This is a genomic window from Streptomyces sp. NPDC046349 (assembly GCF_055587885.1).
Genome location: NZ_JBVJFK010000013.1, coordinates 171529 through 229199 on the forward strand (window position 1 = coordinate 171529; position 57671 = coordinate 229199).

A 57671-nucleotide genomic window follows, 5' to 3' on the forward strand; every position below is an offset into this window, starting at 1 on the left:
GCGCGCTGGAAGGACCGCTGCACGGCGCGGCCGGCCGGCTCGCGCACCGGATGCTGGTGGAGGTCCTGGAGCAGGGCGGCGCCGCGCCGGTGGTCGCCGAGTACCTGCGCGCGGGACGCCCGGTTCCCGGCCTGGGCCATCGCCTCTACCAGGGCGAGGATCCACGGGCGGGGGCACTGTTCGCGCGGCTGGAAGGGCTGGAGCAAGCCACCCCCGCTCTGGCGGCGGCCCGCGAGGTTGCCGCGGTGACCGCCCGCCAGGGCGGTCTGCATGCCAACGTCGACCTGGCGCTGGCGGTCCTGACGGTCTCCTGCGGCATGGCCGCCGAGGCCGGGGAGACGGTCTTCGCGGTGGCCCGCACGGCCGGCTGGATCGCCCACGCGCTGGAGGAGTACCAGGAGCGACCGCTGCGGATGCGGCCGAGCGGCCAGTACCACGGCCCGCGCCCGCCCCAGCCGATGCCATAGCTCCTGTCCGGGCGGCGCAGCGGGCCGTCCCGCCGCTCCGCGGCGGCCTCGACCGGTGGTGACCGGGCGCCGCGACTCGCCACCGCCCACCGGGTCATCGCCCGGGCCGTGGCGAGAGCTGCGGAAGCCGTCCCATCCGCAGCGGTCCTGAGCGCCGCCCGGCACCGCACGGCCGCGCGGCGAGGCCTTCACCCGCAGTGACGCGTAGAACACGTTCCCGCGACGGCGGAAGTGGGGTACCCGACAAGCGGGGCGCACCTGTTCCGCTTGTGCCGGGGCCGACCTACCGTTGCTGCCCATGCGGTTCCCCCTCACGAGCGCTCGGCGCCTCGGGCTGCCCAGACGGGCGGTCTCGCAGATCCTGTTGACCCAGCTGGCCATCGCGGCCGGGGTCGTCGGGCTGGCCACGGGGCTGTTCCTCGCGCCGCTCAGCGCCCAGCTCGACGACCAGGCCATGCGCCGTGCCCTGGCCATCGCGCAGGCCGCCGCAGCCGATCCCGCGATCGCCGCGGGCCTCCTGGGGTCCGGAGCATCGGCGGACAGCCCGGTGCAGGCCTCGGCCGAGCGGATCCGCCGGGCGACGGGCGCCGAGTACGTCGTCGTCCTCGACCTGAACGGCATCCGCCGCTCGCACCCGAGCCCCGACCGGATCGGACTGCCCGTCTCCACCGACCCGAGCGACGCCCTGGCCGGCCGGGAGGTCATGGAGATCGACGACGGCACCCTGGGGCGCTCCGCACGCGGCAAGGTCCCGCTCGTCGCCGCCGAAGGCGAGATCGTCGGGGCGGTCTCGGTCGGCATCGCCTACGACAGCGTCCGCGCCCGACTGCTCGGAGCCATACCGGGCCTGCTCGCCTACGCCGGCGGCGCCCTGGCCGCGGGCGCCCTGGCCGCCTACCTCCTCTCCCGCAGAATCCAACGTCAGACCCGCGACCTGGCCTTCTCCGACATCGCCGGCCTGCTGGCGGAGCGCGAGGCCATGCTGCACTCCATCCGCGAAGGCGTGATCGCCCTCGCACCGGACGGCCGGGTCCGGCTGGTCAACGACGAGGCCGCCCGCCTACTGGGCCTCACCCCGGACTCCACCGGCACCTGCGCCGGTCGACCGCTGGACGCGATCCTCGGCGCCGGCCGCACCTCCGACGTACTGTCCGGCCGGGTGACGGGCCGGGACCTGCTCACCGTCCAGGGCCCCAGGGTCCTGGTCGCCAACCGCATGCCCACCGCGGACGGAGGCGCCGTCGCCACCCTCCGCGACCGCACCGAACTGGAACACCTGAGCCGCGAGCTCGACTCCACCCGCGGTCTCATCGACGCCCTGCGCGCCCAGGACCACGAACACGCCAACCGCCTCCACACGCTCCTCGGCCTGCTGGAACTGGGCCTGCACGAGGAGGCGGTGGAGTTCGTGACGGAAGTCGTCGGCGTGCACCGCACGACCGCCGAACAGGTCACCGAGAAGGTCCACGACCCGCTGCTGGCCGCCCTCCTCGTGGGCAAGGCCACCGTCGCCGCCGAGCGCGGCATCCCGTTGCGGCTGGCCGCCGCCACCCTCCTTCCCGACCGCCTGGTCGACCCGGGCGGGCTCGTCACGATCGTCGGCAACCTGGTGGACAACGCCCTGGACGCCGCCGCCGGCGGAGCGACACCCCTGGTCGAGGTGGAGCTGCGGGCGGAGGGCCGTACCGCCGTGCTGCGGGTGCGCGACAGCGGCCCCGGGGTGCCCGCCGCGCGACGCGAGGAGATCTTCACGGAGGGCTGGTCGACCAAGCAGCCCCGGGCCCACCGCGAGCGCGGGCTGGGCCTCGCCCTCGTGCGCCGCCTCGCGGAGCGGCAGGGTGGCAGCGCCCGGGCCGGTGAAGCAGCGGACGGAGGGGCGGAATTCTCCGTCGTACTTCCGGAGGCCCTGCGATGAACGAGACCCCGATCCACGTATTGGTCGTCGACGACGACATGCGTGTTGCCCGGATCAACGCGGCGTACGTGGCGAAGGTTCCCGGTTTCCACGTGATCGCGCAGGCCCACTCGGCCGCCGCGGCACTGGACTTCCTCTCCGCCCACCCGGTGGACCTGGTCCTCCTGGACCACTACCTCCCCGACGAGAACGGCCTGGACCTCGTCCGCCGCCTCCGCCAGCGCGGCGACCGAACCGATGTGATCATGGTCACCGCTGCCCGCGATCTCGCCACCGTGCAAGCCGCCATGCGCCTCGGAGCCCTGCAGTACCTGGTCAAACCGTTCACCTTCGCCGGGCTGCGCGCCCGGCTGGAGGCGTACGGTTCGCTGCGCCGCGCCCTGGACACGGGAGGTGAGGCCGAACAGGCCGAAGTGGACAGGATCTTCGGTGCCCTCGCCGGCGCGGCTTCCGTGAACGAGCTCCCGAAGGGCCACTCCCCCACCACGGCGGAGCTGATCCGCCGGGTACTGCGCTCCGCCGAAGGCCCCCTGTCCACCCAGCAGATCGCCGACCGCGCGGGCATCAGCCGCCAGACCGCCCAGCGTTATCTGAAGCTCCTCGAACGCTCCGGCCGCGTCTCCCTGGCCCTGCGCTACGGCGAGACCGGCCGCCCGGAGCACCGCTACGCCTGGCTCCCGCCGGAGGGGCCGCTCTGACGCCCGCGGCCCGCCCCCTCCGGTTCCGTTGCTCCGCTCAGACCGCTCCGGCGCCGGTCAGCGAGCGGACTTCCGTCTCCGCGTGCTTCGCCTCGTCCGGTTCATCGCCCGAGGTGACCGTCCCGAGCCACCCGGCCAGGAACCCCAACGGGATCGAGACGATCCCCGGGTTCTGCAGGGGGAACAACTGGAAGTCCACTCCGGGGAACAGCGACTCCGCGCTGCCCGACACCACGGGTGAGAACAGCACGAGCAGGACCGCCGGGACCAGGCCCCCGTACACCGACCAGACGGCTCCGCGGGTGGTGAAACCGCGCCAGAAGAGCGAATACATCAGCACCGGAAGGTTGGCCGAGGCCGCAACCGCGAAGGCCAGCCCCACCAGGAAGGCCACGTTGAGGTTCTGGGCGAGCAATCCGAGGGCGATGGCCACCGCCCCGATCCCCACGGCGGCGGCCCGGGCAACCGAGACCTCGCTGCGCTGCCTGGCGTGCCTGCGCTTGAGCGAGGCGTACAGGTCGTGGGCGACGGAGGCGGACGAGGCCAGGGTGATGCCGGCCACCACGGCCAGGATGGTGGCGAAGGCGATGGCGGCGACGAAGGCGAACAGCACCGCGCCCCCGGTGGTTTCGGCGCCTCCGCCGAGGAAGGCAGCGAGCAGCGGGACGGCCGTGTTCCCCGAGGCGTTGGAGGCCCTGACCTCGTCCGGTCCGACCAAGGCCGCCGCACCGAAGCCGAGGACGATGGTCATCAGGTAGAAGCTGCCGATCAGACCGATCGCCCACACCACGGAGCGGCGCGCCGCGCGGGCGGTGGGCACGGTGTAGAAGCGCGACAGGATGTGCGGCAGCCCTGCGGTTCCCAGAACCAGCGCGAGGCCGAGGCTGATGAAGTCGAAGCGGGCGGTCCAGTCCCCGCCGTACTTCAGTCCGGGGCTCAGGAACGCGAGTCCGTGCCCGCTGCGTTCGGCGGCGCTGGTGAGCAGCCGGTCGACATCGCCGTGGAAGCGCAGCAGCACGAGCACGGTCAGCGTGACCGCCCCGCCCATGAGCAGCACGGCCTTCACGATCTGGATCCAGGTCGTGGCCCGCATGCCGCCGAAGGAGACGTACACGACCATCAGGGCGCCCACCCCGATCACGGTGAGGGTCCGGGCAGCGGCGCTCGAGTTCCCGAGCAGCAGCCCGACCAGGCTGCCCGCGCCGACCATCTGCGCGACGAGGTAGAGCACGGAGACCACGACCGAGGAGGTACCCGCGGCGATGCGCACCGGGCGCTCGCTCATTCGGGCGGCGACGACGTCGGCGAGGGTGAAGCGCCCGCAGTTTCGGACCAGTTCAGCGACGAGGAACAGCACCACCAGCCAGGCGACGAGGAATCCCACCGAGTAGAGCAGGCCGTCGTAGCCGAAGAGGGCGATCAGACCGGAGATGCCGAGGAAGGAGGCGGCGGACATGTAGTCGCCCGCGATGGCGAAACCGTTCTCCATCGGGGAGAAGAGTCGCCCGCCGGCGTAGAACTCCTCGGCCGAACCGTGCCGGTTGCGGCTGACCCAGGTGGTGATGCCCAGGGTCACCGCGATGAAGAGGCTGAACAGCATCAGCGCCAGGGGCTGGTGCTCGGTGGTCACCGGCCCGCCCTCCTCGCCCGGTTCCGCTCCTGGCCGCGCTCCTGCTCGAAGACGGTCCAGCGCAGGTCGAGTGCGGCCCGGTCCCGGCGCAGCCGCGCATGCCGGGCGTAGGCCCAGGTGAGCAGGAAGGTACTGAGGAACTGGCCGAGGCCCGCGAGCATGGCCACGTTCACCGCACCCAGGACGGGCCGGGCCATCAGACCAGGCGCCGCCGTGGCGGCGACCACGTAGGCGACGTACCAGAGCAAGAACCCGGCGGTCGCGGGGACGACGAACCGGCGATAACGGCTGCGGACCTCCTGGAAGGCCGCGCTGCGCTGCACTTCCAGGTAGATGTCGGATGCGCCGGGCGCCGGGCGGCCGGCGGGGGCCGGCCGCGGCGGGGACGGTTCCGCGCCCTCGCCCCAGCCGACGGCCAGCGCGTCGTACCAGGGGTCGTCCAGCCGGATCGTTCCGGCATCACGACCTTCGTGCTTGTCCACCGAACTCTCCTTGTCCGCTGCCGCATTGGCCGCGTGCCCACAAGGATGTGCGGAATGGACGGTTTCCGGACTGGTGTACCGGTGCTCTTCACTCCAACAGGTGATGGAGTGAAGGGCACCGGTGGCCGGCGGCGCCCGCCCGTGGCAGGCACCGCCGGCCACCGGCGATCATCCGCTCAGGCGTCGATGCGCGAGCGGTCCAGCGTCGCCGCGGAGCTCGTGATGAACTCCTTGCGCGGAGCGACCTCGTTGCCCATGAGCAGGTCGAAGACCTGCTCGGCGGAGTCCAGGTCGCCGATGTTGATCCGCCGCAGGGTACGGAAGCGGGGGTCCATGGTCGTCTCCGCCAGCTGGTCCGCGTCCATCTCGCCCAGGCCCTTGTAGCGCTGGATCGAGTCCTTGTACCGGATGTTCTTGCGCTGGTACTCCAAAAGGGTCTGGCGCAGCTCGTTGTCCGAGTACGTGTAGACGTACTTGTCCTGGCCCTTCTTCGGCTGGACCAGTTCGATCCGGTGCAGCGGCGGGACGGCTGCGAAGACCCGGCCCGCCTCGACCATCGGCCGCATGTACCGCTGGAAGAGCGTGAGCAGCAGGCAGCGGATGTGCGCGCCGTCCACATCGGCGTCGACGAGCAGCACGATCTTGCCGTAGCGTGCCGCGTCGATGTCGAAGGTCCGGCCCGACCCGGCCCCTATGACCTGGATGATCGCCCCGCACTCGGCGTTCTTGAGCATGTCCGAGACCGAGGACTTCTGGACGTTGAGGATCTTGCCGCGGATCGGCAGGAGTGCCTGGAACTCGGAGTTCCGGGCGAGCTTCGCCGTACCGAGGGCGGAGTCCCCCTCGACGATGAAGAGCTCGCTGCGGTCCACGTCGTCGCTGCGGCAGTCGGCCAGCTTGGCAGGCAGGGAGGAGGTCTCCAGCGCGGTCTTGCGACGCTGAGCCTCCTTGTGCTGGCGGGCCGCGATCCGGGTCCGGGCGGCCGCGACGATCTTCTCCATCACGGCACGGGCCTGCTGCTTGTCGTCGCGCTTGGTGGAGGTCAGGAAAGCCTTGAGCTCCTTGGCGACCACGGCGGCGACCACCCGGGTGGCGGCGGAGGTGCCGAGCACCTCCTTGGTCTGCCCCTCGAACTGGGGTTCGGCAAGGCGGACGGTGACGACGGCCGTCATGCCCTCCATCGCGTCGTCCTTGACCACGTCGTCCTCGGCGACGCGCAGCAGCTTGGCCGAGCGCAGCACCTCGTTGACGGTCTTGGTCACGGAGCGTTCGAAGCCGGTGACGTGGGTGCCGCCCTTGGGGGTGGCGATGATGTTGACGAAGGACTTGACGTTGGTCTCGTAGCCCGTCCCCCAGCGCAGGGCGATGTCCACGCCGAGCTCGCGGGTGACCTCGGTGGGGGTCATGTGGCCGCGGTCGTCGAGGACCGGGACGGTCTCCTTGAAGGTCCCCGACCCGGTCAGCCGCAGCACGTCGCAGGCGGCCTTGTCCTGGGCGAGGTACTCGCAGAACTCGCTGATGCCGCCGTCGAAGCGGAAGGTCTCCTCGGTCTTGCCGGCCCCGTCGATGGCCCGCTCGTCGCGGACGACCAGGGTCAGGCCGGGGACCAGGAATGCCGTCTGGCGGGCGCGCTGGTAGAGCGTCTCCAGGTTGAGGCGGGCGTCCTTGAGGAAGATCTGGCGATCGGACCAGTAGCGGATCCGGGTGCCGGTCTTGCCCTTGGCGATGCGCTTGACCTTGCGCAGGCCGTTCGCCGGGTCGAAGGGGCTGTCGGGGCCCTGCTCGGTGAACATGCCGGGGACGCCGCGGCGGAAGCTGATGGCGTGCGTGGAGCTGCCCCGGTCGACCTCGACGTCCAGGCGGGCGGAGAGGGCGTTGACCACCGAGGCGCCGACGCCGTGCAGGCCGCCGGAGGCCGCGTAGGAGCCGCCGCCGAACTTTCCGCCCGCGTGCAGCTTGGTCATGACGACCTCGACGCCGGACAGCCCGGTCTTGGGCTCGACGTCCACGGGGATGCCGCGGCCGTTGTCCCTGACCTCGACGGAGGAGTCCTCGTGGAGGATCACCTCGATGTGGTCGCAGTAGCCGCCCAGGGCCTCGTCGACGGAATTGTCGATGATCTCCCACAGGCAGTGCATGAGGCCCCGGCTGTCGGTCGAGCCGATATACATGCCGGGACGCTTGCGGACGGCCTCCAGCCCTTCGAGGACGAGCAGGTGCCGCGCGGTGTAGTTGGAACCGTCCCGGTCTGCTCCGGACAGCAGCGCGCTGGAAGGCACGGACGTGTCGGCGGTCACGCAGTTCGCTCCTCGCTGAATTTCTTTTCTGGCCCTGTCGGGCGCAGGGGTGGCTCGGGTGCCCGTCGAAGGGTACCGAGGCCAGGTAGAGCCGATGCAACGCCACCCTCGCGCTTTCCTCAGCCTAGTCCAGATCCGCACGGATGTTCGATCCCCCGGGCGGGTGAAGGAAACATCACGTTCCCTTCCGCGCATGAACCATTTAGGGTTCGGGCACGTCCTCATGAACAACCTGGCACTCACGCCGGGGAGGATGGAACTGCAAGAAGCGCACGACTGACAACGCGAAACCGTAAAGCAACGCAATACGGCTCCTTCGCCGCCAACCGGCAACAGCCGGCCAGCTTCGGAAGGAAGTTTCGAGGAAAAGCCGCGAGCGGGAACGTTTTCGGCCTGGTTGGATGTTGACCCTGGTACGACAGCTCGTCGAGCTAGAGAAGAGGCGACGTGACTACTGTTCTGACACCCGCGACCCCGCTGACGGCCGCTGACCGATGCGACCGTTGCGGCGCCCAGGCATATCTGCGCGTCGTCCTGCTGAGCGGCGGTGAACTGCTCTTCTGCGCCCACCACGGTCGCAAGTTCGAGCCGGAACTCAAGAAGATCGCCGCGGAAATACAGGATGAGACCGAGCGGCTCACGTCCGCTCCGGCTGCCCACGCCGAACCCGAGGACCGCTGACACACAGGCCGAACCTCGCATCCGACGAGCCAGGACCGGCAAGGCCGGTCGACGGGCGGTACCCCTGAGACCCAGGGGTACCGCCCGTCCTCACATCCGCGGCCGCCCGCCCGCGCCAGGGACGGCGGTACTGGAGCTCCACGGGCGTGTCGCGCCGGTCGGCCGGTATGCCGCCCGACCGCGCTAGTCCGCCCGATGCCCCTGCACAGCCCCTGCTCGCACCTCGGAGCCCCTCCGGGACCCCGACGCGGCGTCTTGGCCCCCGCCCGGCTGTGCGGCCCTCTCCGGGGCCGTCACGAAGTCGGCCAGTGGGGCGATGCGCGTGTACACGCCGGGGCTGTCGGCGCGCCCGCAGCCGCGGCCCCACGAGACCAGACCGATGAGCCGCCCCTGCGCCACCAGAGGGCCCCCGCTGTCGCCCTGGCAGGCGTCCTTGCCACCCCGGCCGTCCCCTGCGCACACCATGGAGTCGGCCCGGTACTGTCCGTCCGCGTCCCCGGGATAGGCGCGCCCGCACACTTCGTCCGCGAGCACCGTCACGCGCGCGGCCCGCAGCACGTACGCGTAGTCACCGAAGCCGCTCGTGTCCCCCCAGCCGTACACGTCCGCCTCGGTGCCCGCCCCGTACGCGGGGTGGCCCTCCTCGGCCATGGGGAGCACGTGGTGCGCGGGAACGGCCTCCGCCAGCTCCAGCACGGCCAGGTCTCCGGCGTTGCTCTGGGGGTCGTAGTCGGGGTTCACGCGGGCCCCGCGCACCGCGATCTCTCGGCCGTCGGCCGCCCGGAGCTCCGTACGGCCGACGATCACCCTGAGGTCGGACACGGACTCGACGGGTCCGCCGAGTACCTGCCGGCCCAGGCAGTGCGCCGCGGTGACCACCCTGGTCGGCGCGACGACGACACCCCCGCAGAACTGCCCGTCCCGCGTACCTCCGAACCGGTCACGGCTGGCCAGGGCCACGACCCACGGGCTGTCGGCCACCTTCACCGGCTTCCCGCCGATCACCACGCTGTCCGCGGCCGCCTGAGGCATCTGGGCGAGCGGCGCCGCGGCCGCTCCCGCCGCCAGGGTCAGCGCGCCCGCCAGGACACGGGCAAAGGGACGACGCATGAGGCCTCCTGACTCCGAGTGTGCATGACTCCACCCAGAGTGGGATGCCCGGTGGCCGAGCGCACCCGCGCGGCCACCCTCCGCGCCCGCGTCGCCGGGCCTCGCAACCTTGCGCCGCCGAGGCCCGCCCGCCTGCTCAGTCCAGGTAGTCGCGCAGCACCTGGGAGCGGGACGGGTGACGCAGCTTCGACATGGTCTTCGACTCGATCTGGCGGATGCGCTCACGCGTGACCCCGTAGACCTTGCCGATCTCGTCGAGGGTCTTGGGCTGCCCGTCGGTCAGGCCGAAGCGCATGGAGACCACGCCGGCCTCGCGCTCGCTCAGGGTGTCGAGCACCGAGTGCAGCTGCTCCTGCAGGAGCGTGAAGCTCACGGCGTCGGCCGGGACGACGGCCTCGGAGTCCTCGATGAGGTCGCCGAACTCGCTGTCGCCGTCCTCGCCGAGGGGCGTGTGCAGGGAGATCGGCTCGCGCCCGTACTTCTGGACCTCGATGACCTTCTCGGGGGTCATGTCCAGTTCCTTGGCCAGCTCCTCCGGGGTGGGCTCGCGGCCCAGGTCCTGGAGCATCTGGCGCTGTACGCGGGCGAGCTTGTTGATGACCTCGACCATGTGCACGGGGATGCGGATGGTGCGGGCCTGGTCGGCCATGGCGCGCGTGATCGCCTGCCGGATCCACCACGTCGCGTAGGTGGAGAACTTGTAGCCCTTGGTGTAGTCGAACTTCTCGACCGCGCGGATGAGACCCAGGTTGCCCTCCTGGATCAGGTCCAGGAAGAGCATGCCGCGGCCCGTGTAGCGCTTGGCCAGGGAGACCACGAGGCGGAGGTTGGCTTCCAGCAGGTGGTTCTTCGCGCGGCGGCCGTCCTCGGCGATGATCTCCAGCTCGCGCTTGAGCTTGGGCGCCAGCTTGTCGGAGTTCGCCAGCTTGTCCTCGGCGAACAGCCCCGCCTCGATCCGCTTGGCGAGCTCGACCTCCTGCTCGGCGTTGAGGAGGGGGACCTTGCCGATCTGCTTGAGGTAGTCCTTGACCGGGTCGGCGGTGGCGCCCGCGACCACGACCTGCTGGGCCGGTGCGTCGTCCTCGTCGTCCGAGATGACGAAGCCCTTGTTCTCCCCGCCCTCGTCCTCTTCGTCGCCGTCGGCCTTGACCGCGTCGGGCCCCTCGTCCGGGGTCTCGTCCTCGCCGGCCTCGTCCGCGTCCTTCTTGGCCGCGGTCTTCTTGGCCGCGGTCTTCTTCGCGGCCGTCTTCTTGGCCGCGGTCTTCTTGGCTGCCGTCTTCTTCGCCGCCGCCTTCTTGGCGACGGGCTCCGCGGCCGCCTCCTCGGCGATCGCGTCCGGCGCCTGCGGGTCCACCGTCTCGGCCTCCGGAACCGCGGGGGCCGCGGGCTGCGCCGCTGTCGTCCTGGCCGTCGTCTTCCTGACGGGCTCGGTGGCCGTCCGCTTGGCCGGGCTCTTCGCTGCGACGCTCTTGCGGGTGGTGCGCTTGGGCGACTCCGCGGCACTGACCATCAGCGTCACACCCTCTTCCTCGAGGATCTGGTTGAGGCTGCGCAGAACATTCTTCCACTGGGTCGCAGGAATCTGGTCAGCCTCGAAGGCCCGACGCACGTCATCGCCGGCGATCTGCCCCTCGGCCTTGCCCCGCTCGATGAGCGCCATCACAGACTCGGAATCGGCGATCTCCGGCGGGAGCGTACGGGATGTGCTGGCCGACACGAACAACCTCTCGGAACGATGGAAACGGCTTCCGACCCCGGGCCTGGTGGTGCTGGACCGGAGCCGACGACCACCGACCGGGGATGGGCCGGCGGCGCGGGCAGGGGCCGGGGAGCTGCACAGCACCCCCAAGGGCTGCTGTCTTCCCTCCGTCGGCCATCACCTCTTAAGTCATCGCGCGACCTCGCGGAGCGTTACGCCCAATCTTCGTGGCCCGAGTCACACCCCGTATCCCAGGATGCCGGTCATACGGTCACACCCCTCGGTTCCGGGAGGGCCGCGGCGGCTGCGGAGAGCTCCGGAACGGGGACGCGGTCCGCACGCGGGTGTCGCCGGGCCCGGCCGGGCCCGGCGACGTGTCGTACACCCCCGCACGCCGGCCCGTCAGTGCTCGCGCGGGGCGGGAACCACGCGCTCGACCTCCGGATGAACCGTCAGGAGCTGGCGCATCGCGTTCTCGGCGCCCACGGCGTCGCCCGCGGCGAGGGCCTCGACCATCCGTGCGTGGTGCGCGACGCAGGTCTCGCTCGGGCGGTCGCACGAGGTCATCGGGCTGCCGGAGACCTGGAGGGCGGCGGAGACGATGCCGGAGAGGTGCTCCAGCATGCGGTTCCCGGCGACCTGGATGAGGAGTGCGTGGAACTCGTTGTCGGCGCGCGCGAAGGTGATCGAGTCGCCCTGGCCGAGGGCGTGGCCCATGATCTCGACCATGTCGGCCAGGCGCTGCTGGATGTCCGGGCGGCCGTGGCCGGCGGCGAGGCGGGCGGCGAGCGGCTCGATCGTCCAGCGGAGCTCGCCGAGCTCGCGGCGCTGGTCGTCGCGCTGGGGCCCGAAGGCCCGCCACTCGATGATGTCGGGGTCGAGCAGGTTCCAGTCGGCGACGGGCCGGACCCGGGTGCCGACGTTGGGGCGGGCGCTGACGAGGCCCTTGGCCTCGAGGACCCGCAGCGATTCGCGGACCACCGTGCGGGAGACCTCGAAGCGCTGGCCGATCTCCTCGGGGACCAGGGGGCGGTCCGCGCCGAGGTCGCCGGAGACGATCATCTGGCCGAGCTGCTGGACGAGTTGGCCGTGCAGTCCGCGGCCGCGGCTGCCTGCCGCGCGGCGGCCCACGCGGCTCAACTCGACGTCGGCGCCGTCCCAGTGGGGTGCTCCGACGCGGTCGGACCCGGGGGCCTCCGCGTAGGGGTAGCGGTCGAGTTCGCCCGCGCCGGCGAGGCCGGATTCGGCATGGCGGGCGGCGGTCATCATGGTGTGCGCAAGGGTACTCACGAATCCTTTGTCGGTCGTGCCTCCATGACCCTTGAGGTCTTTGGTGAAAAGCACACGAAAGGGTGATCGGTGCCACCTACGCAATTGACGACTTATCGTAAGAAACCGGGCCTATTGCGAGGAGTTGCGGTCTGCTTGACGCGACATGGGCTGCAATGGTCCCGTCCGGGACCGCTCCGGCAACGGAACGGTCACCAACGGACCCTGCTGCGCAGTCCGGTGAACCCATAGGCGCACAACAGGACCATCAGCGACAACACCAGTGCGGTGGCGACGGGTTGGGTCATCACCCGCAGGGCCGCCACCAGCAGCCGGTCCGCCTCGGGCGGCCACTGCACCCAGGACAGGCCGCGCAGCCTGGGCCCCAGTCCGGTCACCGGGTACGCGGACGAGCCTTCCAGCGCCTTGCGCACCAGCGGAACGACGCCCACGGGTACGGCGAGCACCGCCGCCAGTCCCGCGGTCGCGGACCGGAAGACACCGGAGGCCAGGACGCCGGCCCAGGCGCAGCCGACCAGCAGGCCGGCCCAACTCGCCGCCGGGGAAAGCCATTCCGCCGGGACGCGCAAGGGTCCGCTGTCGAAGACGAGCGCCAGGGACGCGGCGTCGGCCGTCACGACCAGGGCACCCAGCAGGAGAGCGAGGGCGGCGCAGACGCCGAGTTTCGCGGTGAGCAGTCCCAGCCGGCGGGGCACGGTGCCCCGGTCGGCGGCGAGGGCGGGGTAGCGGTACTCCTCGCCGAAGGCCAGTGCGCCGAGCAGTCCCGCGCCCAGGGCGGCGGGCGGCAGCGGCAGCAACTCCGGCCAGGCGGCGAGCAGCCGGCTCTGCGGGGTCTGACCGGCCCGGGCGAGCACGAGGGCGGTGAGGACGGAGACCACGACGACGAGGGCGACGGTGAGGACGGGGGTGGCGGTGCCGAAGACGCGGAGCAGCTCGTAGCGCAGTGGCCGCAGGGGCCCGCCCACGCGCCGTACGGCCGAGGCCGGGGGCTGGGAGCGGGCGCGCCGGCCAGTGCCGCCGGAGTCCTCGGCGGGCTCATGTGCGGCGCCGGCGGCGACCGGGGTGGCGGCCGCGGCGCGGGCGTTCGGGACCGGCGCCGTCGCCGCGCCGGCGTCACCGGTCTCGTCGGCGAGCTGGTGGACCAGTACGCCGTGGCGGAACGCCGCCTCGCCGACCTCGGCGCAGTTGCTGCCGTACACCGACAGCCGGCTGCCGCTCTCCTCGACGATCTCCACGGCGCGCTGTGCCGCGCGGGCTTCCCGTCCCAGTACGTCGGCCAGCCGGGCGGCGTGCGGGGTGCGCACGGCGACCCGCGGCCGCAGCCGGGTCCGCGCGAACTCCGCGGCCTCCTGGTCGGCTACGAGGCGGCCCGCCTCGATGCTGACGACCCGGTCGGCGCTCCGGGCCGCCTCCTTGGCGTCGGCCGTGGTGAAGAGCACGGCTCCCCCGAGGGAGGCGTGGCCGCGCAGCAGCCCGTGCAGCCAGCTGCGTTCTCGGGGGGAGAGCCCTGCGGCGGGCTCGTCGAGGAGCAGGGTGCAGGGATCGCCGAGCAGTGCCGAGGCCAGGGCGACCCTGCGCTCCATGCCGAGCGACAGCGAGCCGAGGCGTTGGTCCCGCAGGCCTGCGATTCCGACGACCTCGAGCATGGTGTCGGCCCGGGAGGCCGGCACACCGGCCGCGGCGCAGAGCATCCGCAGCTGGTTGCGGACGGTCCGTGCGGGATTGCCGGGGACGTCTCCGAGCACCACTCCGACCTCACGGCCGGGGTGCGGGATCCGGTGCAGCGGCCGACCGCGGAAGTAGGTGACGCCGCGGCCCGGTTCGAGTTCGAGCATGAGCCGCAGGGCGGTGGTCTTGCCCGAACCCGGCTCGCCGAGCAGGGCGGTCACATGCCCCGGGCGGGCCTCGAAGGTGAGGTCGTCCACAACGGGCGGGGCGTCGGAACGTGGTTTGCTGGTGAGTCCGATGGCCTGGAGCATCGCTTCCCTCGCGGGGTGTGAGACCGCTTTGCGGCAGCGTGGGTACCGCAAGCAAGGTAACGCGATATGTCCGATTTTCGGCGCAACCGGTCCGATGGAATGCCGATCGTTCGGTAGGGCCCCTCCCCATCCGGCAGCCCGGTGCGGTCCTCGGTGGGTGCAGCACCCGCGGCACGTGTGCCGCGGCGTCAGACCTCCGGGCGCAGCATCGGCGGATTGAGCAGCGTCGCCCCACCCGCGCGGAACAGCTGCGCCGGGCGGCCGCCCTGACGGGTCGTGGTTCCGCCGGCCGGGACCAGGAACCCGGGGGTACCGGTGACCTTGCGGTGGAAGTTGCGCGGGTCCAGTGCCACCCCCCACACGGCTTCGTACACCCGGCGCAGCTCCCCGACGGTGAACTCGGGCGGGCAGAAGGCCGTGGCCAGCGAGGAGTACTCGATCTTCGAGCGGGCCCGCTCCACTCCGTCGGCGAGGATCTGCGCGTGGTCGAATGCGAGCCCGGCGGAGCTTTCGCCGCCGACGGCCAGCAGCTCGTCGACGGGGGCCCAGCGCGCACTGTTGGCGTCACCGCCGGCCCGGGGCGCGGGGAGGTCCGGAGCCAGCACCAGATGCGCCACGCTGACGACCCGCATCCGCGGGTCCCGCTTCGGGTCGCCGTAGGTGGCCAGCTGTTCGAGGTGTGCCCCGTTGCCCGCACCCGGCATGGCGGGGTCGTGCGCGCACAGCCCGGTTTCCTCGGAGAGCTCTCTGGCGGCGGCCGCCGCCAGGTCCTCGTCCCCTCGGACGAATCCGCCGGGCAGCGCCCAGCGCCCCTGGAACGGCTGCTCACCCCGCCGGACGACCAGCGCGCAGAGCGCGTGGCGCCGCACGGTGAGCACGACCAGGTCGACGGTGACTGCGAAGGGCGGATAGGCCGACGGGTCGTAGGGCGACATGCCGCGATCATAGTCGTCTGCCTGACGATAAACAGCGCTTTGGTGACCTTGGAGCCGATGGCCCGCCGGCCGGCGCGTACGCCCGGGGGGCGCCGCCCGCGAAGTGCGGCGACCGTGAGCCCGAGTCGCACCGTCACGGCTCGTACAAGTCCGTGGCCGCCGCCCGGCTCAGCCTCGCAGTTGGAGCGCATCCGCGGCCTCCTCCACCATGCCGAGGCCGAGCCGGCTGACGCGAACGGCGAAGGGTTCGCCCGCCACCCGCAGGCCGGCGAGCCGGATGGCACCGAGGGGAGCGCCGGAAAGGGGGACGAGGGTGACGGTGCCCGCGGGGCCGTCGGGGCGGATACCGGCGAGAGCGGTCAGCACGTGGACCCCTGCGGCCGCCGCCACTGCGGCGGGGCGGCAGGCCGCCGGGTGCGGGAGGGGGACGCTGCCCGCGGTCCGCTGCTCGGCGGCGAACATCTCCGGCAGCCGGTACCCGAAGGATTCCGCCGCGTCCAGGAGGCCTCTGAGCAGTCCTGCCGCCTCCTTCTCGAAGCCCGCCGCGGCCAGGCCGGAGACGGCCACGGCGCTCTCGTGCGCCCTTACCGCACCCGACCGGTGGCCGAAGGGGTTGTGTCCCGGTTCTTTGAGGGCCATGCTCCGCAGCCCCCATCCGCAGTCCATGGCGGGGGCTCCGAGCAGCCGGGCCAGCTGCTCGGTGCGGATCCGGTCGAGGAGCCCGGGAGCCAGCCGGCCGCCCCCGAGCAGGCCGGTGTCGAGCAGATGGGCGGTGGCTCCGGTCAGCCGTGGCAGTGGCCGCCCGTCGGGATGCAGGGCCGAAGCCGGACGGCCGCCGTCCGGGCCGTCGATCCAGAACCTCTCCCGGAACCGCTCCCGCAGCGCGGCCGCACGCTCCCTCCACTCCTGCGCTCCGGGTCGTCCGCATCCGGAGAGGAGGTCCGCGCCGAGCACGGCGGCCCGGTGGGCGTGAGCCTGGGTCTCGCAGCGCCGCGGTCCGGGGTCGGGATCGGCCAGGAAACCGTCCTTTCCGAGGGCGCCGCGCAGCCAGTCGAGGCATCGCTCGGCGGCCGGGAGCAGCCGGGCGACCTCCTCCTCCGGCATGCCCCAGAGGCGTGCTTCGGCGAGTACCGCCGGGAAGGCGAGGGTCGCCTCGGTGCCGGTGCACGCGGGCGGCAGCTGTGGGCCGGCTCCGCGCAGTGGCCCCGGGATCTTTCCGCCCCCGCCCCCCTCGGCCTGTGTCCGGGCGAGGATGCGCAGCGTGGCGGCGGCGAGCCCGGTCCCCAGCGGCAGTGCCATACGGGCGGCCCAGAGCGATTCCGCCGGTGCCAGGCCCAGCCGCCAGGGCGCCCCCGCCGCCGCGAAGGCGTCACCCGGCTCCTCGTGGTCTCGCGAGAGCAGCGCGCCCAGATCCTCGACGCTGGTGCGGAACCATGCCTCGGCCCTCGGGTCGTCCCCTTCGGCCCGGGCGTCGGCCAGCGGGTTCGCCACCTGGCCGGCGGGTGCCCGTTCCACCCGGTCGTGGGTGGTCCGCAGCTCGATGGTGCGGGTTTCGCCGGGACCCAGTTCGAACTGCCAGCGCAGGAGCCCGGCCGAGGCCACGGCGTCGTCGGGCGGTGGCTCGGCCGCGGTGACTGCTTGTGCTCCGCCGGTGCTCCAGCGCAGGCCGGCTGCGTGCACGCCGGCCGGCAGCTCCGGGCCGGCCCGGCCGGCGGCCACTGCTGCCAGTTCCGCCAGGTCGGTGCCGAGCAGCACCTCGACGGGGATGCGCAGCGGCCTGCCGCTGAAGCTGCGCAGGGTGATCCGCTCGGTGCCGTCGGCGTTGCGGACGCGTTCCACCCCGATGTCCGGGTCGGGCCCGGGTTCGGCGCCGGTGCGCACGGTCGCGGTGAAGGCCGCCCGGTCGGCGCCCAGCCTGCGTCCCTGGACGGCGACCGGGTCACGGCCGCCGACGCGCAGCACGCACCGGGAGAGCAGCCTGCGTCCCGAGCGGTAGATCCCGTCGATCCCTCGCCCGGTCAGCTGGCCGTGTTCCGGCGAGATGACCAGACAGGGCGCGGCGACGCAGATGACGGCGCCGTGCACGGGCGGCAGCTCCGGCCTGCGGGCGGCGGGCACGCCGGTCGGGCGGGGAGGTGCGGGGTGAGACATGTGTCGCCTTGTCTGCGCTCCGGTGGGTTCAGCTGGGCGGCGGCGCCGCCGGGGCGGCACCTCCCCCCAGCTGAACGCCCCCGCCCCCGCCCGGGTCACGCGCCGTGGCTCCGGCCGGGCGCGGCGGGGAGGGAACCAGCTGCGCAGGCCCGGGGTGGAGGCGCCGCGGAGCAACCGCACGGGGCGGCCGTACGACAGCCGGCGCGCGCTCACTGCCCGCTCCCCGCGGTGCGGCGCGGTCCGCGGCGCGGCGCCGTGCGGCCCCGTCGGCCGGGCGGCCGGGTGGAGGCGGAGGAGGACCGGCTGCGCCTGGGTTCCCTGCGGCGACGCTCCTCCCTGAGGCACTGCCGCAGGCCTTCGGGGTCGATTCCCTCGTTGCAGGCGAGGTGGAGCAGCCGGGCGAAACGGTATTCGGCGTCGGCGCGCAGGGCCAGGCCGAGGGCGATCCGGGCGGTCGGCTCGTCTCCGGTGGACCAGGAGACCCAGCCGGCCAGGGTGAGGGGGGCCGCGGCGTGCTCGCCGTAGGCGCCGACGCAGCGGCGGGCCAGTGCCCGCCACAGGCGTAGGGCGGGCGCCGCCTCCTCGCCCTCCATCCACTCGGCCGCGACGTCCCGTACTTCGCGGTCCTGGAGGCCGAGGATCAGGGAGGCTGCCTCGTCGTGGCCGAGCAGCGCGTCGTCCCAGTCGTCGCCCAGGGCGCCGCTCTCGACGGGCGGTGCGAGGGTCATGCGCCGCATCAGGGCCTGCGCGAGGGTGATGGTCTCGGCGCCCACCTCTTCCCGGGTGGCGCCGTGGAGCATCCTCGGCATCAGGGCGGCGGCCGCCCGGTCCAGGGCCCGCTCGGTCTCCTGCGCCACGGCCCCGCGCAGCGGGGCCAGCCTGCCCTCGATCTCTTCGAGGGAGCCACGGATCTGGAGCCCCGCGAAGGTCGCGGCCGCGGCCATCACCGATGTGCCGACCGGGGTCAGCGGGCTGCCCTCGGCGGGGCAGCACCGCTCGTCGGGGCAGACATAGGACCAGAAGCGGCCCGCCGACAGGCACAGGGCCTCCAGGACCGGCACATCCAATGCGCCGCAGGCCAGCCGGATCCGCTGGGCGAACGGGCGCAGCCGGGTCATCACCCCCTTGGCGCTCTCCTCCCCGCGCGGCTCCTGGCAGAGGTAGACGACGATGCCGTCTGGCTTGACTCCGCGGCGTTCGCTGCCCCGGATGAGGCAGTCCGCGACCTGTCGGGCGGTGTCCTCCCATTCGGCGGGAGCGGTGGGGATGCCAACGCGGAGCCGGCCCCCGAAGCGTCCGCCCTCGCCGTGGACGGCGACCATGACCAGGGAGTCGGACGGATGGAAGCCGAGCATGTAGGGCAGCGCATCGGCCAGTTCTGCCGGGCTGCGCAGGGTGATCTGGGGGTCGTTGGCGGCTCCGGCCGGGCTGATGAAGGACCGGTCGGACGGGCGGCGCGATTCGCTGCTGTTCGTCATGCCACGAAGGTCCCGTGCACGCCCCGATCCCGAAAGCCCTGTGGATAAGTGTTGACGCTTCAACTTCCACATGGATCGGGCAGCATTGGCGCGATGTCGGAGGCATCGGGTTGCATGGGGGCATGAACGCAGACCTGAGGTCCTCGGCCGACTCCGTACTCGCCCGCCTCGTGGGGGACCCCACGGGCACCGCCCGGCTGCGCGAGGACCAGTGGCTCGCGATCGAGGCCCTCGTCGCCCACAAGCGGCGGGCGCTCGTGGTCCAGCGCACGGGCTGGGGCAAGTCCGCCGTGTACTTCGTCGCGACCTCGCTGCTGCGGGCGGCGGGCGCCGGCCCGACCGTGATCGTCTCGCCCCTCCTCGCGCTGATGCGCAATCAGGTCGAGGCCGCGGCCCGGGCGGGGATCCGCGCCCGCACCATCAACTCCGCCAACCCCGAGGAGTGGGAGGGGATCCAGGCCGAGGTCGCGACGGGCGAGGTCGATGTCCTTCTGGTGAGCCCGGAGCGGCTCAACAACCCGGATTTCCGCGACCAGGTGCTGCCCAAGCTGTCGGCTGCCACCGGCCTGCTCGTGGTGGACGAGGCGCACTGCATCTCCGACTGGGGGCACGACTTCCGGCCCGACTACCGCCGGCTGCGCACCATGCTGGCCGACCTCCCGCCGGGCGTTCCGGTCCTCGCCACGACCGCCACGGCCAACGCCCGCGTGACCGCCGACGTCGCCGAGCAGCTGGGCACCGGAGCCGGCACGGACGCGCTGGTACTGCGCGGCCCACTGGACCGCGAGAGCCTCAGCCTGGCGGTCCTGGCCCTGCCCGACGCGGCGCACCGGCTGGCCTGGCTCGCGGACCACCTCGGCGAACTGCCCGGGTCCGGGATCATCTACACGCTGACGGTGGCGGCGGCCGAGGAGGTCACCGCGTACCTGCGCCACCGCGGGCACACCGTGTCCTCGTACACCGGCAAGACGGAGAACGCGGACCGCCAGCAGGCCGAGGACGACCTGCAGGCGAACCGGGTCAAGGCGCTGGTCGCCACCTCCGCCCTCGGGATGGGTTTCGACAAACCCGACCTGGGCTTCGTGGTGCACCTGGGCTCTCCCTCCTCACCGATCGCCTACTACCAGCAGGTCGGCCGCGCGGGCCGTGGCGTGGAGCACGCGGAGGTCCTGTTGCTGCCCGGCCGGGAGGACGAGGCGATCTGGCAGTACTTCGCGTCGGTCGCCTTCCCGCCGGAGGAGCAGGTACGCCGCACCCTCGACGTGTTGGCCCGGGCGGGGCGCCCGATGTCGTTGCCCGCCCTGGAGCCGTTGGTCGACCTGCGCCGCACCCGGCTGGAGACGATGCTCAAGGTCCTCGACGTCGACGGCGCCGTGCACCGTGTCAAGGGCGGCTGGACCTCGACGGGTGAGCCGTGGGCCTACGACGCCGAGCGCTACGCCTGGGTGGCGCGCCAGCGGGCTGCCGAGCAGCAGGCCATGCGCGACTACGCGGCGACTTCGGGATGCCGGATGGAGTTCCTGCGCCGGCAGCTCGACGACGAGGAGGCCGCGCCCTGCGGCCGCTGCGACAACTGCGCCGGGGCCCGGTTTGTTGCCGAGGTCTCCACCACCGCGCTGGACACCGCGCGCGGCGAGTTGGGCCGTCCCGGTGTGGAGTTGGAACCGCGCAAGATGTGGCCGACCGGGCTCGCCGCGGTCGGCGTCGACCTCAAGGGGCGCATCCCCGCCGGGGAGCAGGCCTCGACGGGCCGGGCCCTGGGTCGGCTGTCCGACATCGGCTGGGGCAACCGGCTGCGCCCGATGCTCGCACCGCAGGCTCCCGACCAGCCGGTTCCGGACGACGTCACGCAGGCCGTGGTCGCGGTGCTCGCCGACTGGGCGCGGGGCCCCGGCGGTTGGGCCTCCGGCGCCCCTGACGCACCGGCACGTCCGGTGGGTGTGGTTGCGCTGCCCTCGCGCGGCCGTCCCCAGCTGGTCGGTTCGCTGGCCGCACGGATCGCCGAGGTCGGCCGGATGCCCCTGCTCGGCACGCTCGCCTACACCGATCAAATCCGGGAGTTCGGGCTGGCGTCCTCCAACAGCGCCCAGCGGGTCCGCGGTCTCCACCAAGCCCTGACGGTCCCGCAGGAGCTGGCGGCGGCCCTGGCGGAGAGCCCCGGCCCGGTGCTCCTCGTGGACGACCGCGCGGAGAGCGGATGGACACTCGCGGTGGCCGCCCGACTCCTGCGACGCGCAGGCGCAAAGGAGGTGTTCCCGCTGGTGCTGGCGCTCCAGGGGTGACCCGATGCGTCATTCTCGGCGTGGCGGGGCAAGGATATGAACGGCATACCGGCGAATTCCGGTCGGCGTCGTCAATTGCTCGTTGCCGCATGCTCGGAAGCCACGCGAGAATTGGAGTGCTCCCGCTCGGCTCCTCGGCACCCTCCTGGGCCGCGCTGCGGCGCGCCCTGACTCCAGCCGTGCCCGTCCGCGGGCGTGTACCCGAAGGGAGGAACGTGACCTTCGGATTCACGCCGCCTTCGACCTCGTCTCTGGCAACGGCCACCGGCGGCGCGAGCCGGCACGGCAGGCTGCTGGAACCGTCCGAGTGGATGTCGGCGGGCATTCCCCTGCTGCGCAATCCGCGCGAGGTCGTCAGCGGGCTGCACTCCCGGCACAGTCCGGTGCCCTCGACCGCGGTGATCGCCGTCCTCGGCCCGGAGGAACAGCTCGTGGCGAGCGCTTCCTTCGTGCAGCGCTCGGCGTCGGCCGACGGCTGGGAGTACCGCAACGCCCTGCTGTCCCGGCTGCGCCGTGTCCTCCCGCACGACCTGCGGCGACGGACCCCGGTACGGACGGCGGTCCTGCTCTACTGCCGCGAGGGCGACGAGCGGTGGACCCCGGAGGACGGGGCGTGGATGTGGGGGCTGCGGGACGCCTGCACCCTGCACGGACTGCGCTGCGGCGCGTACATCACGCTGACCCGCGACGGCTGGCAGGTGCTGGGCGAAGGCCGTGGTGGCCGACGGCCCAGCTCGGACTCGCGGCCGCAGCGGCTCGGCGACGCCGTGGCCGAGTTCGCTCCGCTCGCCCTGCACACCGGCGGCGGCGCGGTCGAGGCCCTGCGCCGGACCGCCGCACGCTGAGGCCGCAACGGCGCCCGGCCCCGGTCGTCACCTCGTACACGACGCGGAGCCTGTTCGCGGTCAGGCCTCACGGCCGTACACCCGGGACCGGGCGTACGGCGGATCAGGCCTCGGCCACCCGCGCGGTCGTCGGCTCGGGCCGCGGCCCGCACCTGCGACCGGGTCCGGTCCGGGTCTCGGCCCGGGCTTCAGCGGGGCCGGCTCAGCGCCCGCCCCGCCCCTCGCCCGTGCCGGGATAAAGGGCGTCAGACGCCCGCACCCAGAACGGAGTTGATCTGCTGCGGGTCACCGCACACGATCAGCAGCGCACCCGCCCGGGTGGCCGCGACCGGCAGGGATCCCGCGACGGTGTCGACCGGACCGCCATTGACCGCGAAGACCACGACGGGACGGCCGGCGGCGCGCCCGACCTGCGACGCGTCCGCGTAGAAGACGTCGTCCCCGGCGTCGTGCAGGGCCCAGTACGCGGCCTCGCCGAAGGACAGCTCGTGAGCGGCCCACGGGTGCGGGTCGCCGGTGGTGAGCACCAGGATGTCGCCGGGCGCGCGCCCGGTGTCGAGCAGCAGGTCCACGGCCTCTTCGGCCGCGTCCAGCGCGCCCTCGGCGGACGCCGGGATCAGCTGGATCTGCGGCACCGCCGCGGAGACGGACGGTGCGGTGGGGGCAGGGGCTGCGGGAACGGGTCCGGGAGCGGCCTGCGCCGCGCGCTGCGCGGGGGGTGCGGGCCGGGCGGGACCGGGGCGACCGGGCCGCGGGACTGCGGCGGGACGCGGACCAGGTACGGGGCGGGGGGTCTGCGCGGTGCGGCTCGCGGCCGGCGTGACGCGGGGACCCTGGGCACTCTCGTGAATCTGAGGCTCCTCGATGGCGGGGGTGAGAGGCATGCGTTGATATCTATCAAACACCGGTACGAAACGTACCGGTCGGTGGCACATGGGTGCGATCAGAAATCGAAGCCGAGTTGGCCTCCGTTTTCCAGCTCCATCGACTCCTCGCTGCGGCGCACCTTCTTCATGTGGCGCCATCGGGGCAGCGCGTCGAGGTACGACCACGAGAGCCGGTGGTAGGGGGTGGGTCCCCGCTCCTCCAGGGCTGCCCGGTGCACGGGCGAGGGGTATCCGGCGTTGGCGGCGAAGGCGAAGTCCTCGATGCCAGCACCCGGTTCGCCCAGTTCGGCCATCATGCGGTCGCGTCGGACCTTGGCGATGACCGAAGCTGCGGCGACGGCGATGCAGGACTGGTCGCCCTTGATCACCGTACGAACCCGCCAGGGCGGGCCGAGATAGTCGTGCTTGCCGTCGAGTATCACCGCGTCCGGCCGCACCGGCAGGGCGTCCAGCGCACGCTCCGCCGCGAGCCGCAGGGCGGCCGTCATGCCCAGTTCGTCGATCTCCTCGGGGGTGGAGTGCCCGAGCGCGTACGCGGTGACCCAGTCCTCCAGGATGTCGAGCAGGGCGTCGCGCCGCTTGGGGGTGAGCAGTTTGGAGTCGGTGAGCCCGGCGGGCGGCCGGCGCAGGCCCGTGATCGCCGCGCACACGGTGACGGGACCGGCCCAGGCCCCTCGTCCGACTTCGTCGACCCCGGCGATGACCTTGGCGCCGGTGGTTGCACGGAGGGAGCGCTCGACGGTGTGGGTGGGTGCTTCGTACGGCATGGCGCCAGCAAGGTTACGCCGCCCCGAGCCCACTGCACACCCCCGCCCGGCTCCGACCGGCATGCGATCGGCCACGAGCCCCGCCCCGCCCCGTCCGCGGCCACCCCTCCCCGTCTCACACCCTGAGCAGCGGCACCATCACCTCGTCGATCAACTCGGCGATGTCGGCATCCCCCCATTCACTTCCGCACACCTTGGCGCGGTACATCAGCATCGCCGGAATGACATCGACGACAAACGGACCAGTGGCGTCCGCTCTCACGTCCCCCCGCTCGATTCCACGCAGGACAAGCTCCCTGATCAGACGCTGGGCAGGCTCTTGAAGCCCGGACCAGATGACTCCATGGAATCGCTCCCCGGTCATGTGATCGCATTCGTGAAGCACCGACCAGAGGGCCTGCCCGGCACGGGAGTACATGACGCCCCTCGTGCGCGCGCACAGCAGGAGGAGGTCCTCGCGGATCGAGCCGGAGTCGGGAATCTCACCGATCTCCGGCAGGCCCGTGCGCAGCGCGTCGGCCACGAGGTCCACCTTCGAGGGCCAGCGCCGGTAGAGCGCGGCCTTCCCGGTCTGCGCGCCGGCCGCCACCCCCTCCATGGTCAGCGCGTTCCAGCCGACCGTACTCAGCTGCTCCAACGTCGCGTCGAGAATCGCCCGTTCGAGTTCGGGACCCCGCCTGCGCCCCGGCGACGCCGATGACCAGCGCGAAACCATCATCTCCCCACCTCCGACCGGCCCGAGACGCCGATGCCGCATACATTTTCAGCCTTAGTGAACGCTTGCGTTCACTAAGGTCGGCTCCTACCGTGGACCCCATAGTGAACGACGACGTTCACTATTTCACTTTGGGGGGGATCCTCAGTGACAAGCTCTCAACTCGCCGCGCCCCGGATACCGGGGGCGGCGCGCCGGGAGGGACGCCCCGGCGTGGCGCTCGCCGTCATCGCCGCCTGCCAGCTCATGGTCGTGCTCGACGCGACCATCGTGAACATCGCACTCCCTCACATCCAGACTGCGCTCGACTTCAGCACCACCGACCTCTCCTGGGTGCTCAGCGCCTACACCCTCACCTTCGGCGGACTGCTGCTGCTCGGCGGCCGGGCCGGCGACATCCTCGGCCGGCGGCGGGTGTTCCTGGCCGGAATCCTGCTCTTCACGCTGGCCTCGCTCCTCGGCGGTTTCGCCCAGGAACCGTGGCAGCTGCTCGCCGCCCGAGCCCTCCAGGGGGTCGGCGGCGCGATCGCCTCCCCGACCTCCCTCGCCCTGATCACGACGACGTTCGCCGAAGGCCCCGAGCGCAACCGGGCGTTCGGAGTGTTCGCCGCCGTCTCCGCGGGCGGCGGCGCGATCGGCCTGCTGGCGGGCGGCATGCTGACCGAGTGGCTCGACTGGCGCTGGGTGCTCTTCGTCAACGTGCCGATCGGCATTCTGATCGCGGTACTCACCCCGCTCTACATCAGCGAGTCCGAGCGCCACCCGGGCCGGTTCGACATCGCCGGGGCCCTCACGTCAACCGTCGGCATGGCTTCGCTCGTCTACGGTTTCATCCGCGCCTCGGAGGAGGGCTGGCGCGACCCCCTCACCCTCGGGTCGTTCGCCGCCGCACTGGTCCTGCTGGCGCTCTTCGTCGTCATCGAGTCGCGGGCCCGAGAGCCGATCATCCCGCTGCGCATGTTCGCCGACCGCAACCGCACCGGCACCTACGTGATCATGCTCGGCCTCGCCGCGGCCATGTTCGGCATGTTCTTCTTCATCGTCCAGTTCGTGCAGAACGTGCTGGGCTTCTCGCCTATCCAGTCGGGGCTGGGCTTCCTGCCCGTCACGGTCGCCATCGTCACGGCAGCCGGCCTCTCGCAGCGCTTCCTGCCGCGCTTCGGCCCCAAGCCCTTCATGGTCATCGGGTCTGCGCTCACCGGCACCGGGCTGGCGTGGCTGACCCTCCTGCGGACCGACAGCTCGTACGTCTCCGGCGTGCTCGGCCCGATGCTCCTGTTCGGCTTCGGCATGGGTCTGAACTTCGTGACACTGACCCTGACAGCCGTCTCGGGGGTGGACCCGAAGGAGGCCGGGGCCGCCTCCGGACTGCTGAACGCCAGCCAGCAGGTCGGCGGCTCGCTCGGCCTGTCCATCCTCGTCACCGTCTTCGGCACGGCCAGCCGCGAGGAGGCCACGGAGCAGGTCCCGGCCTTCCTGGCCGAGGCGGATCCCCAGGCCGCGGCCGCCTTCCGGGAGACCGGACGGCTGCCCGACCCATGGGGGGACCTGGTCCTCGCCCAGGGGATCTCCGCCTCGTTCATGGCGGCCGTGGCGATGGCCGGCCTGGCCCTGGCCACCGCCGTGATGGTGATACGAGTGCGCACGAGCGACCTGGAGGCCTTGGCCGGCGCCGCCGCGAAGCACGGTCCGGCCGCCTGACCTGTTCTCGTAACGGGGGCCGGGGCGGGGGGTGTCCCGCGCCCGGCCCGACCGGCCGATACCCCAGAACCGGCCCCGGACAGGCCACGTGGGGAACCGTGCAGGCTCCCTGCCGGCAAGGCATGCAGCAACGGCGCCGTCCATGCGTACCTGCGGCAGCGGGGGATGCGGCACGCCATTTCGGAGAAGGCCGGCACTCAGGCTGCCCGGCTGCGCGGGCCTAGTACTCGACGCGGCTGCCGAAAGTGCCGAGGCGGGAGCAGACCTCGTACGACGCCGTCACCGGGCGCTCGCGCAGGATCTGCCTGGCCCGGTACTCGCCCATGCTCGTCGCGTACCAGGGGACATCGCCGGCCCCGGACATGTCGTCGTTGATCCCGCGCAGGGCGCAGGACCGCTGGGGCTCGGGCAACCGGTCCAGGGCGGGGACGGCGTCCGCCGACAGGGACTGGAAGTAGGCCAGGTCGATCTTCTGATCCTTCTCGAAGCGGGCGACGTTCCGCTCGGCGATCATCCCGTCCGGCGACAGAAGGCCGAAAGCCAGTACCGCCGCGGCGGCGCTGCCCGCGACCGCCCGCGGCAGCCAGCGGGCGCCGAACACCCCGGCCGCCATGATCAGTACGATGACCAGCCCGAGCCACAGCTCCATCGCGGCCACCGAGACCCGCAGCCTGGTCAGCCCGTACGCGTCCACGTAGAGATCCATGCGGCGCAGCGCTGCCGCGACCACGACGAGCGTCAGCGCGCACAGGGCTCCGAGGACGATCCGGACGAAGCGTCGGTCGCCCGCCCCGGAGCGCGGGGCCCAGCGCAGGGCGAGTGCGATCACAGCGAGGGTGAGCAGGGTGGCCCAGAGCAGTTGCCAGAAGCCCTGGCGTGCGTATTCGGCGTAGGTGAGGCCGGTGCTCTCCAGGACCTTGTCGTAGCCGCCGAACAGGACGGCCAGCTGGACGGCGTTGAAACCGGCGAAGAGCAGGTTGAGCACGATGAGCGGAAGCGCCCATTCGACCCGGGAGCGCGGCGTGCCGGGGGTCGTCCGGATCCGGTCCCAGCGCAGCGGGGCGGCTGCGGTGCGTGCCGCCGCGATCGCGATCACCGCGCCGAGGACGAAGAGCATGAACCGGATCGGCCCGTCCTCCACCGACACGTCGGGTATCAAGCCGCCGAGGAGATCGGCGAAGGCCGCGTCCGCGGAGGCGAACAGCGCACCGAAGAGCACGAGCAGGGCCAGCGCCACGGCGGCCGCCTTGGCGACGGGCAGCCAGCGGTCCTTGCCGACCCCTCCTCGGGAGCGCAGCCCCTTGAGGACCCAGGCGGTGCCGGACACGGTGGAGTCGACGAAGCCGAGCGGGCTGAGGAAGACCCCGGGCCAGGTACGGCCCCCGTGGAGGGCGAGCGCACCCAGCAGCAGGGCGGACAGGATGGCGAGCGTGGACGGCCAGGCGGAGTCGCGCAGGGCGGGTATCCCCAGGAGTGCGAGACAGCCGATCACCCAGGCCAGCGTCCAGGGCCGGGCCGTACGGCCGGCCGCGCGGGCGGCGACGTACGCGGCGACGACCGCCGGCAGCACCGCGAGGAGCAGGCCGGGGCCCATGCCGTCGGCCAGGAGGAGCGCGGCGGCGAGAGCGGAGGCGAGGACGGCGACCAGGGTCGCGGTCCGGACGGGAGCGGCCTCGGCGGGGCGTACCACCGTCGCCCAGGAGGGTTTGGCGGGCGTCTTAGCCGGCGGTGGTCCCCACGGGCGCGGTTGCTGGTACTGGGGCTGCTGCCCGGCCGACCGGCCGGTGTGTGCGCCCGGCCGGGGCCCGGCCGCGTCGGCGGACGGGCTCCCGGCCGCAACCGCACTCGCGGGCGAATCCCCTGTGGTGGGTTCCGCGTTGGCCGCCGCCTCGGGCCGGGCCTCGTGCGCCCCGCCGGTGTTCTCTGACATCGGGTCCTCTCCCCTGTCGGCCGCCCCGGCGTACAGGTTGGGGCGGCGATGCGGACAGAGTAGGCCGACCACAGGCGGTTTTGAACAGGATCAAAAGCGCGCTGTGGCAGGACCGTGACAATCGGACGCGGGCCCTCACCGGTGCAGATGGGGCCCGACGCGCACAGGTCCGCCGTGGAGGGCTACGCCGCCGTCTCCGGCAGCCACGCCGGCAGCGCTTCGGTGCGCGCCAGCCACTCGGCCGGCAGCACTGCGTCACCGCGCGCGCCCAGGACTCCGCCGACGATCGCGCAGGTCGTGTCGACGTCGCCGCCGACCTGCGCCGTGGTCCAGAACGCCCGCTCGTAGTCGTCCAGTGCCCGCGCCGCCGACCACAGGGCGAACGGCACTGTGTCGTGGGCGCTCGTGCGCCGTCCGCAGCCCAGCACCGCGGCGACGGTGGTCGCGTCGCCGTAGTCCAGCATGTCGCGGGCGCGCCGCAGCCCGGCGCCGACCGCACTGCGCGGCACGAGGGCGATCACCCCGTCCAGCAGATCGGCCGCCTTCGGCGGGGCGTCCGCACCGGCGGCCAGCGCGGCCGCCGCGGCGACCGCCATCGCCCCGCACACTGCTTCGCGGTGCTGATGGGTCGTGTAGGCGGAGATCTCCGCCTGGTGGATGGCCTGCTCCGGGTCGTCGGCGTACCAGGCGCCCAGAGGCGCGATGCGCATGGCGGCGCCGTTGCCCCACGAGCCCTGCCCGTTGAACAGTTCGGCAGCCAGCGTGCGCCAGTCCTGGCCCTCCCGCACCAGGCGCAGCATCCGGTTCACCGCGGGCCCGTAACCCCGGTCGAAGTCGTGGTGGTGGGCGAAGGAGCTCGCGAGCGCGTCCTGGTCGATCCGCCCGTGCCCGGCCAGCACGGCCACCACAGAGCAGGCCATCTCGGTGTCGTCGGTCCACTGCCACGTCTCGGTGCCGGACGGCAGCTCGCGCCGCTTGAGCAGCGGGTAGTTCACGGGGACGAAGTACTGGGAGCCGAGGGCGTCGCCCAGCGCCAGCCCGCGGAGGCTGGCCATGGCGCGTGCGTAGCGCCGTTCGGGAGTGGAGTCAGGCGTCATCGCGGGTCACTCTAGCCGTCCAGGTCATAAGGCTCCGGTGTGGTCCACCGCTCAAACGGGCGGTCCATCCGGTACCGGCCGTCGGGGCCCAACAAGAGCATCCGGAAATCGCCGTTCCCCGGATTGGACAGGGACTCGAATTCGGCCACCGACCAGTGGAACCAGCGCATGCAGAACAGCCGCATCGTCAGCCCGTGCGTCACCAGCAGCACGTTCTGGGGATGGTCCGGGGCCTCGAAGCTGCGGTAGAGGCTTTCCAGGAAGGATCCGACCCGGTCGTACACGTCGGCCCCCGATTCGCCCTGCGCGAAGCGGTAGAAGAAGTGCCCGTACGCGTCCCGGTAGGCCTTCTGGAGCCGTACGTCCTCCCGGTCCTGCCAATTGCCCCAGTCCTGCTCGCGCAGCCGCGGCTCCTCGCGCATCCGGACCCGCGTGGGGTCGAGCCTGAGCTCCCGGAAGGTCTGGAGGGTCCGCCGGTAGGGGGAGACATACGCGCTGATGGTCTCGTTGCCGAAGATCTCGCGGAGCCGGACGCCCGACGCCGCGGCCTGCTGTCGGCCGTACGGGGTGAGCCGCAGGGCGTGGTCGGGTTCCCTCTCGTACACCGTGTCGTCGGCGTTCCCCTCCGATTCCCCGTGTCGGACAAGGACGATGCGCCGTGGTCGAACCATCCCATGAGCCTATTCGGCCACGGCCGGGCCGGCCGGCCGGGCACGCCGGTCGGCCTGGCGCCTGTCGTACGGTCACACCGTCCAGGAGGGTTCGAGGTCTACGACGTCGCCGGCGAGGGCTTCGACGTCCGCCTGGATCTGGGCGCGCAGGGAAAGCCGCTCGACCCGCTCCTGCCGGTACTTTCCGTGCTCGGCGGCGGCGTGCCACATGGAGAGCACCAGGAACTCCCGGCCCGGGGCCTCGCCGAAGAGCCCCCGGATCATCCCGGGCGAGCCCGCCATGGCCGGATTCCACACCTTCTCCTGCATGAGGGCGAAGTGGTCGACCCTGCCCTCCCGGACGCGGGTGTGCGCCACCCGGACGACGTCGGCATCGGTGAAGCGCGGCTCGAAGCCGGTCTTCACGTCGAAGCGGTGGTCGAAGAGTGTGACCCGCAGATCGGTGTAGGTACCGTGCTGCGCGGCGGCCAGCCTGTCGTGCGAACGCGCCATGAAGGAGTCGTAGAAGGACCGGCTCTCCCAGAACGCGAAGACATGCGCCACCCCCTGCCGGCCTCTGCTCCAGCCGCCGCCCTGCCCCCGGAATCCCGGCTCGCCCGGCAGCCCCGCCCATTTTCGCTGCCCCCGCTCGAACCCGCGTCGGTCCGTCACCGTGCAGCGAATCCACTTGACCAGCACTGCGCCATCGTACGGGCCAGGCACGGCCCCGGTCAGTCCTCGGCGAGGTACATCCCCACCAGTTCCTCCGCATCCCGATCAGGCAGCCGAAGACCGAACTCCCGGTCGAGCACGGTGAGGAGCTCCTGCGGGCTCACGAGCCGCTGCTCTGCCGTCCCGTCGGGGTGCAGCGTGGTGAGCTCCCGGCCGACGAGCGCCCGGCGGACGTCGTCGGCCGGACGGCGGACGTCGCCGCCCGGACGCTGGACGATGACCCGCTCGACGAAGGAGGAGCGGGGGTGACCGGAGCTGTAGTGGTTGAGCACGACGTAGTCGACCGGGTGGTAGCGCTGCGGGGAGAACGCGTACAGGTCCCTCCAGTTCTCCCCGCGCAGCAGGCACAGTACGAGGACCCCGTCCGCCTCCTCGCGGATGCGGTACGTCCACTTCCCCTGCTCCACCTCGGCGCCGGGGCGCGCCAGCGGAACCGGCTCGCGGGGGCCCTGGTACCCGAACCCGGCGTCGCACAGCCACTCCTCACCGTCGACCGTGACGACGAGGAGGGCATGGGTCACGGCCAGGAGGGAGTCACCGCGGGTGCGGTTGCGGGCACCGCGCCCGGTGACCTCGAAGCCGATCCGCTCCAGGGCGGCGGCCAGCAGCGAGTTCTGCTCGTAGCAGTAGCCGCCCCGGCGGTCGTGCACGAGCTTGTCCTCGATCGACTTGACGTCCAGCGCGACGGGGCGGCCGAGCAGGACGTCCAGGCTCTCGAAGGTAATGGCGGCGGTATGGGCCCGGTGCACTGCGTACAACGTGCGGAGGTCCGGCCGGAGTTCCCCCACCTCTCCGTAACCTTCCCGTAGACCGATCCGCTCCAGATAGGCGTCCAGATCCAGCTGGTCACCGCTCCACATGAGCCCCATCTCCTCTGTCCCCCGCTGCCCACCGGCATGGCACGGCCCGGAAACCCCGGGCAGGGGCACGCCCGCGCCCCGCACAATGATCGCCATGACCGCCTTGCACACCAACCCGCTCTTCGCCCGCCTCGCCGATGCCGAGCGCATCCTCGTGGCAGGCGCGGGCGGCGGTTTCGACATCTACGCCGGACTGCCCGTCGCCCTCTCCCTCATGCACCAGGGCAAGGAGGTCCATTTGGCGAACCTCTCCTTCAGCCATCTCGCGGGACTGCCCCCGGAGGACTGGGCGGCCCCCGACGCCGCCGCCGTCACCCCGCGGAGCGCACCCCACCAGGCCTACTTTCCCGAGCGGACACTGGCCCAGTGGCTGGAGACGCACGGCTACCCCTCCACCGTGTACGCCTTCCCGCAGACCGGGGTGCAACCGCTGCGCGCCGCCTACCGCGCCCTGATCGACCTCCACCGCATCGACGCTGTCGTCCTGGTCGACGGCGGCACCGACATCCTGATGCGGGGTGACGAAGCGGGCCTCGGCACCCCCGAGGAGGACATGGCCAGCCTCGCCGCGCTGGCCGCGCTGGAGGACGTACCGGAGCGCCTGGTGGCGTCGGTCGGCTTCGGCGTGGACGCCTACCACGGGGTCAGCCACGGGCTGGTGCTGGAGAACATCGCCGCGCTGGAGCGCGAGGGCGCCTACCTCGGCGCGTTCTCCATACCGCGCGCCACCCGCGAGGGCGCGCTCTTCCTCGACGCGGTGGCCCACGCCCAGGAGCGCACGCCGGAGCGGCCCAGCATCGTCAACGGCTCGATCGCCGCGGCGGTCCGGGGGTCCTTCGGTGACGTCCGGTTCACCACCCGCACGCAGGGCAGCGAACTGTTCGTGAACCCGCTGATGTCCCTGTGCTTCGCCTTCGACCTACCGGGGCTGGCCGCGCGCTGCCTCTACCTGGACCGCATCGAGGACACCCACCTGATGCGCCAGATCCACTCCCGGATCGCGGAGTTCCGCGAGGACCTCGTCACCCGCCCCGCCCGCCGCATCCCCCACTGACGCCCGGGCTCGACGTCGGCGGGACGAAACCGGGTCCTTCCGACAACGCACGATGGGGTGTCGGCGTAACCGCCGACACCCCATCCGAACAGCTGATTCACGCCCGCTGCGGGCTTACGGTCAGCTGCAGCCGCTGGTGGAGCCGCAGCCCTCGCAGATGTAGCAGGAGCCGGCGCGCTGCATCTTCGTACCGCAGGAGAAGCAGAGCGGGGCGTCCGCGGAGACACCGAGCTGCATCTCAACCAGTTCGGCGCTGCTGTGGGCGGCCTTCCGCTCCGGGGCCGGGACGGCGACCGGGGCCAGCTTCGGGGCCGACGGCACCGCGGCGAGCGGGGCCGACTGGGCCAGGGACTCGGTGTCCAGCTCTTCCTCGAGCGGCTCGTAGGAGCCGGTCTCCAGGTGGCGCTGACGCTCGTCGGCGGTGTGGATGCCGAGGGCCGAGCGGGTCTCGAAGGGCAGGAAGTCCAGCGCCAGGCGGCGGAAGATGTAGTCGACGATCGACTGCGCCATCCGCACGTCCGGGTCGTCCGTCATGCCGGCCGGCTCGAAGCGCATGTTCGTGAACTTCGAGACGTAGGTCTCCAGCGGCACGCCGTACTGCAGGCCGACCGAGACGGCGATCGAGAAGGCGTCCATCATGCCCGCGAGGGTCGAGCCCTGCTTGGACATCTTCAGGAAGACCTCGCCCAGGCCGTCGTCCGGGTAGGAGTTCGCGGTCATGTAGCCCTCGGCGCCGCCCACCGTGAAGGAGGTGGTGATGCCCGGGCGGCCCTTCGGGAGGCGCTTGCGGACGGGGCGGTACTCGATGACCTTCTCGACGGCGGCGCGGATGGTCTCCTCCGTCTTGGCGGTGACCTCCTCCTTCTCCTCTTCCTTCTTCTTCGCGGAGAGGGGCTGGCCGACCTTGCAGTTGTCGCGGTAGATCGCGAGCGCCTTGACGCCGAGCTTCCACGCCTCGAAGTAGATCTCCTCGATCTCCTCCACGGTCGCCGACTCCGGCATGTTCACCGTCTTCGAGATCGCGCCGGAGATCCAGGGCTGGATCGCGGCCATCATGCGGACGTGGCCCATCGGAGAGATGGAGCGCTCGCCCATCGCGCAGTCGAAGACCTCGTAGTGCTCGGTCTTCAGGCCGGGGGCGTCGACGACATTGCCGTGCTCGGCGATGTGGGCGACGATCGCCTCGATCTGCTCCTCCTGGTAGCCCAGGCGGCGCAGGGCCTGCGGGACGGTGCCGTTGACGATCTGCATCGAGCCGCCGCCGACGAGCTTCTTGAACTTGACCAGGGCCAGGTCCGGCTCGACACCGGTGGTGTCGCAGGACATCGCGAGACCGATGGTGCCGGTCGGCGCGAGGACGGAGGCCTGGGAGTTGCGGAAGCCGTTCTTCTCGCCGAGGCGCAGGACGTCCTGCCAGGCCTCGGTGGCCGCGGCCCAGATCGAGTTGTCCAGGTCCTCGGTGCGCGGCGCGACGGCGTTGGCGTCGGCGTGCTGCTTCATGACGCGCTTGTGCGCCTCGGCGTTGCGGGCGTAGCCGTCGTACGGGCCGACGATCGCGGCCAGCTCGGCGGAGCGCTTGTATGCGGTACCGGTCATCAGCGAGGTGATCGAGGCGGCGAGGGTGCGGCCGCCGTCCGAGTCGTACGCGTGGCCGGTGGCCATCAGCAGGGCGCCGAGGTTGGCGTAGCCGATGCCCAGCTGGCGGAAGGCGCGGGTGTTCTCGCCGATCTTCTGCGTCGGGAAGTCCGCGAAGCAGATGGAGATGTCCATCGCGGTGATGACGAGTTCGACGACCTTGGCGAAGCGGACGGCGTCGAAGGACTGGTTGCCCTTGCCGTCGTCGTTCAGGAACTTCATCAGGTTGAGCGAGGCGAGGTTGCAGGACGTGTTGTCCAGGTGCATGTACTCGCTGCAGGGGTTGGAGGCGGTGATGCGGCCGGACTCCGGGCAGGTGTGCCAGTTGTTGATCACACCGTCGTACTGGATGCCGGGGTCGGCGCAGGCCCACGCGGCCTCGGCGAGCTTGCGGAAGAGCGCCTTGGCGTCGACCTTCTCGATGACCTCGCCGGTCATGCGGGCCCGCAGGCCGAACTCGGTGCCGTTCTCGACGGCCGTCATGAACTCGTCGTTCACGCGGACGGAGTTGTTGGCGTTCTGGTACTGGACGGACGTGATGTCGTCGCCGCCCAGGTCCATGTCGAAGCCCGCGTCCCGCAGGGCGCGGATCTTCTCCTCCTCCTTCACCTTGGTCTCGATGAAGGCTTCGACGTCCGGGTGGTCCACGTCCAGGACGACCATCTTGGCCGCGCGGCGGGTGGCGCCGCCCGACTTGATCGTTCCGGCGGACGCGTCGGCGCCGCGCATGAAGGAGACCGGGCCGGAGGCGTTGCCGCCGGAGGAGAGGAGTTCCTTGGAGGAGCGGATGCGGGAGAGGTTCAGGCCGGCGCCGGAGCCGCCCTTGAAGATCATGCCCTCTTCCTTGTACCAGTCGAGGATCGACTCCATGGAGTCGTCGACGGCCAGGATGAAGCAGGCGGAGACCTGCTGCGGCTGGGGCGTTCCGACGTTGAACCACACCGGGGAGTTGAAGCTGAAGATCTGGTGCAGGAGGGCGTAGGTCAGCTCGTGCTCGAAGATCTCCACGTCGGCGGGCGACGAGAAGTAGTCGTGGTCCTCGCCGGCCTTCGTGTACGTCTTCACGATCCGGTCGATCAGCTGCTTCAGACCGGTCTCGCGCTGCGGGGTGCCGACCGCGCCGCGGAAGTACTTGCTGGTGACGATGTTGACCGCGTTCACCGACCAGAAGTCGGGGAACTCGACGCCGCGCTGCTCGAAATTGACCGAGCCGTCGCGCCAGTTGGTCATGACGACGTCACGGCGCTCCCAGTTCACCTCGTCGTAAGGGTGTACGCCGGGGGTGGTGTGGATGCGCTCGATACGCAGGCCGCCCTTGGCAGCCTTGGTCCCCTTGGCGCGGGAACCACGTGCCGAGCTGCTCGCCGTCTCTGTCATGCCGCTGCCTCCCATATGCGGGCAAAAACGCCCTAAAGTGCCAGCGATATTCCGCGGCACAGTGCTGTGTCTCTGTATCTACGTCTCTTCGCACGGCCGACCGGCCGCGCCCCGGTGTGCGACCACCGGGACCCGGGCAGCCCGGTCAGTCGGCGGCGGAGGCGGGCACGGGGACCGGAGCGGTCCCGCCGTGCTCGCACTCTTCGGGGTGAGGCCGCGGCTCGCGCAGTTCCGCGATGGCGGTCTCGAAGTCTTCGAGGGTGTCGAACGCTTTGTAGACGGACGCGAACCGCAGGTACGCGACCAGGTCGAGCTCCTGCAGAGGGCCGAGTATGGCCAGACCCACGTCGTGGGTGGTCAGCTCGGCGCTTCCGGTGGCGCGCACCGCCTCCTCGACCCGCTGGCCGAGCTTGGCGAGGGCGTCCTCGGTGACCGGCCGCCCCTGGCACGCCTTGCGCACGCCCGAGATGACCTTGGTGCGGCTGAAGGGTTCGGTCACCCCGCTGCGCTTGATCACCATCAGCGAGGCCGTCTCCACCGTCGTGAAACGACGGGAGCAGTCGGGGCACTGACGGCGCCGGCGGATCGACGTGCCGTCGTCCGTGGTGCGACTGTCGACGACGCGGCTGTCGGGGTGCCTGCAGAAGGGGCAGTGCATGGTTCCCTCACCCTCCTTCTCGGCACGACTGAATCACCCCACAGGGCCCCTCAACGACGGAAACGGGCTCTGTCGGGGGCTCGCGGAGCAGCCACCAGCATATGCGATCCCAGGAGCCTCAGAGGACCCAGGGACCACAACTTCTGGGAGGCCGCGCTCATCCAACCACTAGATCTTGGGTTGCGGTGGATTTGAATACCTCTGCGTGTCGCAGCGTCCGATAGCCGGATACGAGGGCCGGCGGTGCCAGACTGGACGCAGGGCCGAACGGCGGCTACCCGACCGGGAAGGGTACCGTAAGCAGCGGAGGCCGAGCCGAACCCGCGTTCGCTGATCCGATCGCCTATACACCCCGCGTTTTACCCACGCAGGGCGATCTGCGATTTTTCACTCGAACGTGTGTTTGGCGCAACCTTTCGAAAGCAACTACCGTTGTCCAGCTAGGGAGAACATTTCGAGAGGGGCCGACGTGACCACCACCGCAGACAGTGCCGCCATCACTGCCCAGAACCGCTCCCAGAACCGACTCGAGCCGGTGCATGCCATGAACGACGCAAACCTGAACCCGGACGCGGACGCCGCAGTGCGCCCCGCACGCTCGCTGCCAGGTCGACCTCCAGGCATCCGCGCGGACAGCTCCGGGCTCACGGACCGGCAGCGCAGGGTCATCGAGGTCATTCGCGACTCCGTGCAGCGCCGGGGCTACCCTCCGTCGATGCGGGAGATCGGCCAGGCGGTCGGCCTGTCCAGCACGTCGTCGGTGGCACACCAGCTGATGGCCCTGGAGCGCAAGGGCTTCCTGCGTCGTGATCCGCACCGCCCCCGGGCCTACGAGGTGCGCGGCTCGGACCAGCCCAGCTCGCAGCCCACGGACACCACCGGCAAGCCCGCCGCCTCCTACGTTCCCCTTGTCGGCCGGATTGCGGCCGGTGGCCCGATCCTCGCCGAGGAGTCGGTCGAGGACGTGTTCCCGCTCCCCCGCCAGCTCGTCGGCGACGGTGAGCTCTTCGTCCTCAAGGTCGTCGGTGACTCGATGATCGAGGCCGCCATCTGCGACGGCGACTGGGTCACGGTCCGCCGCCAGCCCGTCGCGGAGAACGGCGACATCGTCGCCGCGATGCTGGACGGCGAGGCCACCGTCAAGCGCTTCAAGCGCGAGGACGGTCATGTCTGGCTCCTCCCGCACAACGCCGCCTACCAGCCGATCCCCGGCGATGAGGCGACCATTCTCGGCAAGGTCGTCGCGGTCCTGCGCCGGGTCTGACCCCCGCCGCTCCCTAGCCAGCCCCCGGGACCCACTGCGCCGGTCCCGGGGGTTGTTTTGTCTTGTCTCTCTGTCCCTACCGGCCGTCGGCCCGGGCCGTCGCGTCGATCGCGGCGAGCGAGCGGCGGACCTGGTTGCGGTCGGTCGTGTACCAGAAGTCCGGCAGTGTGGCCCGCAGGAAGCTCCCGTACCGGGCCGTGGCCAGACGGGGGTCCAGGACGGCGACGACACCCCGGTCGCCCGAGGCCCGGACGAGCCGGCCCGCGCCCTGGGCCATCAGCAGGGCGGCGTGCGTGGCGGCGACGGCCATGAAGCCGTTCCCGCCGTGTTCCTCCACCGACTTCTGGCGGGCGCTCATCAGCGGGTCGTCGGGACGCGGGAAGGGGATCCGGTCCATGACCACGAGTTGGCAGCTGGGGCCGGGTACGTCCACGCCCTGCCACAGCGACAGCGTCCCGAACAGGCAGGTCTTCGGGTCGGCCGCAAAGTTCTTGATGAGCTCGCCGAGCGTCTCCTCGCCCTGGAGCAGGATCGGGTTGTCGAGCCGGCCGCGCAGCTCCTCGGCGGCCGCCTTGGCGCCGCGCATGGAGGAGAACAGCCCGAGGGTGCGACCGCCCGCCGCCTCGATCAGCTCGGCGAGCTCGTCCATCATGTCGCCGCGGGTGCCTTCACGGCCGGGTGTGGCCAGGTGCTTGGCCACGTAGAGGATGCCCTGCTTCGGGTAGTCGAAGGGGGAGCCGACATCCAGGCCCTTCCACAGCGGCGCGTCGTCGCCCTCGACGCCCTCCGGGGACAGTCCCAGGGACGCGGCGACGCCGTTGAAGTCGCCGCCGATCTTCAGGGTGGCCGAGGTCAGGACCACCGAACGGTCCTCGAAGAGCTTCTCGCGCAGCAGGCCGGACACCGACAGCGGGGCGACCCGGAGGGTCGCGCCGAAACGGTCGTGGCGCTCGTACCAGACGACGTCGTACTCGGAGCCGTTCGTGATCCGCTCCGCCACCGCATGGATGCTCTCCACCGCCGCCAGGGCCTGCTTTCGGACCGCGTCCTCGTCGTGGACGGACTTGTCGCGTGTGGCTCCGATCGCCGAGATCACATTGCGCGCGGCGTCCCGCAGGGACATCAGGGCGTAGCCGAGGTCCTCGGGAATCTGCTCCAGGCGGCCCGGCAGGGCCAGCTCCATGACGCGCTCGAAGGACTCGGATGCGGTCTGCAGAGCGTCCGCGATCTTCTCGTCGACGAGCTTGGCGGAGCGCTTCACAGCCCGGTTGACCTGGCCGGGCGTGAGTTCGCCGGTGGCGACCCCGGTCACTCGGGAGACCAGTTCGTGGGCCTCGTCCACGATCAGCACCTCGTGCTGCGGCAGCACCGGCGCCCCCTCGATGGCGTCGATGGCGAGCAGCGCGTGGTTGGTGACGACCACGTCCGCGAGCTTGGCGCGCTCGCGTGCGGCCTCGGCGAAGCACTCGGCTCCGTAAGCGCATTTCGTCGCGCCCAGGCACTCGCGGGAGGAGACCGAGATCTGCGACCAGGCCTTGTCCGACACGCCCGGTGTCAGGTCGTCGCGGTCGCCGGTCTCCGTCTCGTCGGCCCAGTCGCGCAGACGCAGCAGGTCCTGGCCGAGCTTGCTGGTGGGCGCGGCCGCCTCGAACTGGTCGAAGAGGCCGTCCTCCTCGTCCTGCGGAGCACCTTCGTGCAGGCGGTGCAGGCACAGGTAGTTCGACCGGCCCTTGAGCATGGCGAACTGCGGGCGGCGGCGTAGCTGCGGATGCAGTGCGTCCACCGTCCGCGGCAGGTCACGCTCGACGAGCTGCCGCTGGAGTGCGAGGGTCGCGGTGGCCACGACCACGCGCTCGCCGTGGGCGAGGGCGGGCACCAGGTAGCCGAGGGACTTTCCGGTGCCGGTACCCGCCTGGATGAGCCGGTGGGAGTTGTCGTCGATCGCTTCGGCGACGGCTTCGGCCATGGCCACCTGGCCGGGGCGCTCCGTGCCGCCGACGGCGGAGACGGCGGCGTGCAGCAGGTCGGGGAGGGAGGGCTTCGTCATAGCACTGCCAACCCTACGGTGCCCCGCTGACAGAGGGCGCACACCGACGGGGATTCATGGCCGGTGGAGGGGATTGGGCACGGTTCCGTGCTGAACGGCGTGCGGGCGGTCGGGGCGATCGCGGTAGCCGTCCTCGTACAGCCGGTTCCTGTTCAGACACAGCCTCGCCGAGCAGGTCGAAGAGCTCATAGCGGTCCTTCAGTTCGGGAAAGCGAGCCTGGTGACGCAAAATCTCGGCCCTTGCGAGCGACCAGAAGTCACCCTCGGGGACGCCGAGGCGGTCATCGCACAGGGCCGACAGATAGCGGAAGACTCCGATGAACAGTCCGGAATGGATGAACTGCGGCAGGTAGTCGGCGGGCTCGGTGAGCAGGACGGCCCGTACCTCGTCGGGCACGGAGGCCAGCTCGGGCAGCGGCTCGTCGCTGATATTGACGTCGTCCACGAAGTCCTTGATCGCGAGCCGTACCGGGACGTCCCGTTCGTCGAAGATCACGACGGCGTTCTCGCCGTGCGGGGAGAAGACGGTGCCGTAGCGGTAGAGGAAGTGGAGCAGCGGGGGCAGCACGGCGGCGAAGAGCCGCTGCAGCCAGGCGGCCGGGGGCAGGCCGGAGCGGGCGACGAGCTCGGCGGTGAAGGGCCGGCCGCGGGGGTCGGTGTGGAGCAGTGAGGCGAGCGTACGGGCCCGCTCCCCCGCCGCGAGCAGGCCGGTGAGGGGCTCGCGCCAGATCGCGCCGAGGAGCTCCTTGTACTGGTACGGGACCTCGGGGAGGCGGTCGTACACAGGGTGGCGGACGGTGACGGAGGCGACCTCGCCGAGCAGGATCACCCGGCACTCGTCCCGCAGGAAGGGGTCCGCGTCGCGGAGGGAGTGGATCCAGGCGGTGACGGTGGGGGCCGCGAGGGCCAGGTCGGAGGGCAGGCCGCGCCAGACCATGGTGTTGAAGACGGAGAGCGGGAGCTTGACGCTGTGCCGGTCGGGACGGCTGAGGTTGAGGAACGTGCGGATCGACTGCTGGGGCAGACGGACGTCCGGGTCGGCGGGGAGGGGGACGAGGGCGCCGGAGGCGAGTGCCGGGGCGAAGAGCGGGAGGACGACCTCGTCCCACTGCCAGGGGTGCACGGGGAAGAAGAGGTAGCGGAGCGGGTCGAGGCCGCGGTCGCGGAGGGTCTGGTCGAAGGCCTCGCGGGTGACCGGGTCGAGCTCGTCGGAGTAGAGCCTGGCGGGGTCCTCCAGGCCGGCGGTGCCGCGGTAGGTGGCGAGCGAGGTGTGGGCGGCGAGCCAGGGCAGGCGCTGGCGGTTGCGGGCCTCGGGGGCCCATGCCGCGGTGTCGGAGGAGGAGAGTCCGATGCGGCCCTTGTTGAGGACGAGCCAGGGGTGGCCGGTCTGGTGGCCTTCGAGAGCCGCGTAGTCGAGGTCGGCGAGGACGTCCGCGGTGAGGGAGGTGTGGTCGATCCGTGCATCCGCGGCGAGGGTCGCACTGAGCTCGCGGACGAGGTGGCCGAGGGTGGCTCCGTCAAGCCCGAGGAGAGTACGGGCGCGGACGAGGAAGGCGTACGGGTCGCCGAAGGAGACCGGGCCCGCCGGTCCGGGCGGCAGCGGTGTGAGGGTGATGGTGTCCGGTGCGACGTGCCAGCTGCCGTACGAACGACGACGGGCCCGGAAGCCGAGGCTGCTGCCGTCGTCGAGGGTCAGGGTCCAGGCGTCGCCGGCGGCGGCCGGGGCGGGAACGGGGCGGATGATCTCCTCGTAGGCGAATTCGGCGAGCATCTTGGCGAGGAGCCGGCGCGCGGCGGTCTCCCACGTCGGGAGCGTGAGCTCGGGTGGTGTGCAGGGGTGCTGGGGCGACGGCGGCAGGCCCGGCTCCGCCGGGTCGGGGGCGGCTGGGGAGTTCGGCACGGTACTCCTCGAAGATCGGGAACTTTGCTGCGCGACGCAGAGTTTTCGAAGGGAGAGGTGCGAAGCGACCGCGACGGTCGGGACGTGCGGGACGGCGATCAGAGGAGATTGCGCAGCGCCCGCTCCCGGACCATCAGGGCGGCGCGCTTCTCGGGGAGGTCGATTTCCGCATGGCAGCGGAAGCCTGAGCTGAGGAAGGCCGATACGGAGGGGGTGTTGCGGATGTCCGGTTCCGCGATCACGCGTGTGCAGCGGGGGCGGTTGCCGAGGACCAGGTCGGCGACGGCGCGGAGCAGGGCCGTGCCCAGCCCGCGGCCGCGGTTCGTTCCGTCTCCGATGAGCAGGTGGATACCCGTGTCGTGGGGGCGAGCCGGGTAATGGCGGGAGAGCGGGTCGAGGTCGGCCCGGTAGATCTCCCAGTAGCTCATCGCTGCGCCGTCGAGGAGGCCGAGGCAGGGGATGCTCCGGCCGTCGCCGTCGAGTTGGGACCGCAGGTGCGCCGCGGTGACGGCGGCGGGGCCGGCGAGCTCCCAGTAGGCGGCCACCTCGGGGTCGTTCATCCAGCCGGTGAGGAGTTCCAGGTCTCGGCCCGGCCGGACGGGTTCCAGTCGGAAGGCTCCGGCCCGGGTGGTGACGGTGCCCCAGGTGGCTGGTGAATCGAGCAGGTCGGCCTCGGCGAGCAGGGGCAGCAGGTCGGCGTTGAGGCGCCGTGTGGCGGTGTGCCGGACGGCGCCGAGGGCGTAGACGGCGTCAGGGGCGTACAGACCGGGTCCGGCGGAATCGGCGGCGGTGTCCGTGAGGCGCATCGGGGCTCTCCTCCGCGTCGGGCGGCGACGCGTCAATCGTGAAGGGGGTTGGTGATGGTGACGTAGACGGACTGGGTGTCGACAGGGCCGACGAGTTCGTCGAGGCCGCCCAGCCGGGTGAGCAGGTTCGCCTTGCAGCGCAGGGTGGGCGAGTCGAGCAGCCGGGTGGGGAGCGGGCCGAGGCTCGCGGCCTTGGCGAGGAAGCGGCGGAAGGCGGCGAGCAGGACGCGTTCGTCGGCGAGGCGCTGGGACCCGAAGGCACCGATCAGGCCGAGCACGTTGTTGATGCCGAGGTAGTAGGCGAAGCGTTCGTCGGTGACGGAGTCGGAGACGAAGGTGTCGCTTCGGCCGCCGATTCCCGGGAGCCGTTGCTCCAGTTCGGCACGGCGGGATTCGCGGAAGTAGTAGCCCTGGTTGTCGCGGTATCGGCCGCCGGTCGGCCAGCCGACCGGGTCGAGGAGGACCAGGGTGTTCTGCTGGTGCGCTTCGAGGGCGATGCCGGCGAGGGCGTCGAAGGCGAGGACCGGCAGGACCACGTGGTCGAGGTAGCGCAGGAACCACTCGGCGGCGACGGCCGAGGTGCTGTGTCCGGTGGCAGAGGCGAGCCCGGCGACGATTTCGGCGAGGCGGGAGCTCATGGTGGTCCGACCGGGCCAGGGACGGAGAGAGGTGAGCGCGGCGATGCACACGGCGTCGTCGCCCGAGCGGAAGGGGTTGTGACGGAGCAGGGCGTCGAGGCCGGGGACGGGGGTGCCGTCTAGGGCGTCCACGGCTACCCATGCAGGGTCGCGGACGATGTCGAAGCCGGGGTGGGCTGCCTGCCACTGCTCGGTGAGGCCGGTGCGGAGCAGTCGGTGGACCTCGACGCCTCGGTGGAGTTCCTTGCGGAGGTTCTCGCGGCGGGAGTTGGTGATGCGCAGGCCCAGGGAGAGCTTCAGCATCGCGGGGGCGCCCGGGCGGTGGACGGTGCGGACGGAGGAGGTCGGGTACCAGTCCTCTCCGTGCGGGCCCAGGTCGTGCAGGAGTCCGGCGTCGCGCAGGGCCGTGACGGAGGGGCGTTGGAGGAGGTCGCGGGCCTGCCAGGGGTGCAGGGGGAGGGGGGTGGTGCCGTCGGGCAGTGGAAGTCCGGGGGCGAGCCGGCCGAGGAGTTGTGGTGCGGAGACGGGGCGGCCGCGTTCGGTCCAGGCGGATTCGGTGGCGAGCGCGGAGGGGGCGACCGCGAACCAGTGCAGGGGGAAGGAGCCGTGGAGTTCGGGTGAGTAGCGGCGGGCCTCGGTCTCGGAGAGTCCTTCGCGGCTCTTCGGGTCGGGCTGGAGGGGGTGGCCGAGGAGGAGTGACTGTTCGGCGGTGAGGAAGCGGTCCGCGCAGGCGGGGGCCGGGGCGGTGGGGCGCTCGCGCCGGTCGGCGATGAACTCGGTGGTGCGGCGAACCGAGTCGGCGACCCGGCCGACCAGGTCGGCGCTGCCGCGGCCGTCGCTCGGGCCCTCGCGGGCGATGAGCGCGGCGAGGGTGACGGCGTCCAGGCACGGCGCGGTGGCAGGGGTGCCTTCGAGGCGGGCCGGGCCGAAGCGGTGCCAGCCGGCGTGGGACCAGTGGCGGACAGCGACGAGCACGGCGGTGCCGGATGCGGGAAGGGGGATGCGCAGGGGGCTCCCGGCGGGGCCGTCGGGGCGGTGGAGTCCGGATTCGCGGACCCAGCACCGGAGCAGGTTCTCGACCGCCGCGGCCTCGGCGGCGACGGCCGGGTCGGGGTGGTCCAGGGGGTCGGGTCCGGCGGTCGGCCGAGGTCGGATGAAGCCCGGCAGGCCGGTGCGGGCTCTGGGCGTGCCGTCTTTCTGACGGGGCACCGTGGCGCCCGCCCCGGCGGCGGCTGCGGTCGGCTGCGGGGACGGCCCGCCGGGGGTGGCCTGCGGGGGCAGCGGGTGCTCGGCGGTGCTCCCTTCGGTGGGGGCGCTGGCGGTGGAGGAGGCCTGCGCCTCGGCCGAGGAGACCAGCGGTCCAGCGGAGGAGGCCTGCGCCTCGACCGGGGAGGCCTGCGCCTCGACCGGGGAGGCCTGCGCCTCGGCCGAGGAGACCAGCGGTTCGACCGGGGAGGCCTGCGGTTCGGCCTCCCCCGGCGCCGGATCGGTGGCCTGGGGCTGCTCCGCGCGCCAGGGCGTGGTGCCGGCGGGCGATGCCGACGCGCCGGTGGGCGGTGCGGGCGTGGGGGGCCGCTGCGGCGGAGCAGGGTCCGGGGCGGGTTCGGCGGCCGCCAGGGGTGCGGGCTCGGGCACCGGTGACGGCCGTACCGGGCTGGCCGCTTCGGGCTCGGGGCGCGGCGGCGCCGTGCAGGCCGGGTCGGGCACTGGCTGCGGGCGCGCCGGCCCGTCCTCGGCGGTTGTGGGCAGGAAGGCGGCGGAAGTCGGCGTGTCGGGGGTGGAGCGCAGCGGTGCGGTCGGGGTGACAGGGGTGGTCGGGGTGGACTGGTGCGGGTCTGGCATCGCGTGTCCTCGGGGTGCGGGTCAGCGGATCCGGCGGGCGGCGGCCGGGATGGCGTCGGCCAGGCGGTCGAGGACCGCCGAGGCCTGCTCGTCGGTCAGGGTCAGCGGTGGGAGCAGACGGACCACGGCGCCGTGGCGGCCGCCGAGTTCGACGATCAGACCGCGTTCGAGGCACTCCTGGCGGACGGCCGCGGCGAGGGCCGGCGCGGCGGCCCCGGTGTCGGGGTCGACGAGTTCGAGGCCGATCATGAGGCCGCGGCCCCGGACGTCCCCGATGCAGGGGTGGCCGGAGGCCAGGCCGCGCAGGGCGGCCAGCATCCGATCGCCGAGCACGGCGGCGCGTTCCGCGAGCCGGTTCTCGCGGACGAAGGCGAGCGTGGCGGTACCGGCGGCCATGGCGAGCTGGTTGCCTCGGAAAGTGCCGGCGTGGGCGCCGGGAGTCCATACGTCCAGGCCCGACCGGTACACGATCACCGCGAGGGGCAGGCTGCCGCCGATTGCCTTGGAGAGGACCATCACGTCGGGCACCACTCCGGCATGGTCGACGCCCCAGAAGGCTCCGGTCCTGCCGACTCCCGTCTGGACCTCGTCGGCGATGAGGGGGATCCCCCGGGACGCGGTGATCTCGCGCATGCGGCGCAGCCAGCCGTCCGGGGCGGGGTTGACCCCGCCCTCGCCCTGGACCGGTTCGACGATCAGGCCTGCGGGCTGGGGGACCCCGCCCTTGGGGTCGTCGAGGAGGTTCTCCGTCCAGCGGGCGGCGAGTTCGGCGCCCTCGGTGCCCCCGACGCCGAAGGGGCAGCGAAAGTCCTGGGGGTACGGAAGCCTGGTCACCCGAACTCCGGGAGCACCCCCCGAGGCGTCCAGGGCGCCGGCGGTCATACCGTGGTAGGCCCCGGTGAAGGCGAGCAGTCCGCAGCGCCCGGTCGCGGTGCGGACCAGTTTGAGTGCGGCTTCCACCGCGTCCGTGCCGGCGGGCCCGCAGAACTGGATCCGCGCGTCGGCGGCCAGCGTCGGCGGCAGGTTGGCGAACAGCTCAGTGGTGAAGGCGTCCTTGACGGGTGTCGCGAGGTCCAGCACGTGAAGGGGCGCACCCGAATCCAGGACGCCGCGGACGGCTTCCAGCACCACCGGGTGGTTGTGTCCGAGCGCGAGGGTGCCGGCTCCGGAGAGGCAGTCGAGGTAACGGCGGCCGTCGGCGCCTTCGATGGTCAGCCCGCGGGCCCGCACCGGGACGATGGGCAGGGAGCGGGCGTAGGTCCGGGCGGCGGACTCCCGCTGCGCCTGCCTGCGCAGGATGCCGTCATGGCCTGCTGCTCGGCCGCCCTGCGGCGGGACTTGGGGGTTCGCCTGCGACGGGGTCTGCGTCGCGGCCGCCGCCCCGGCCGGCTCCGTGAAAGCCACGAACGTCGCTCCTCCCGCACTGACTGCACCGACGGATTGCCCTTCGAACACCGACGCTCCCCCCATCCCCCGTACGTACCAACGACGGTGACGGCGGCGGATCACGGGTGGGCCCAAGATCCTTGTCAAGAAGTGAGCAAAAGGAACCGCCGACCCGGGCTGCGTCGTCCAAGGCGGCAGCGGCATAGTGGGGTGCTCCACTCCACGCCTCGATCCTCCAGGGGGACGAACGACATGCGACCGAACCGACCGGTCACCGCGACGCTGTGCGCGGCCGCCCTCGTGCTGACCGCCGCCGCCTGCGGCCCCGGCGACGGGGAGGCCGGCGGCGACGCCAAGCCGACCGTGGCGGCGAGCCTGCCGAACACGGACGGGATCAAGATCCCGGACCAGCTCAAGGAGAAGCTCAGGGAACGCGGCATCGACGTGGAGAAGTGGAAAGGGGGTGAGTGGAAGAACTGGAAGCAGGAGGACTGGCTCCGCGAGGCGGGCGACTACATCAACCCGATCATCGAGGACCTCTGGGACCCGGACCGCATGCGCGACGCCGAGCAGCCTCAGCGCCCGGCGGTCGACCCGGATGCGGGCAAGGACCAGGGCGTCACCGACCCGACCCCGGCGCCGGTGGCGGCGAAGCCGGCCAACGCGCCTTATCACGGGAGCATTCCGGAGTCCGGCAAGGTCTTCTTCGACGGTCCCGAGGGCTCGATGGTCTGCTCGGCGACCGTGGTGAAGGACCCCGCGCACCCCGGCAAGTCGAACCTGGTCTGGACCGCGGGTCACTGCGTTCACGCGGGCAAGGCGGGCGGCTGGTACCGCAACATAGCCTTCGTCCCCTCCTACAACAACGCGGGCAAGCCCTCAGCGCAGCTCAAGGGCGCGCCGCGCCAGCAGGTGGCCCCGTACGGCGTGTGGTGGAGCGACTGGGCCCAGACCTCCGACCAGTGGATCGCGACCGGCGGTCCGACCGGCGGCGCCGGTGCTCCCTACGACTTCGCCGTGCTGCACGTGACGCCGGAGAAGGGCAGCGGCAAGTCTCTCGAGGAGACGGTCGGTTCGGCGCTTCCGGTGGAGTTCGCCGCGCCCGCCGTGCCGAAGGTCGCGAGCATCACGGCAACGGGCTACCCCGCGGCGGCTCCGTTCGACGGTCAGAAGGCCTTCCAGTGCACGGACAGGCCGGGACGGCTGACTCTGAAGGCGAACGAGCCGGTGATGTACCGCATCGGCTGCACCATGACGGGCGGCGCCTCCGGCGGTGGCTGGGTCGCGCTGGGCGCCAACGGCAAGCCCGCGCTGGTGTCGAACACCTCGATCGGCCCGGCCAAGGCCGGCTGGCTGGCCGGACCGCGGCTGGGCCCGGAGGCGAAGGGCATCTTCGACGCCGTCAGCGCCAAGTTCAAGTAGCCCGCGCCCCGAAACCCCGGCCAAGGCCCAGGCCCCGGCCCGGGAGCGGGAGCGGGAGCGAACGACCGAGGGCCCCCTGCACCGCAGGGGGCCCTCGGTCGTCAGACCCTCAAGGCTGCCGTGCCGTCACCGGCGGGCGGCCGACCGGTGTCGGCGCGGCTACTGCTTCGCCAGCGCGTACGGCGCGAGGTCCGCGGCCAGTTCCTGGTGGACGCGCGCCTTGAGGAGGGTGCCCTCCGGGGTGTGCTCCTCGGAGATCACCTCGCCCTCGGCGTGCGCCTTCGCGACCAGCGAGCCGCGGGTGTACGGCACCATGGCCTCCACCTCCACCTCGGGCCGCGGCAGCTCGGAGTCGATGAGCGCGAGGAGTTCCTCGATGCCCATGCCCGTCCGCGCCGAGACGGCGATGGAGTGCCGTTCGATCCGCAGCAGCCGCTGCAGGACGAGGGGGTCCGCGGCGTCGGCCTTGTTGATCACCACGACCTCGGGCACGTTCACCGCGCCGACCTCGCGGATCACCTCGCGCACCGCCGCCAGCTGCTCCTCCGGTGCCGGGTGCGAGCCGTCGACGATGTGCAGGATCAGGTCGGAGTCGCCGACCTCCTCCATCGTGGAGCGGAAGGCCTCGACGAGGTGGTGGGGCAGGTGCCGGACAAAGCCGACCGTGTCGGCCAGGGTGTAGACCCGGCCGCTCGGCGTCTCGGCCCGGCGCACGGTTGGGTCGAGGGTGGCGAACAGGGCGTTCTCCACCAGCACACCAGCGCCCGTGAGGCGGTTGAGCAGCGAGGACTTGCCGGCGTTGGTGTAGCCGGCAATGGCTACGGAAGGCACCTTGTTGCGGCGCCGTTCCTGCCGCTTGATGTCGCGGCCGGTCTTCATCTCCGCGATCTCCCGGCGCATCTTGGCCATCTTCTCGCGGATCCGTCGCCGGTCGGTCTCGATCTTGGTCTCACCGGGGCCTCGGGTGGCCATGCCGCCACCGCCGCCGCCACCCATCTGCCGGGACAGCGACTGACCCCAGCCGCGCAGTCGCGGCAGCATGTACTGCATCTGCGCGAGCGCGACCTGCGCCTTGCCCTCTCGGGACTTGGCGTGCTGGGCGAAGATGTCGAGGATCAGGGCCGTCCGGTCGACCACCTTGACCTTGACGACGTCTTCGAGGGCGATGAGCTGGCCGGGGCTGAGCTCACCGTCGCAGACGACGGTGTCGGCGCCGCTCTCCATGACGATGTCACGCAGCTCGCGGGCCTTGCCGGAACCGATGAAGGTGGCGGGGTCCGGCTTGTCGCGGCGCTGGATCACGCCGTCGAGTACGAGAGCACCCGCCGTCTCGGCCAGGGCGGCGAGCTCCGCGAGGGAGTTCTCCGCGTCCTGCACCGTGCCGGAGGTCCAGACACCGACGAGCACGACGCGCTCGAGGCGGAGCTGTCGGTACTCGACCTCGGTGACGTCTTCGAGCTCGGTGGAGAGGCCGGCCACGCGGCGCAGGGCCGCGCGCTCGGAGCGGTCGAACTGGTCGCCGTCCCGGTCTCCGTCGATCTCGTGGCTCCAGGCGACGTCCTCTTCCATCAGGGCATCGGCCCGAAGGCTCTCGGTGAAGCTCTGCGAGTCCCGCACGTCATTTGCGTCCCGCGCGTCCTGGGAAGGGGAAGAGGAGGAGGTCATTGGATCCTTACGTCGATTCGAATAGCAGTGTCACGCCTGGCGGGGACACGGTAGCTGTCACGTCCAACGTGTCACACCGCCCGGGGATTCCCCGAACGGCCCCGTCGATGGTGACATGCCCGTTCCTCGGCGGTCACACGCTTTTCCCGCCGGGCCCGGCCTTGTCCGGGGCCGACGCCTCGCCCGCCGCCGGCTTGCCGGGCGCGGCCTTGTCCGGCGCACCCTTGCTTGGCGCACCCTTGCTCGGCGCGGCCTTGCCCGGCGTGGACCGGTCGGCCGCCGGGGCGCTCCACTCCGGGTGCCCCGGCATCGGCGGGGTCTTCGCCCCGTACAGCCACGGCTCCAGGAAGGGTCCGAGGTCGCGGCCCGCTTCCTGCGAGGCCAGGCGGACGAAGTCGGCTGTGCCCGCGATCCCGTCCCGGTACTGCGTCACCCAGCGCCGTTCGATCCGCTCGAAGGCCGGGGCACCGATCTCCTGCCGCAGCGCGTAAAGGATCAGCGCCGCGCCGTCGTAGACCACCGGCCGGAACAGCCCGATCTTCTCGCCGGGCGCGGCCGCCTTCGGGGCGGCCGGAGGGCCTCCCGCCGCCCGCCACTGGTCGGAGCGCTGGTACGCCTCGCGCATGCGCCGCTCCAGGGAGTACTTGCCGAGGTCGTCGGCGTACAGGGCCTCGTACCAGGTGGCGTGTCCTTCGTTGAGCCACAGGTCGGACCAGGTGCGCGGGCTGACGCTGTCGCCGAACCACTGGTGGGCGAGCTCGTGGACCATCACCGCCTCGACGTACCACTCGGGGTAGCCATCGCCGGAGAACAGGCTGCTCTCGAAGAGCGAGAGGGTCTGCGTCTCCAGCTCGAAGCCGGTCGTCGCCCGCGCGATCAGCACGCCGTAGTTCTCGAAGGGGTAGCGGCCGACGCGCTCCTCCATCCACGCGATGTGGCCGGCGGTCTTCTTCAGCCAGGGGTCGAGCCGCTGCCGGTCGGCGGCGGGCACCACGTCGCGCAGGGGCAGCCCGTGCGGTCCGGTCCCGTGCACGACGGCGGAGCGGCCCACCGAGACCTGGGCCAGCTCGGTGGCCATCGGGTGCCGGGTCCGGTAGGTCCATGTCGTGGAGGGGCCGGTGCGGCGGGCAGGTGCCGCCTGGAGCCCGTTGGCGACGGCCGTGAGCGCGGCGGGGGCGGTGATCCGGAAGGTGAAGAGGGCCTTGTCGGCGGGGTGGTCGTTGCAGGGGAACACGCGGTGGGCGGCGTCCGCCTGGTTGGCCATGGCCAGACCGTCCTCGGTGGGTACCCAGCCGCCGTCCCCACGGCCGCGGGGGTCGCTGGTGTGCCGGACCGTGATGCGCAGCGCGCCACCTTCCGCCACGGCGCGCGGCGGGGTCAGCACGAGGTCCTCCCCGACGCTCTCGAACCGCACGGGCTCCCCGTTGACCTCGGCGGACGCCACCTTGCCGTGGGTGAAGTCCAGGTTGATGCGCTCAAGCGGCTCCAGTGCCCGGGCGTCGATGACGGTGACCGCGTCGAGCGGGGTCAGGTTGTCCTTGTACGTGAAGGACAGGTCGTACGCGAGCACGTCGTAGCCGGGGTTGCCGAGTTCGGGGAAGAGCCTGTCGCCGATGCCCAGGGGCTTCGGCGGGGGCAGTACGGCGGCGACGAGGGTGAGGGAGGCCGCGGCGAGCAGGGCGGCGCGCAGGCGGGGGGAGGAGAGCTGCATCCACCACCGCTTACCAGCGCCGGCCGCGGAGCCGCGCACGGCGCGCGACGGATCCACCCGAACGGGACCTTCCGGCGCCGCACCGGCCTAGGGTCCTTCTTTCGGATCAGGCCGGATCAGGGAGCGGCGCCTGGTGCCGTGGATCGCAAGGCGGAGGAGGAGGTCCCTGCGGAGCATCGGCGACCGACGACAACGGGGCGAGGCGCGGTGCGGTGCCGGGCGTCGCGAGCCCGGCGGGATCCGGAAGAAAGGCCCTTGGGAGGCGTCCGGCTGATCAGCGGCCGGCCCCCGGGAGCCCGGCGTGACCGGCGTGACGCCCCTACGCCCGGCTGACGTCGTAGACGCCCGGCACGTCCCGCATGGCGCGCATCAGCGCGGGGAGCCCGGCTGCTTCGGGCAGCTGGAGGGTGTAGGTGTGCCGGACCCGTCCCTCGACCGGGGGTTCGACGGTTGCGGAGACCACCTCGACGCCCTCGCGGGCGATGGCCTCGGTCAGGTCGGCCAGCAGATGCGGGCGGCCGAACGATTCAGCGAGCAGGGTGACCCGGCAGTCCGCCGTGGCCCGCCAGTGCACTGCCACGGAGGTGCGGCCCACGGCGCGCATCTGCGCGACGGCCGCGCACTGGACGCGGTGCACCGTGACGGCACCACCGCGGACCAGGAAGCCGGCGACGGCGTCGGGTGGGACCGGGGTGCAGCAGCCGGCCAGCCGGACGGGGGCGTCCGGCAGGTCGGCCACGGCGTTGGCCCCGCCGCCCCGGGCCCCGACGACCGACAGCGGTGCCCGCGCGGCCGTCGTCGTGGCCATGGCGCGGTCGGGATGGGACTCGAGCCAGCTGCTGATGGCGATGCGGGCGGCGGGTGTCCGGGCGTGGTCCAGCCATTCGGCGGAGGGTCCGGAGGAGGCGTCCTGCGCGAGGAGGAGCTGGACGGTGTCCCCGTCGGACAGCGGCGAGGACAGGGAGGTGAGGCGCCCGTTCACGCGGGCGCCGATACAGCCGTGGGCCGCATCGCCGTGCTGGGCGTAGGCGGCGTCGATACAGCTGGCCCCGGCCGGGAGGCCCAGCGTGCCGCCGTCGGCCCGGAACACGGTGATCTCCCGGTCCTGCGCCAGCTCGGCGCGGAGCACGGTCCAGAAGGTGTCGGGGTCGGGGGCCGACTGCTGCCAGTCGAGCAGCCTGGACAGCCAGCCCGGGCGTGTGGGGTCCACCCGCTCCTCGTCCGGGTCGGTGGCGGCGTCGGGTGTCGCGGTGGCGTACGGGTTGCCGAGCGCGACCACGCCGGCCTCGGCGACGCGGTGCATCTGCCGGGTGCGCACGATGACCTCGGCCACGTACCCCTCGGGCGTGGCCACGGCGGTGTGGAGGGACTGGTAGAGGTTGAACTTCGGGGTGGCGATGAAGTCCTTGAACTCCGAGACGACCGGGGTGAAGCAGGTGTGCAGCTCTCCGAGGGCGGCGTAGCAGTCGGCGTTCTCGCCGACGAGGATGAGGATGCGGCCGAAGTCGGAGCCGCGCAGCTCTCCACGTGTGCGGGTGATCCGGTGGACGGAGACGAAGTGCCGCGGCCGGACCTGCACTTCGGCGCCGATGCCCGCTTCTCGCAGGACGGTCCGTACGGAGTCGGCGATGCCGGGCAGCGGGTCGCGTTCGCCTGCGTGGGCCGCGATGAGGGCGCGGGTGCTCTCGTACTCCTCGGGGTGCAGGATCGCGAAGACGAGGTCTTCCAGTTCGGTCTTGAGGGCCTGTACGCCGAGCCGCTCGGCCAGCGGGATCAGGACGTCGCGCGTGACCTTGGCGATGCGGGCCTGTTTCTCGGGGCGCATCACGCCCAGGGTGCGCATGTTGTGCAGCCGGTCGGCGAGTTTGATCGACATGACGCGGACGTCGTTGCCGGTGGCGACGAGCATCTTGCGGAAGGTCTCCGGTTCGGCGGCGGCACCGTAGTCGATCTTCTCTACCTTGGTGACGCCGTCGACGATGAAGCAGACCTCGTCGCCGAACTCGGCGCGGACCTGATCGAGGGTCACGTCGGTGTCCTCGACGGTGTCGTGGAGCAGAGAGGCCGTCAAGGTGGTTGTCTCGGCGCCGAGTTCGGCGAGGATCAGGGTAACGGCGAGCGGATGTGTGATGTACGGCTCACCACTTTTTCGCATCTGGCCGCGGTGGGAGCTCTCCGCGAGGAGATAGGCGCGGCGCAGAATGGACATATCGGCGTCCGGATGGTGGGCGCGGTGGGCCTCTGCGACGTGGCCGATCGCGTCCGGGAGCCGGTCCCGGGAGGTCGGCCCGAGGAGCGCAGCGCGCCCGAGCCGGCGCAGATCTAGCCTGCTCCGGCCCCGTCTGCGGAGCTCAGGGCGCGCTTCGGGGTGTGCTTCGGGGTTCGTGGCCTCTGCACTCATGGGCACCTCCGGCGGCTTCGACCGGCGGTGGCGGGCATGGGGTGAGCCCTCAGGGCCGGTGCCTGATGTTACCGACCCCACCACGTGGCGCAGTCCACCTCTGGCACAGCGTGAAACGGATCACCCATTAGAGGGAAGCTTCAGGAGAAAGCCGTTTCGGTGAGCCAGGCCGCGTCGAACTCACCGGCGGCCACGATGACGGCCGGTCCGGTCATGTCGATCCGGCCGTCGGGGTGTTCGGTGATGACGAGCGTTCCGCCGGGGAGGTCCACGGTGTACGTGGCCGGTTCGCCGGTGGCGGCGGGGTCCGCGCCGTCGCGCCGGATGGCGGCCACGGCGACGGCGCAGGCGCCGGTGCCGCAGGAGCGGGTCTCGCCGGAGCCGCGCTCGTGGACGCGCATGGCGACGTGCCGGGGGCCGCGGTCGACGACGAACTCGACATTGACACCCGTCGGGTAGGCGGACGCCGGGCTGAACGGCGGGGCGGTGAACAGGTTCCCTGCGTCGTCCAGGCTTTCGACGAACGCGACCGCGTGCGGGTTCCCCATGTTCACGTTGCGCGCCGGCCAGCTGCGCGATCCGACGCTGACGGTGACCTCGCCCTCGGGAAACGCGGCACGGCCCATGGAGACGGTGACGTCGCCGCCCTTGTCGAGGTGCACGCGCTTGACGCCGCCGCGCGTGGCGACGGCCAGGTCCCCCGGCTCGACGTGGCCGGCGTACTGCAGGTAGCGGGCGAAGACGCGCACGCCGTTGCCGCACATCTCGGCGACGGAGCCGTCGCTGTTGCGGTAGTCCATGAACCACTCCGCCTCGTCGGCTAGGTGCGCCGCCTCGGGGTGCGCGGCGGACCGGACGACGTGGAGAACCCCGTCGCCGCCGATGCCGGCGCGCCGGTCGCAGAGCTTCGCGACGGCGGACGCGGGCAGCTCGATGGAGTTGTCCGGGTCCGGGACGATCACGAAGTCGTTCTCGGTGCCGTGGCCCTTGAGGAAGGAGAGGGTGGTCTGCGTCACCCGCCCATCGTACCGAGGCCCTGCTCAGAGGCGCCGGGCGGCCCGGCGGCGATCACCCGGCGACAGAGTCGAGCGTCCGGGGCCGTCACGGGCGCCGGGGCGGTCAGCGGAGCCGGGCGACCCGGTACACGGCGAGGCCTACGACGACCAGTGCGACGACGGCGTACAGCGCGACCATGCGCCAGTCCGGGCGGCGGCCGCTCCCCCTGGCCGGAAGGCCGGGCCAGGTGTAGCCGACCCGCCGGGCGGCCATCATCCCCCACCCTCCGGCGCAGCAGCTGATGAGGAAGCCGAGCATGGCGACCACGGCTCCGCCGTCGCCGAACTCGAAGGCGAGGGGGAAGGCGAACATCAGCGAGCCGGCCGCGGCGAGCATCACGATGGGGGCGATCTGCCAGACGCGCAGGCGTCGCTGCGGTCGCAGTTCGACCTCGAACGCGGGCCCGCCGGCAGCCTCGGCCTCGGCGGTGTCCGGGGCGTCCGGGCCGTCGGGGGTCAGCCGATCGGGGTCGGCGGGCAGGCCGAGGCCCGCGGGCCCGTCCGTCCCGCCGAGAAGCATCGGGTCCGCTTCCCGCCGGGTGTCGTCCCGCCCGGTGTCGCGAGGGCCGGCCTCCATCGCCACGCGCCCTCCCCACTCGGACTCAGTACGCCGCCATGCATCGCAGGTGATCGCACCCGCTGGAGTTTGATGATGGCACGCCCTCAGCCCCGCTACGGGCGCGCGGGGCGTCCCGATGCCATCACGTGATCAGGCTGTAACCGCTCGTTCGACCAACGACTCGGCAAGTCCGGGGAGTTCCGCCCGGTCGGCGGCGGCCCCGCTGAGCCAGTGGACGCGCGGATCACGGCGGAACCAGGAGTCCTGACGGCGGGCGAACCGCTTGGTCGCCCGGACCGTTTCCGCCCGGGCCTCGTCCTCGGTGCACTCGCCGGCGAGCGCGGTCAGCACCTGCTGGTAGCCCAGCGCCCTGGAGGCGGTGATCCCGTCGCGCAGCCCGCGGGCCTCCAGGGCGCGGACCTCGTCGACCAGCCCGTCCTCCCACATCCGGTCGACGCGCAGGGCGATCCGCTCGTCGAGCTCGGGCCGGGCCACGTCGACGCCGATCTGGACGGTGTCGTAGACGGACTCGTGGCCCGGCAGGTTCGCGGTGAACGGCTTGCCGGTGATCTCGATGACCTCCAGCGCGCGGACGATGCGCCGGCCGTTGCTGGGCAGGATGGCCCGGGCGGCCTCCGGGTCGGCGGCGGCGAGGCGGGCGTGCAGGGCGCCGGGGCCGCGCAGCGTGACCTCCTCCTCGAGCCGGGCGCGGACCTCGGGGTCGGTGCCGGGGAACTCCATGACGTCCAGGGCGGCCCGGACGTACAGGCCGGATCCGCCGACGAGGACGGGCGTGCGGCCCTCGGCGAGCAGTTTGTCGATCTCCAGACGGGCCAGCCGCTGGTACTCGGCGACGTTGGCGGTGTCGGTGACGTCCCAGATGTCGAGGAGGTGGTGCGGGACACCGCCGCGCTCCTCGGTCGTCAGCTTGGCGGTGCCGATGTCCATCCCCCGGTACAGCTGCATGGAGTCGGCGTTGACGACTTCGCCGTCGAACCGGCGGGCCAGGGCTACGCCCAGGTCGGACTTTCCTGCCGCGGTGGGACCGACGACGGCGATGACCCGCGGGGCGGGGGCTGCTTTCCTCACTGCCCCAGTCTCGCAAACGCCTGGGCATGTACCCGATCGAGCTACGTGACGGGGTGGGAGCGGGGTCGTTGCCCTGGCGAGGTTCCGGCCCGGCGCGCGCCGTGGGCACGCCCGGCGCAGGCCGGTTCGGTCACCGCGGAACTTCACTCGCACGCGTAACGTTACGGGAGTAGACATGGGCGTTTTTGGTCGGTTTTTTCGCCGTAAGGAAGAGGTCGTGACCGAGGAGGTCGCGGCCGCGGCTCCGGCGGCGGAGTCCGGTGCGGCCGAGGGGGCCGAGCCTGCTGCGGCGGAGAGCGAGCCGGCGGAAGCCGTGGAGATTCCGAAGCAGCAGTCGGCGGAGGTGGCCGCGGACAGCGAGACCGGCGAGGGCGCCCGTACGTAGCGAACGTCGACGGAAGGTGGCCCATGGGCCTGCTGGACAATCTGAAGGCCAAGCTCGCTCCCGCGAAGGACAAGGTCGGTGACCTCGCGCACCAGCACGAGGGCAGGATCAGCGAGGGTCTGGACAAGGTCGCCAAGGCCGTGGACTCCAAGACCAAGGGGAAGTACAGCGGCCGGATCACGAGCGGGACCGGCAAGGCGAAGGACGCCCTCGGGAAGATCGCGCACAAGGACGCCTCCGGCGGGCCGACGCCGCCGGCGGCCTCCTGACACGGGTTGACGGAAAGGGGCGCGGAAGCGGCTGGATGCCGGTTCCGCGCCCCTTCGGCGTTCGTGCCGCGCCTCTCCCCCGCGCCCCGATCGTCGTTCCCGGGTCTGTGGGCCCCCGTGGCGGCGCCCGGAGGCCCGCCGCGGGCTACGACCAGGTGGCGACGAAGTACCCCACTCCGTACGGGGCGTCCTCGTACAGCAGGCGTCCGGCGAGGTCCGCGCCTTCGGCAGCGCCGGCCAGCACCTGCCAGGGGGCGCGGCCGGCGGCCTGGAGTTCGGCAGCGAGCCCGGCGTCGATCGCGGCGAGCGCGGCCGTGTCGGCGCCGCCCAGCGCGCGTGCGGCGGCAGCGTCGAAGCCCGCGGCGCGCTCGTCCAGGTAGCCGGGGGCCTTGAGGGTGCGGCGCGCACTGCCGTCCCCGAGGACCAGCATGGCCACGCGTTCGGCGGAGCGGCCCAGGTCCGCGCCGAGGAGGCCGCAGCCGCTGGGGGGCAGGTCCTCGGCGACGGCCACGCCCGCGACCGGGGCGGCCGCCCAGCGGGCCTGCCCGAGCAGCCACCCGGCCACCGCGAGGGAGGTCGGGAGGCGGGTCCCGGTGGCGTGGCCGCTCGGCGGTTCGCCCAGGTCGGGGCCCAGGGTGACGGCCAGGTCCACGCCGAAGCCGGCGAAGCTGCCGGGGGTGCCCTGGTCGTACCCGCCGCCCTCGGCGGCGGCCCCGACCACGACCAGCAGATCGGGCCGGGAGGCGGCAAGCACCGCGAGCGCGTCGGAGCAGGCGGTGCGGGCGTCGCCGAGTTCGGCGGCGGCGCCTGCGGCGACCTCCGGCACGAGCAGCGGCGGGGCGGGGCAGACGGCGGCGGCTACGAGCATGATCCGCAGCCTAGCCGGACGGCCGCCCCGCAGCCTCAGGAGGCGGGCGCAGCCCAGGAGCGGCGCGCAGCCTCACGAGGCGGGCGCAGCCTCACGAGGAGGCGGGCACCGAGCAGCCGGAGGCGACGGCCGGAAGGGGAGCCGGGACGCCCAGCGTCGGGAGGCCGAGCATGACGCCCGCCGGCTGGGCCGGGGCGGCGTTGCGCTTCTCCCAGGCGTCGCCGGCGCGGGTACGGCGCACGGTAAGGGTCGGGCCCTCGGCCAGCAGGTGGTGCGGGGCGGCGTAGGTGATGTCCACGGTGACGACGTCGCCGGGGCGGACCTCGTGCTCCGGCTTGGTGAAGTGGACCAGCCGGTTGTCG

General features: G+C 72.2%; 44 protein-coding genes and 1 pseudogene (2 of these 45 only partly in view). 12 read left to right on the forward strand and 33 right to left on the reverse strand.

The features are described 5' to 3' along the window. The 3 genes from ACZ6JS_RS28560 to ACZ6JS_RS28570 all read left to right on the forward strand — a co-directional run. Positions 1–467 carry the 3' end of a citrate synthase gene (locus ACZ6JS_RS28560; protein ID WP_469302123.1) on the forward strand. 769 nt of this gene lie to the left of the window's left edge, so the window shows 467 of its 1236 coding nt (coding positions 770–1236); its start codon lies beyond the left edge, outside the window; the stop codon is at positions 465–467. Positions 468–765: 298 nt separating this feature from the next. Beyond that, positions 766–2382, forward strand: coding sequence for a sensor histidine kinase (locus ACZ6JS_RS28565; protein WP_469302124.1), 1617 nt, complete (start codon positions 766–768; stop codon positions 2380–2382). Then, complete coding sequence (locus ACZ6JS_RS28570) at positions 2379–3080, forward strand: DUF7342 family protein (protein WP_469302126.1); 702 nt, start codon at positions 2379–2381, stop codon at positions 3078–3080. The genes ACZ6JS_RS28565 and ACZ6JS_RS28570 overlap by 4 nt, the downstream gene beginning before the upstream one ends. Positions 3081–3117: 37 nt before the next feature. Here the strand turns inward: ACZ6JS_RS28570 and ACZ6JS_RS28575 are convergent, their stop codons facing one another. From ACZ6JS_RS28575 to ACZ6JS_RS28585, 3 genes are all read right to left on the reverse strand, one after another. Then, a complete protein-coding gene (locus tag ACZ6JS_RS28575; RefSeq protein ID WP_469302128.1) occupies positions 3118–4710 on the reverse strand; it encodes a solute symporter family protein in 1593 nt (530 codons plus the stop codon). Further along, positions 4707–5192: a DUF485 domain-containing protein gene (locus ACZ6JS_RS28580; RefSeq protein WP_469302130.1), complete on the reverse strand. Its 486-nt coding sequence runs from the start codon at positions 5190–5192 to the stop codon at positions 4707–4709. Before ACZ6JS_RS28580 ends, ACZ6JS_RS28575 begins: the two co-directional genes overlap by 4 nt. A gap of 176 nt (positions 5193–5368) precedes the next feature. Beyond that, positions 5369–7489 (reverse strand): DNA gyrase/topoisomerase IV subunit B, encoded by a 2121-nt coding sequence (locus ACZ6JS_RS28585; protein ID WP_030838180.1) that lies wholly within the window; start codon positions 7487–7489, stop codon positions 5369–5371. Positions 7490–7936: 447 nt separating this feature from the next. Between ACZ6JS_RS28585 and ACZ6JS_RS28590 the strand changes: the two genes are divergently transcribed. Further along, positions 7937–8170, forward strand: coding sequence for a DUF7455 domain-containing protein (locus tag ACZ6JS_RS28590; protein ID WP_030028922.1), 234 nt, complete (start codon positions 7937–7939; stop codon positions 8168–8170). Positions 8171–8353: 183 nt separating this feature from the next. On the opposite strand, the gene ACZ6JS_RS28595 is transcribed toward ACZ6JS_RS28590, so the two are convergent. From ACZ6JS_RS28595 to ACZ6JS_RS28625, 7 genes are all read right to left on the reverse strand, one after another. Then, complete coding sequence (locus ACZ6JS_RS28595) at positions 8354–9280, reverse strand: serine protease (RefSeq protein ID WP_469302131.1); 927 nt, start codon at positions 9278–9280, stop codon at positions 8354–8356. A 136-nt stretch (positions 9281–9416) separates the two neighbouring features. Next, positions 9417–10997, reverse strand: a complete 1581-nt coding sequence (locus ACZ6JS_RS28600; protein WP_469302133.1) for an RNA polymerase sigma factor — start codon at positions 10995–10997, stop codon at positions 9417–9419. 384 nt (positions 10998–11381) lie between these two features. After that, complete coding sequence (locus ACZ6JS_RS28605) at positions 11382–12323, reverse strand: FadR/GntR family transcriptional regulator (protein ID WP_469302135.1); 942 nt, start codon at positions 12321–12323, stop codon at positions 11382–11384. A gap of 137 nt (positions 12324–12460) precedes the next feature. Further along, complete coding sequence (locus ACZ6JS_RS28610; protein WP_469302136.1) at positions 12461–14248, reverse strand: ATP-binding cassette domain-containing protein; 1788 nt, start codon at positions 14246–14248, stop codon at positions 12461–12463. A gap of 188 nt (positions 14249–14436) precedes the next feature. Then, on the reverse strand, positions 14437–15183 hold the full coding sequence (locus ACZ6JS_RS28615) for an NUDIX hydrolase (RefSeq protein WP_469302138.1): 747 nt from the start codon (positions 15181–15183) through the stop codon (positions 14437–14439). A 168-nt stretch (positions 15184–15351) separates the two neighbouring features. Continuing rightward, positions 15352–17334, reverse strand: a complete 1983-nt coding sequence (locus tag ACZ6JS_RS28620; RefSeq protein ID WP_469302139.1) for a glycogen debranching N-terminal domain-containing protein — start codon at positions 17332–17334, stop codon at positions 15352–15354. 209 nt (positions 17335–17543) lie between these two features. Further along, entirely contained in the window at positions 17544–18812 is a 1269-nt protein-coding gene (locus tag ACZ6JS_RS28625) for a DUF4192 domain-containing protein (RefSeq protein WP_469302141.1), read from the reverse strand. A gap of 122 nt (positions 18813–18934) precedes the next feature. Here ACZ6JS_RS28625 and ACZ6JS_RS28630 point away from each other — a divergent pair, with 122 nt between their 5' ends. Further along, entirely contained in the window at positions 18935–21094 is a 2160-nt protein-coding gene (locus ACZ6JS_RS28630; RefSeq protein WP_469302142.1) for a RecQ family ATP-dependent DNA helicase, read from the forward strand. A 215-nt stretch (positions 21095–21309) separates the two neighbouring features. Then, complete coding sequence (locus ACZ6JS_RS28635) at positions 21310–21939, forward strand: hypothetical protein (RefSeq protein WP_469302143.1); 630 nt, start codon at positions 21310–21312, stop codon at positions 21937–21939. A 245-nt stretch (positions 21940–22184) separates the two neighbouring features. On the opposite strand, the gene ACZ6JS_RS28640 is transcribed toward ACZ6JS_RS28635, so the two are convergent. The 3 genes from ACZ6JS_RS28640 to ACZ6JS_RS28650 form a co-directional block, all read right to left on the reverse strand. Continuing rightward, entirely contained in the window at positions 22185–22823 is a 639-nt protein-coding gene (locus ACZ6JS_RS28640; RefSeq protein WP_469302144.1) for a hypothetical protein, read from the reverse strand. Between the two features lie 59 nt (positions 22824–22882). Beyond that, positions 22883–23593 (reverse strand): ribonuclease HII, encoded by a 711-nt coding sequence (locus ACZ6JS_RS28645; protein ID WP_469302145.1) that lies wholly within the window; start codon positions 23591–23593, stop codon positions 22883–22885. Positions 23594–23708: 115 nt separating this feature from the next. Further along, positions 23709–24311: a TetR/AcrR family transcriptional regulator gene (locus tag ACZ6JS_RS28650; protein ID WP_469302147.1), complete on the reverse strand. Its 603-nt coding sequence runs from the start codon at positions 24309–24311 to the stop codon at positions 23709–23711. A 144-nt stretch (positions 24312–24455) separates the two neighbouring features. Between ACZ6JS_RS28650 and ACZ6JS_RS28655 the strand changes: the two genes are divergently transcribed. After that, the gene (locus ACZ6JS_RS28655; RefSeq protein ID WP_469302149.1) at positions 24456–26009 is read left to right on the forward strand and encodes an MFS transporter; all 1554 of its coding nucleotides are present in this window, start codon (positions 24456–24458) and stop codon (positions 26007–26009) included. A gap of 220 nt (positions 26010–26229) precedes the next feature. Here ACZ6JS_RS28655 and ACZ6JS_RS28660 read toward each other — a convergent pair whose 3' ends face one another. From ACZ6JS_RS28660 to ACZ6JS_RS28680, 5 genes are all read right to left on the reverse strand, one after another. Further along, a complete protein-coding gene (locus ACZ6JS_RS28660) occupies positions 26230–27939 on the reverse strand; it encodes a DUF4153 domain-containing protein (RefSeq protein WP_469302151.1) in 1710 nt (569 codons plus the stop codon). Positions 27940–28121: 182 nt separating this feature from the next. Then, positions 28122–29036 (reverse strand): ADP-ribosylglycohydrolase family protein, encoded by a 915-nt coding sequence (locus tag ACZ6JS_RS28665; protein ID WP_469302153.1) that lies wholly within the window; start codon positions 29034–29036, stop codon positions 28122–28124. A gap of 11 nt (positions 29037–29047) precedes the next feature. Beyond that, positions 29048–29707 (reverse strand): histidine phosphatase family protein, encoded by a 660-nt coding sequence (locus ACZ6JS_RS28670; RefSeq protein ID WP_469302154.1) that lies wholly within the window; start codon positions 29705–29707, stop codon positions 29048–29050. A 72-nt stretch (positions 29708–29779) separates the two neighbouring features. Next, on the reverse strand, positions 29780–30385 hold the full coding sequence (locus ACZ6JS_RS28675) for a YdbC family protein (RefSeq protein WP_469302156.1): 606 nt from the start codon (positions 30383–30385) through the stop codon (positions 29780–29782). A 32-nt stretch (positions 30386–30417) separates the two neighbouring features. Continuing rightward, entirely contained in the window at positions 30418–31278 is an 861-nt protein-coding gene (locus tag ACZ6JS_RS28680; RefSeq protein ID WP_469302157.1) for an arylamine N-acetyltransferase family protein, read from the reverse strand. 94 nt (positions 31279–31372) lie between these two features. On the opposite strand from ACZ6JS_RS28680, the gene ACZ6JS_RS28685 reads away from it, so the two are divergent. Further along, positions 31373–32332: a DUF1152 domain-containing protein gene (locus ACZ6JS_RS28685; RefSeq protein ID WP_469302158.1), complete on the forward strand. Its 960-nt coding sequence runs from the start codon at positions 31373–31375 to the stop codon at positions 32330–32332. 120 nt (positions 32333–32452) lie between these two features. On the opposite strand, the gene ACZ6JS_RS28690 is transcribed toward ACZ6JS_RS28685, so the two are convergent. Both ACZ6JS_RS28690 and nrdR read right to left on the reverse strand, forming a co-directional pair. Then, entirely contained in the window at positions 32453–35344 is a 2892-nt protein-coding gene (locus ACZ6JS_RS28690; RefSeq protein WP_469302159.1) for a vitamin B12-dependent ribonucleotide reductase, read from the reverse strand. A 145-nt stretch (positions 35345–35489) separates the two neighbouring features. Next, positions 35490–36002: a transcriptional regulator NrdR gene (gene nrdR / locus ACZ6JS_RS28695; RefSeq protein ID WP_030838121.1), complete on the reverse strand. Its 513-nt coding sequence runs from the start codon at positions 36000–36002 to the stop codon at positions 35490–35492. Positions 36003–36471: 469 nt separating this feature from the next. Between nrdR and lexA the strand changes: the two genes are divergently transcribed. Further along, positions 36472–37266, forward strand: a complete 795-nt coding sequence (lexA, locus tag ACZ6JS_RS28700; protein WP_030838117.1) for a transcriptional repressor LexA — start codon at positions 36472–36474, stop codon at positions 37264–37266. Between the two features lie 76 nt (positions 37267–37342). Here lexA and ACZ6JS_RS28705 read toward each other — a convergent pair whose 3' ends face one another. From ACZ6JS_RS28705 to ACZ6JS_RS28725, 5 genes and pseudogenes are all read right to left on the reverse strand, one after another. After that, positions 37343–39313 (reverse strand): ATP-dependent DNA helicase, encoded by a 1971-nt coding sequence (locus tag ACZ6JS_RS28705; protein ID WP_469302160.1) that lies wholly within the window; start codon positions 39311–39313, stop codon positions 37343–37345. A 54-nt stretch (positions 39314–39367) separates the two neighbouring features. Then, positions 39368–41213, reverse strand: a pseudogene (locus ACZ6JS_RS28710) (IucA/IucC family protein). Positions 41214–41311: 98 nt separating this feature from the next. Next, entirely contained in the window at positions 41312–42019 is a 708-nt protein-coding gene (locus tag ACZ6JS_RS28715; RefSeq protein WP_469302162.1) for a GNAT family N-acetyltransferase, read from the reverse strand. Between the two features lie 32 nt (positions 42020–42051). Next, positions 42052–44013 carry an IucA/IucC family protein gene (locus ACZ6JS_RS28720; RefSeq protein ID WP_469302237.1) on the reverse strand — a complete coding sequence of 654 codons (1962 nt, stop codon included), beginning with the start codon at positions 44011–44013 and terminating at the stop codon, positions 42052–42054. Positions 44014–44520: 507 nt separating this feature from the next. Then, positions 44521–45903, reverse strand: coding sequence for a diaminobutyrate--2-oxoglutarate transaminase family protein (locus ACZ6JS_RS28725; RefSeq protein ID WP_469302163.1), 1383 nt, complete (start codon positions 45901–45903; stop codon positions 44521–44523). Positions 45904–46137: 234 nt separating this feature from the next. Between ACZ6JS_RS28725 and ACZ6JS_RS28730 the strand changes: the two genes are divergently transcribed. Further along, positions 46138–47307, forward strand: a complete 1170-nt coding sequence (locus ACZ6JS_RS28730; protein ID WP_469302165.1) for a trypsin-like serine peptidase — start codon at positions 46138–46140, stop codon at positions 47305–47307. Positions 47308–47466: 159 nt separating this feature from the next. On the opposite strand, the gene hflX is transcribed toward ACZ6JS_RS28730, so the two are convergent. The 6 genes from hflX to miaA form a co-directional block, all read right to left on the reverse strand. Then, positions 47467–48972 (reverse strand): GTPase HflX, encoded by a 1506-nt coding sequence (hflX, locus tag ACZ6JS_RS28735; protein WP_469302167.1) that lies wholly within the window; start codon positions 48970–48972, stop codon positions 47467–47469. Between the two features lie 133 nt (positions 48973–49105). Then, positions 49106–50683: a M1 family metallopeptidase gene (locus ACZ6JS_RS28740; RefSeq protein WP_469302168.1), complete on the reverse strand. Its 1578-nt coding sequence runs from the start codon at positions 50681–50683 to the stop codon at positions 49106–49108. 319 nt (positions 50684–51002) lie between these two features. Beyond that, complete coding sequence (locus ACZ6JS_RS28745) at positions 51003–53084, reverse strand: RelA/SpoT family protein (RefSeq protein WP_469302170.1); 2082 nt, start codon at positions 53082–53084, stop codon at positions 51003–51005. A 140-nt stretch (positions 53085–53224) separates the two neighbouring features. Then, a complete protein-coding gene (gene dapF, locus ACZ6JS_RS28750) occupies positions 53225–54100 on the reverse strand; it encodes a diaminopimelate epimerase (protein ID WP_469302171.1) in 876 nt (291 codons plus the stop codon). A 103-nt stretch (positions 54101–54203) separates the two neighbouring features. Further along, entirely contained in the window at positions 54204–54716 is a 513-nt protein-coding gene (locus ACZ6JS_RS28755; protein ID WP_469302239.1) for a hypothetical protein, read from the reverse strand. 132 nt (positions 54717–54848) lie between these two features. Then, entirely contained in the window at positions 54849–55787 is a 939-nt protein-coding gene (gene miaA, locus ACZ6JS_RS28760; RefSeq protein WP_469302173.1) for a tRNA (adenosine(37)-N6)-dimethylallyltransferase MiaA, read from the reverse strand. A gap of 217 nt (positions 55788–56004) precedes the next feature. Between miaA and ACZ6JS_RS28765 the strand changes: the two genes are divergently transcribed. Together ACZ6JS_RS28765 and ACZ6JS_RS28770 are read left to right on the forward strand one after the other, a co-directional pair. Beyond that, positions 56005–56172, forward strand: a complete 168-nt coding sequence (locus ACZ6JS_RS28765) for a gliding motility protein (protein WP_469302174.1) — start codon at positions 56005–56007, stop codon at positions 56170–56172. A gap of 23 nt (positions 56173–56195) precedes the next feature. After that, entirely contained in the window at positions 56196–56441 is a 246-nt protein-coding gene (locus ACZ6JS_RS28770; RefSeq protein WP_469302175.1) for an antitoxin, read from the forward strand. Positions 56442–56586: 145 nt separating this feature from the next. Here the strand turns inward: ACZ6JS_RS28770 and ACZ6JS_RS28775 are convergent, their stop codons facing one another. After that, entirely contained in the window at positions 56587–57309 is a 723-nt protein-coding gene (locus ACZ6JS_RS28775) for a class III extradiol dioxygenase subunit B-like domain-containing protein (RefSeq protein WP_469302177.1), read from the reverse strand. 91 nt (positions 57310–57400) lie between these two features. Further along, on the reverse strand, positions 57401–57671 hold the 3' portion of the coding sequence (miaB, locus tag ACZ6JS_RS28780; RefSeq protein ID WP_469302179.1) for a tRNA (N6-isopentenyl adenosine(37)-C2)-methylthiotransferase MiaB. It continues 1253 nt past the right edge of the window; 271 of the gene's 1524 nt are visible here — the last part of the coding sequence; its start codon lies beyond the right edge, outside the window; the stop codon is at positions 57401–57403.

What these genes read in the sequence shown, in the direction of transcription:
- ACZ6JS_RS28565 (WP_469302124.1), top strand. Translation starts at nt 766, where the DNA reads ATGCGGTTCCCCCTCACGAGCGCTCGGCGCCTCGGGCTGCCCAGACGG.
- ACZ6JS_RS28570 (WP_469302126.1), top strand. Translation starts at nt 2,379, where the DNA reads ATGAACGAGACCCCGATCCACGTATTGGTCGTCGACGACGACATGCGT.
- ACZ6JS_RS28595 (WP_469302131.1), bottom strand. Translation starts at nt 9,280, where the DNA reads ATGCGTCGTCCCTTTGCCCGTGTCCTGGCGGGCGCGCTGACCCTGGCG.
- ACZ6JS_RS28610 (WP_469302136.1), bottom strand. Translation starts at nt 14,248, where the DNA reads ATGCTCCAGGCCATCGGACTCACCAGCAAACCACGTTCCGACGCCCCG.
- ACZ6JS_RS28615 (WP_469302138.1), bottom strand. Translation starts at nt 15,183, where the DNA reads ATGTCGCCCTACGACCCGTCGGCCTATCCGCCCTTCGCAGTCACCGTC.
- ACZ6JS_RS28620 (WP_469302139.1), bottom strand. Translation starts at nt 17,334, where the DNA reads ATGTCTCACCCCGCACCTCCCCGCCCGACCGGCGTGCCCGCCGCCCGC.
- ACZ6JS_RS28625 (WP_469302141.1), bottom strand. Translation starts at nt 18,812, where the DNA reads ATGACGAACAGCAGCGAATCGCGCCGCCCGTCCGACCGGTCCTTCATC.
- ACZ6JS_RS28630 (WP_469302142.1), top strand. Translation starts at nt 18,935, where the DNA reads ATGAACGCAGACCTGAGGTCCTCGGCCGACTCCGTACTCGCCCGCCTC.
- ACZ6JS_RS28640 (WP_469302144.1), bottom strand. Translation starts at nt 22,823, where the DNA reads ATGCCTCTCACCCCCGCCATCGAGGAGCCTCAGATTCACGAGAGTGCC.
- ACZ6JS_RS28645 (WP_469302145.1), bottom strand. Translation starts at nt 23,593, where the DNA reads ATGCCGTACGAAGCACCCACCCACACCGTCGAGCGCTCCCTCCGTGCA.
- ACZ6JS_RS28650 (WP_469302147.1), bottom strand. Translation starts at nt 24,311, where the DNA reads ATGATGGTTTCGCGCTGGTCATCGGCGTCGCCGGGGCGCAGGCGGGGT.
- ACZ6JS_RS28660 (WP_469302151.1), bottom strand. Translation starts at nt 27,939, where the DNA reads ATGTCAGAGAACACCGGCGGGGCGCACGAGGCCCGGCCCGAGGCGGCG.
- ACZ6JS_RS28665 (WP_469302153.1), bottom strand. Translation starts at nt 29,036, where the DNA reads ATGACGCCTGACTCCACTCCCGAACGGCGCTACGCACGCGCCATGGCC.
- ACZ6JS_RS28670 (WP_469302154.1), bottom strand. Translation starts at nt 29,707, where the DNA reads ATGGTTCGACCACGGCGCATCGTCCTTGTCCGACACGGGGAATCGGAG.
- ACZ6JS_RS28680 (WP_469302157.1), bottom strand. Translation starts at nt 31,278, where the DNA reads ATGTGGAGCGGTGACCAGCTGGATCTGGACGCCTATCTGGAGCGGATC.
- ACZ6JS_RS28685 (WP_469302158.1), top strand. Translation starts at nt 31,373, where the DNA reads ATGACCGCCTTGCACACCAACCCGCTCTTCGCCCGCCTCGCCGATGCC.
- ACZ6JS_RS28690 (WP_469302159.1), bottom strand. Translation starts at nt 35,344, where the DNA reads ATGACAGAGACGGCGAGCAGCTCGGCACGTGGTTCCCGCGCCAAGGGG.
- nrdR (WP_030838121.1), bottom strand. Translation starts at nt 36,002, where the DNA reads ATGCACTGCCCCTTCTGCAGGCACCCCGACAGCCGCGTCGTCGACAGT.
- ACZ6JS_RS28705 (WP_469302160.1), bottom strand. Translation starts at nt 39,313, where the DNA reads ATGACGAAGCCCTCCCTCCCCGACCTGCTGCACGCCGCCGTCTCCGCC.
- ACZ6JS_RS28715 (WP_469302162.1), bottom strand. Translation starts at nt 42,019, where the DNA reads ATGCGCCTCACGGACACCGCCGCCGATTCCGCCGGACCCGGTCTGTAC.
- ACZ6JS_RS28730 (WP_469302165.1), top strand. Translation starts at nt 46,138, where the DNA reads ATGCGACCGAACCGACCGGTCACCGCGACGCTGTGCGCGGCCGCCCTC.
- hflX (WP_469302167.1), bottom strand. Translation starts at nt 48,972, where the DNA reads ATGACCTCCTCCTCTTCCCCTTCCCAGGACGCGCGGGACGCAAATGAC.
- ACZ6JS_RS28740 (WP_469302168.1), bottom strand. Translation starts at nt 50,683, where the DNA reads ATGCAGCTCTCCTCCCCCCGCCTGCGCGCCGCCCTGCTCGCCGCGGCC.
- ACZ6JS_RS28745 (WP_469302170.1), bottom strand. Translation starts at nt 53,084, where the DNA reads ATGAGTGCAGAGGCCACGAACCCCGAAGCACACCCCGAAGCGCGCCCT.
- ACZ6JS_RS28755 (WP_469302239.1), bottom strand. Translation starts at nt 54,716, where the DNA reads ATGGAGGCCGGCCCTCGCGACACCGGGCGGGACGACACCCGGCGGGAA.
- ACZ6JS_RS28770 (WP_469302175.1), top strand. Translation starts at nt 56,196, where the DNA reads ATGGGCCTGCTGGACAATCTGAAGGCCAAGCTCGCTCCCGCGAAGGAC.
- ACZ6JS_RS28775 (WP_469302177.1), bottom strand. Translation starts at nt 57,309, where the DNA reads ATGCTCGTAGCCGCCGCCGTCTGCCCCGCCCCGCCGCTGCTCGTGCCG.